The following is a 56224-nucleotide window of genomic DNA, read 5'->3' as shown; positions in this document are numbered from 1 at the left end:
AACGCCAGTCGATCGATCCGGCCACCGTCGAGTCGGTGATGCTGCCCGACGCGCTGCGACTGCAACGCATGGTCGCCGACCTCCTCTTGCTGGCGCGGGCGGACGAGAGTGGTGTGCCGCTGAGCGTCGACGAGGTGGATCTCGACGAGATCGTCAGCGACGAGGTCGCCCGGCTCGATGCCCTCACCGACCACCGCATCGACGCCACCATCGTGGCGGTCCGGGTACGCGGCGACGCCGAGAAACTGTCGCGCGCGCTGCGCAACATCGCCGACAACGCCGTCCGGCACACCCGCGACCACATCAGCATCATCATGGCCCAGGACTCGCACCACGAGTCGGTCACCGTCATGGTGTGTGACAACGGGGCCGGCATCGCCGATCCGGACAAGTCCCGCGTCGCGCAACGCTTCGTGCGCCTCGATGCGTCGCGACGGCGAGAGTCCGGCGGTTCGGGCCTGGGACTGTCGATCGTCACCGAGATCGTGCGTGCCCACGGTGGCGAGGTGCTGATCGCGGACTCACCCCAGGGCGGTGCCGCCGTCGGGTTCCGGCTGCCCACCGGCGATTCCGCCGCTCAGCCACCATCGGCCGCGAGGCGGTAACCCACTCCCCGCACGGTCTGAATCGCCTTGCAGCCGAACGGTGTATCGATGTGCCGGCGCAGGTAGCTGACGTAGACCTCCACCACGTTCTCGTCGCCGCGGTAGTTGACATCCCACACCGACCGCAGGATCTCGGCTTTGGTCACCACCTCGCCCTTGTGTCGCATGAGAAACTCCAGAACGCCGAATTCTCGTGGCGTGAGCGGCAACTCGTCATCACCACGACGAACCACATGAGCGGCCGGGTCGAGGGTCAGGCTTCCGGCGACGAGGATGGCCGGCCGTTCGGGACCACCTCGCCGGGCCAGTGCACGCAGTCGCGCGATGAACACCACGAACGAGAACGGCTTGGTCAGGTAGTCGTCGGCACCGAAATCGAATGCGTCGGCCTGGTCGTATTCGCCGTCCTTGGCGGTCAACATCAGCACCGGTGTCCACACACCGGCGTCACGCAGCTTGCGCAGCACCTCGTAGCCGTTGAGACCCGGCATCATGATGTCGAGAACGATGACGTCGAAGTGCTCCGTGGTCGCCTTCTCCAGGCCCGCCACGCCGTCGTGGACCACGTCGACCACCCAGCCCTCGGCTGCCATCATCCGGCGGACCGTCTCGGCGACATTGCGATCGTCGTCGACCACGAGAATTCGCACAGCCCTACCACTTCCCGTCTCGTCGGAGATGCCCACCCAGGAAGGTATTCGTCCCCTCCACCGAGCGAAAGCTGAGTGCCACTCGCCGCGATCGGGAGCGTCACCCCGATCGCGGCCACTGGTCCAAGATCCGAACACGATCGTCCGCAGCGGTCAAGCGGCTCAACACCAGTCGCAGCGGCGCCCACGAGTCGCGCCCTCGTCGGGTCACCGCGTACGCGGTCATCTGCACGCCCGGCTGCGCGAGCGGCAGCACCTTCACACCGGCTCGGGCCGCCCGGTTCACCGGTAGCAATGCCACGCCGTACCCGGCGAGGATGAGGTCCTCCACGAGTTCGAGGCTGTCGATCTGATGCGCGATCCGCGGCGTGAATCCGTTCAGCGACGCCAATGCGCGCACCACCGTCTCGTCGGCGCTGTTGCGGGAGTTGACGATCCAGGATTGCTCCGCGTACGCGGACAGGTCCGCCACATCGACGGCGTCTGCGGGTACCGCCAATCCCCACGGTGTGGTCCACAGTGCGGTGCTGCGCAGCACGGGGTCGGCCACCGCCGGTGCCAACTGGTAGTCGTAGGTCAGCGCGAGATCGAGTTCATCGTCGACGAGCAGCTCGAGAGCCTCGATGGGCTCGTACTCGCCGACGATGGCGTGCAGGCCCGGATGTGTCGTCGCGAGGTCGGCGAGCACCGGCAGCAGCGACGCGCGGATGGCGGTGGCGAACCCGCCCACCCGCAGCGTGCCGATCGGCTCGGCGTCGGGATCGAGATCGCGCAAGGCAGCGTCCACGTCGGCCAGGATCGTCACCGCGTGATCGGCCAGTCGCCGGCCCGCCGGGGTCAGCCGCACCCGACGGCCGTCCGGTTCGATCAATTGTGTGCGGGTCTCGCGAGCCAGGGACGCGATCTGCTGCGACACCGTCGACGTGGTCAACCCGAAGCTGTCGGCGACGGCGCGCATCGAGCCCAGCCGCGACAACGCCAGCAGCAGTTCGAGACGACGCAGATCCATGCGTGGAGTGTTCACGATTACCGAACGGTATGTCCAGTAATCACACGTGGACACGAACGGTCCTGCGGGCCTTCAATGGCTTCATGGGAACGAACTCGGCGCGCACCGGCACGGCCATGGCCGTCGCCTCGATGCTGTGTGTCCAGCTCGGGCTCGCGGTCTCGGTGACGCTGATCGACCGCGTGGGGGCCGAGGGTGCGGGCTGGCTGAGACTGATGTGGGCCGGGGTGCTGCTGCTCGTGTTCGTGCGGCCCCGACCTTCGGCCTTCACCCGACGCACCTTCGCCACCGCTACGGCGCTCGGCGTCGTGACGGCCGGCACGGTGATGCTCTTCATGGCCGCGGTGGCGCGCATCCCGCTCGGCACCGCCAGCGCACTCGAATTCCTCGGCCCGCTCGGCGTCGCGGTGGCCACGGCCCGCGGTGGTCGACGCATCCTGTGGCCCGCGCTCGCCGCGGTCGGCGTGGTGCTCCTCACCCACCCGTGGTCCGGGGCGGTCAACCTGGTCGGCGTGCTGTTCGCCCTGGCGGCCGCGGTGTGCTGGGCCACCTACATCCTGCTGACCCAACGGATCGGCGACGAGGTCACCGGCCTTCAGGGACTGGCCGTGTCCATGCCGGTCGCGGGCATCGTCGCCACCCTGATCGCCGGTCCCTCAACCATCGGCAGGATGACCCCCGACCTGTGGCTCATCGGCCTCGGGCTCGCGATCCTGCTGCCGGTGATCCCGTTCGCCCTGGAGTTACAGGCGCTTCGCCGCCTCACCACGTCCGCGTTCGGCACGCTGATGGCACTCGAACCAGCCTTCGCGGTCCTGATCGGACTGCTCATCCTGCACCAGATTCCGGGTCCCGCCTCGGTGGCGGGTATCGCTCTGGTGGTGGCCGCGGGCATCGGGGCGGCCCGCAGCGGCGCCCGCATCACCGAACCCGAGATCCCTCTCGGCGGTGACATGGTGGCGACTCCGTGCCGCGAATGACCCGCGGCCGTGCGCACAACGTGCCGGGCTACTCGCAGGCGACGCCGTCGCCGTCGCGGTCGAGACCGGGCCGGTATCCCGGCTGTCCGGCGTAGATCGGTGCGGCACCGGCAGCGCGGGCCTGACTGCAGTTGGCGTAGTAGGTCCCGCCCGGCGACTGAGGTGTGGCCGGGGGTGCGGTGGCCGGGGGCGTGGTCGTCGTCGGCGGCGTGGGGTCAGGATGGGCGCACGACGACAGCACGCGTTGCATGGCCTGCTTCTCGGCCGCTGTCACCCACAGGCCGTAGGTCTTCTTCACCTCGACCTGCGTCGACACGTAGGTGCACCGGAAGGACTTGTTCGGCGGCAGCCAGGTGGCGGCGTCGCCGTCGCCCTTCTGCTGGTTCGCCGGTCCCGAGACGGCGAGCAGGTTTCGCGGGTCGTTGGCGAAATCGCGCCGTGTGTCCGGCGACCACTGCTGAGCGCCCTTCTGCCAGGCGTCGCCCAGGGCCACGACGTGATCGATCTCGACGTCTCTCGACTGCGGGCCCCGTACGAACGGGATGACCGTTGCGGTGTACGGATCGGTGAGCGTGCCCGAGGCGACGACGCAGCCGTCGGTGCCCGGTTTCAGTGTGATCGCGGTGAGATCACGCCGGAGGATGTCGTTGCGGGTGTCGCATCCGTTGTGTCCCTGGGCAACCGCCACGTCGTCCGACCATGCCTGGCCGAACTGGGCGCGGCTGTAGCCGGTCATCGGGGCGCGGCCCTTCACCGGCAGGGAATTCAGATCGGCGAGTACCGACGAGGCGGGCGGAGGTGCCGCCTGTGCCGGTTCGGTGGAGATCGTGGCGACGAGCGCGGCGCTCGCCACCGCGGAGAAGGCCCACAACAGGCCCTGGATACGCACGGCATGCTTCTTTCGGTGACGCGGTTCGGGCACGGTTGATTATCCTCCGACGACCCACGCCGCGGCTGTCGGGTGACCGGACGATTCGCGATCCGCAATCTCGCCGAGGCCGCTATGCGGTCGCCGAGATGTCGATAGGGTCGGGCTATCCAGGGCGATCGATCAACGGAGACGGCGACATGGACACTCGGCTCGCAACAGCGACGGTCGCGGAGATCGACGTCCGCCGCCACGACGCGGTGATCTTCGAACTCGACCGCCTCGTCGGCGATGAATCGGGGGGTGACCCGCTGTCGTCCGATCCGTCGGTCGCCGAACTGTCCCGGCGCCTGCGCGGCGCGGGTATCGCCGTCGACGTCGTCGTGGTCGAACCGAACGAACCCGCAGCAGACATCGTCGATCCGCTCCTCGACACCGCGCACCGCCTCGGTGTGCCGCCGGCGCGCACCGTGGTGATCGATACCACCGAGCGAGGGGTAGGCGTGGGCGCCCGTGCGGGGTTCGATCTGGTGATCGCGATCGGCGCCACCACCTCGCAGCATCGCGACGTGGACGTGGTGGTCGACAGCCCCGCCCGGATCGACGTCCGCTCGGGCTTCGCTCGGGTGTCGCAGATTCCGGAGGCGCTCACCTCCCGCTACCAGCTGACCGCAAGGGTCCGTGACCGCACGCCGGTGGTGGTTTTGGATTACGGCGGCACCATCGCGCCCTCGGCCAGCAACGCCACCGACGCAGCCGCGGAAGGACTCGTCGAGGGCGCGGCCGAACAGATCGAGCGGGTGGCCGCCTCGTGCCCGGTGGTGGTGATCAGCAGCCGAGACGTCGACGACCTGCGGGCGCGGGTCAACGTCGACGGCATCTGGTACGCGGGCCGGGACGGCCGGCAACTCCACGGACCTGACGGAGCACAACAACCATCCGCCGACGCGGACGCCGACGCCGGCTGGAATCGAGGTCGCGCACTCGATCGGCTGCTCGAACTCCTCGGCGACGGCACTACCACCCTGCCGATCTACGTCGGCGACGCCCTCGCCGACGAGTTCGCCTTCGACGCACTGCCCCGCGACTCGATCGGCATCGTCGTGCGACAACCCGACGGTGAACGCCGGTCGGCCGCAGAGTTCTCCGTCGCCGATCCCGACGACGTCCGCGAACTACTCCAACGGCTGGCCGACCTCCTGGGGTCGGCACCCGAAGCCGTCGCTACGCCCGACAGCCCCTGGGCGATGGTGTACGACAGCTACGATCCGGACACGCAGCTGTTACGAGAGGCGTTGTGCAGCACCGGGAACGGGGTGTTCTGTACCCGCGGCGCCTCGCCCGACGCGCGGGCCGGCGACGTGCACTATCCGGGTACCTACGCGGCCGGCATCTTCAACCGGCTCGAGGACCGGATCGACGGCCGTACCATCGACAACGAGAGCATGGTGAATCTGCCGAACTGGCTGTCGCTGACGTTCCGCGTCGACGGCGGCGACTGGTTCGACATCGACCGCGCCGACCTGATCGACTACCGCCAGGTCCTCGACGTGCGCCGCGCCATCCTCACCCGACGGTTCTCCTTCCGCGACGCCTCCGGCCGGATCACCGATGTCTCCGAACGACGTTTCGTCGCAATGCATCTCCCGCACGTGTGCGCGCTCGAGGTCACTCTGGTGCCGCGCGGATGGTCGGGCCGGGTGGAGTTCCGGTCGCTGCTCGACGGCGCCGTGACCAACTCGCTGGTCCCTCGCTACCGCGACCTGGCGGGCACCCACCTCCAACCGGTCGCCGCCACCGAACTGTCCGAGGACTCCGCGGCGCTGTCGGTGCAGACCAACCAGTCGCGGGTGACCGTGGCGATGGCGGCACGAAACACTGTGTGGCACAACCATGACACCTCCATCGGCCGATACAGTCCGGTACACGAGACCGACGGTGACGGGGACCGCATCGGACACGACATCTCCGTGGATGCCGTCAGCGACGAACCGGTCACCCTGGAGAAGCTGGTCACGGTGTTCACCGGGCGCGACCCCGCGATCTCCGAACCCCTCGACGAAGCCGAGCGATGGCTGGGCCGGCTTCCTCGGTTCGACGAACTCCTCGACGGGCACGTTCTGCGGTGGGGCACCCTGTGGGATCGGTTCGACATCGCCTTCGAGGGCCGTGCCGACGTGCTGCGCATCGTCCGGTTCCATCTGATGCACGTGTTGCAGACGTTGTCGCCCAACACAAGTGAGCTCGACGTCGGGGTGCCGGCGCGCGGCTTGAACGGGGAGGCCTACCGCGGACACATCTTCTGGGACGAACTGTTTGTGTTCCCGGTGCTGAATCTCCGCCTGCCCACGCTGACCCGGTCGCTGCTGCGGTATCGCTTTCTGCGGATGGCGCAAGCGCAGGCATCGGCGACCGCAGCCGGACACAAGGGGGCCATGTTCCCGTGGCAGTCGGGCAGCGACGGCCGTGAGGAAAGTCAACAGCTGCACCTCAACCCGGACTCGGGCCGGTGGAATCCCGATCCCAGTGCGAGGCAGATCCACATCGGAATCGCTGTGGCCTACAACGTGTGGCAGTACTACCAGGTGACCGGCGACCTCGAGTTCCTCGTCGACTACGGCGCCGAGATGCTCATCGAGATCGCGCGCTACTACGCCAGTCTCGCCACTTTCGAGGAGGCCCGAGGCCGGTATGTGATCCGCGGGGTGATCGGCCCCGATGAGTTCCACGGCGGCTACCCGGATCATCCCTACGACGGCGTGGACAACAACGCCTACACCAACGTCATGGCGGTCTGGGTGATGCGCCGCGCCGAGGAGGTGCTCACCGTGCTCCCGTTGCAGGTGCGCGCCGAACTCACCCAGCGGCTGAGCCTGCATGTCCAGGAAACGGCCCGGTGGCAGGACATCACCAGGCGCATGTACGTGCCGTTCCACGACGACGTCATCAGCCAGTTCGAGGGCTATGAGGCGCTGGCAGAACTCGATTGGGACGGCTACCGCGCGAAGTACGGCAGCGTCGCCCGCCTCGACCGCATCCTGGAGGCCGAGGGTGACGACGTCAACGCCTATCGGGCGTCCAAGCAGGCGGACGTCCTCATGCTCTTCTATGTCCTGTCCGACAGCGAACTTCGAGATCTGTTCGGGCGGATGGGATATGAACTCGACGACGACACCATCGGCCGCACCGTCGACTATTACATGGCGCGGACCTCGCATGGCTCGACGCTGAGCAGGCTGGTGCACTCCGGCGTGCTCGCACGACTGAGCCGCCCCGAGTCCATGGAGTTCTTCGACGACGTGCTGCGTTCGGATGTCGAGGACATTCAGGGCGGCACCACCCAGGAGGGCATTCACCTGGCGGCGATGGCGGGCAGCGTCGATCTGCTGCAGCGCTGTTTCACCGGCCTCGAGACCCGCGGCAATCGCCTGATCCTGCGGCCGTACTGGCCGGACTCCCTCGGTGCACTTGAGGTCGCGATCTCCTATCGCGGGCACCGGCTGCGGCTTCGGGTCAGCGGTCGCGAAGTCCGGGTGACCGCTGCCCCGGGATCGCAACCGCCCATCGAGGTGGAGTGTCGTGGCGAGGTGGCGCAGTTGCGCCCGGGGGGCGTGGTGCGCCTGGGGTGACCGCTCGGAAGTGTCCGGGTCCCGCCCTCACAACCATCCGCGTTCGCGTGCCGCCTGCGCGGCCTGCGCTCGCGTTCCGGTTCCCGTCTTGCCCATCGCCGACGACAGATAGTTGCGCACGGTCCCGGGCGACAGATGAACCTGCTGCGCGATCGCGGCCACCGTCGCACCACCCAAAGCTGCACGCAACACCTCGGTTTCGCGTTCGGTGAGGGGGCTGTCACCCGCGGTCAGGCTCTCGGCGGCCAGCGTCGGGTCGATCACCCGCAACCCGGCGTGCACACGACGGACGGCGTCGGCAAGTTGCGAGGCGGGTGTGTCCTTGACGACGAAGCCCGATGCGCCGGCGTCGACCGCCCGGCGCAGGTAACCGGGCCTGCCGAACGTCGTGACGATCAGCGAACGCACCCCGGGTGTCTGAGCCCGCACCGCAGCGGCAGCTTCGATACCCGTCATCCCGGGCATCTCGATGTCGAGCAGACACACGTCGACGTTGTTGGCGCGCACCGCATCCACCACATCGTCCCCACGACCCACCTGGGCGACCACCCTGATGTCGGGTTCGAGATCGAGCAGTGCCGCCAACGCCCCGCGCACCAATGCCTGATCATCGGCGAGCAGCAACCGGATCTCGTTCACCCCAACCCAGCCTTCACCGCATCCTGACCTTCACGATCGTTCCGCCGCCCTCGCCCGTACCAACGTCGAGCACACCGCCGGCATCCGACACCCGCGCGGCGAGCCCGGTCAGGCCGTTGCCGAACGTCGACCCGTCGATTCCTTTCCCGTTGTCGCTGACGGACAAGGAGTTTCCGTCGATCTGCACACGGCAACGCGTCGCATCGCTGTGGCGCACCACGTTGGTCACCGCCTCACGCAGCACCCATGCCAACGTCGGGTCGCTTGCTTCGTCACTGTTCATCTCTGGCAGATCCGCGTCGATCTCCGCGGCGCGCAGCGCAGTTCGTGCCGTGGCAAGTTCTGTGCGCAAGTCCGGCGAGCGCAGATCGCCCACGGTGGCCCGCACTTCGGCGAGCGCGCGCCGCGAGATCTCGTTGATCTCGGTCATCTCCGCCTTGGCGCGATCGGGGTCGAGGTCGACAAGGCGTGCTGCGAGTTCGGATTTCAGCGTCAGCACCGTCAAGGAGTGGCCCAGGATGTCATGCACGTCGCGGGCCACTCTCTCCCGCTCGGCCACCACCGCGAGCTGCGACTTCAGTTCACGCTGTTCACGTTGCGCGGCATCCCGGGCGATTTCGCGGGTCTGGATCACCTTGACCATCAGCAGGGTGACACCGGTGATCGCCACCGCCGTCAGCAGCCCCGCGTCGACCTCCCAGCCCGGCACGGCGCTGGGAACCAGCACCATCGCCAACAGCAGGCCGAAGACGATCACCACCCCGGCCGACAGCGGCAGCGTGAACACGGTGATGGCGCAGATGTACGGGGCGAAGACGAAGAACTGCGATCCGAGGACCGGGATCGACGCGAACGCGATCACCGTGAAGGTCACCAGGCTCAGCGCAAGCGGCACTCGAGGTCGTTCACCGCGCATCACCGGTGTCAACGTGTAGACCGACGACACCACATACGCACAGGCGAAGAGCACCACCAGCGCGATCCCGTACACCTTCGCGGCGACCGAATGATCCGATGTCGGGATCGCGATCAGCGGGTAGACGAGGAAGAACAGCCACACGGCCGCGAAGGCCCAGCGCGTGTCGCGCCAGGCCTTCATGCCGCGTGGTCGGGTGCCGACGTCCTCGCTCACGGTGTCGATTCTCTCACTGACGATCGGTGCTGCGACGGTAGAAGTAGGCGGCGGCAACGCTGAAGATCACCAGCCACACCGCCATGTTCACCAGACCGACCCACAGCGGTGCGTACTCCTCGGCCGACGACCACCCGTTGGTGAGCGGGTAGGTGGCCACCGCATTCACGCCGTACATCGGTGTGAACTGGGAGAAGGTGAACATCGCGCCGCTCAGCGGCACGAAGACGTTTCCCGCGAAGGCCAGCAGGGTGAGGATTCCGCCGGCAGCCTGCATCGCGGCCTCGGAGCGGAACGCCGATCCCAATGCCAACCCGAAGGCCGCGAAGGTCACCGAACCGATCCAGCCGAGCACCACCGAGGCGAGCCAGATGCCGATGGGTGCGCGTGCACCGGTCGCCACGCCCACCACCGAGAGCAGCGCCAGCGGCAAAATCGCAACCGTCAGTGCCACAACCGCTTTGGTGGTCACGTACCCGGCCGGCGAGAGCGGGGTGAGCCGCAGGGTGCGCGTCCAACCGGCCTGCTGCTCGAGCGCCACGGCCGCGGAGTTGGTGGTGGTCACCAGGATCGCGCCGTACACGGCCATGTGCACCATCACGTAGGCGGCGACGTTGGCGTGACCGATCATGTCCTTCGAATATCCCTGGGTGGAACCGAAGATCACGTACATCAACGTGGGCAGCGCGACGCTGAAGATCATCGCGCGACGGTTGCGCATGACCCGGCGGATGTCGGTGGCGACGTAGGTGGGCGAGAACCCGCGCAGCGGGCCGCCGGTGAACGGGCCGCGCCTGCGCTCGGCGGTGATGGGGATCGCAACCATGTTCTCAGTTCCTTTCAACTGCGGCGACGGCATCGGATGCCTGTCGGGTGCCGGGTGTATCGGTGGTGAGGGCGACGAATGCGTCCTCGAGATCGTGGGAGGTGATCTCCAGATCGCGGGCAGCGGTGTCGGTGAGCAGGTAACGCGCAAGGGCGTCGGAATCAGCGCAGGTGAGGTAGGCGCGTCCGCCCCGGCGCGTGATGTCGGTGACGTGGGGGAAGGCGACGCGTAGCCGGCGCAGGTCGGCGTCGTCGACAATGGCCGATACGGAGCGCCCGGATGACTGCGCGCGGATCGCCTCGGCCGAACCATCGGCAACCACCTTGCCGTGCGCGATCATCACGATGCGGTCCGCGAAGTCGTTGGCCTCTTCGAGGTAGTGCGTGGCGAACAGCACCGTGCGGCCCTCGCCCGCGTCGGCCCGCATCGCGGCCCAGAATGCGCGGCGCGATTCGACATCCATCCCGGCGGTCGGCTCGTCGAGAACGATCAGATCGGGATCGGGCAGCAACGCGAGCGCGAACTTCACTCGCTGTTGTTCGCCGCCCGAACACTTCGACACCTTGCGGTCGGCGATCGAGGTGATGTTGGCGCGTGCCATCGCGTCGGCCACATCGGGCATCTCGCGGTCGGGAGCGCCCGAGGCGAAGATCGACGCGAGCACCCGGACCGTCTCTTCGACGGTGTAGTCGGGTAGCAGCCCCCCGGTCTGGGTGACCGCCGAGACCCGCCCCGTCGACGCGGTTTCGGTGGCCGGACGACCGAACACCTCCACGCTTCCGCTGGTGGGGTCGCTCAGTCCGAGGATCATGTCGAGCGTGGTGGTCTTGCCGGCGCCGTTGGGTCCGAGGAAGGCGACGACTTCGCCGGAGTTGATCGTCAGGTCGATGCCGTCGACAGCGCGGACGGTGCGGCCGTGCTGCCCGGAAAACTGCTTGGTGAGGGCCGTTGCCCTGATCGCCGTGGGGTTGATTGTGGTCGCGTTCATGACATCAACTCTCGCGTCCACGTCGGACCCGCGATAAGCGGAAATGTCATGTATCGCTCGTGACAGATGTCACCAATGCTATATATCTAGCATGTCTACTATTGGAATAGCAGAGCTGAGCCATCGCGGATCGGAGCTGGTCAGGATGGTGGAGGAGGACGGCGTCGAGTTCAACGTCACCAGGCAGGGCCGAGACACCGGGGTGGTGCTCACCAGGAAGAGTCGGCCGAGGTCGGCTCCCACCGCCAAGGCGGCCGCGTTGGCAGATGTGCTGTCAGCAAACGGACTCGACGCGAGACAGGTGCAGTCACGACTGGCCGACATCGAACGCGGCCGCGATGCGTCGGGTGACGTCGGGTGACGCTGGTCCACCTCGACACCAACGTCCTCATCAGAGGATTGCCTGCCCGCCCAGCGCTCGCCGACGATGACGACACCCAGATCAGTTCCATCGTGTACGCGGAGTTCCTCGAAGGGCTCAACAGCTCCGAGCCCGGCGTGGTGATCGCCACGCAAAAGCAACACGCGCAAATCGACGCGCTCTACGGCGGGGGAGTGCCGTTCGACGGAGAAACAGCGAAGCTCTACCAGGTCATCTCCGGCGTCGTCCTCAGATCGGGCCAGTCAAGTCGCCGGCGCCGCATCGACATGATGATCGCGGCGACGGCCATCCAACACTCCGCCGCGCTTGCCACGTACAACGCCGCGGACTTCATCGGCCTCGGCGATGCCCTGCGGTTGATCGATCTGAATCAGACGCGCGGGGAGTAGTCCCGATCAACCGTGCGTGGCCCTCACGCCAACCCCGACACCGCGATCGTCTGCCACATCGACTGCGTGGCACCGGCCGGAATCTCCACCACGTCAGGGCCGGCGTTCGCGGTCTCCACGCACACGAAGTCGCGCCAGTGCGGACCCACATCGGCCATGGTCGATGCCACCTGCTCGCCCGGATTCCACACCACCGCCGTGCGCGCGGACCGGCCGGTCACCTCGATGACCCGCCCGAAACCGGGATCCTCGATGCGGTAGCGGCCACCCGCATCGGGATACAGTCGGTCGCTGCGCGGTTGGTCGGCCGGGAGTTCCCACTCACCCTGCTGGACATGGGCTTTCGATTCGTCGAACTTGTCCAGATAGGTCAGCCCGGCCAACCCTGTCACGCGAATCCCGGTCACGTCGGACACGCGAAAATAGTTGTGCAGGGCCTGCGTCAGAACGGCTGCGCTGCCACCCGCATTGTGCGTGTGCACTCCCTGCTCCAGGGTGGCACCCACCCGCACGGTCATCCGCAACCGCAACTCGAGATCGTCGAGTCCCTCGGGCACCAACTCGAGGTCGACGCTGCCGTCCGCGGCGACCCGCGATGCCACCAAACTCCACCGCGCGGTGCGTGCGTAGCCGTGCGACGGGACGTCGCCGGTCTGACCCTCTCGCGCGAAATAGGGCCAGCACACGGGTATTCCGCCGCGGATCGGGGTGGGTGCGTCCGCCACCAACGGCGACACCCAGTGCACGTCGTGGACGCTGCCGGCCGGAAGGAACGAGAGCACCTGGCCGCCGAAGAGGGAGATCGCCGCGCTGGAATGGTCGGTGTTCACGATCAGCGCGTCGAACCCGTACACGGTGCCGCGCCGAACTCCCGGCGTCGGATCTGTCGTCGTCACCGCACCAGCCTGGCACAGTCGGGCGGCACCGGGCAGTGTGCGCGATGAGGCCAACGACCCCATCTTGAGTAATCGTCAGCGACGTGGCGGTACGGGGAGAACAATCGGAATAGTGAGCAATGACGCGCGGCGGATGACGCAAACGGACACATTCACCTGGCGTATGGAGCAGAATCCGATCCTGCGATCGACGGTCGTCGTGGTCATGCTGCTCGACGCGACTCCCGACTGGGACGGATTTCTCGCCACGGTCGACCGCGCGGCGCGGGTGCTGCCGGCGATGCGGCGCAAGCTGGTACCGGATTACGGTCTGGCGCCGCCGCGCTGGGTCGACGACACCGACTTCGACATCAGCTGGCATGTACGTCGCCTCGCCGCCCCCCACCCCGCCAATCGCGAGGGCGTGCTCGACATGGCACGCACGGCCGGGATGACCGCGTTCGATCCGGCGCGGCCGATGTGGGAGTTCACGCTCCTCGAGGGCCTCGAGGAGGACGCCGCGGCCGCCGTCGTGATGAAGTTCCATCATTCGCTGACCGACGGGATCGGGGCCGTGCGGATCGCCGCGGAGATCATGGACTTCGAACGGGCCGGAACCGTACGTGCCGCGGTGCCCGAGACTCTCGAGGTGGCGAGCGAGCCGTCGGTGATCGAGACCGTCGGCTGGTACGCGACGACGGCCGCCTCGCTCGTGCGTGAGTCGGTGTGGTCGATGACGCGGCTCAGTGCCCGGCTGCTGGCCGGTCCGTTGCGGGCGGTGCGCGAGGTCACCGGAACCTCGGTGTCGGTGGCCCGCATCGTCGAACCCATCAGACGGACGGCATCGCCGGTGATGACCGAGCGCAGCACCAGGCGCCACTTCGCCACCCTCGACGTGCCGCTCGTCGGACTGACCGGCGCCGCGCACACCAGCGGCAGCACCCTCAACGACGCCTTCCTCGCCGGCATCGTGCTGGGTCTGCGCGCGTATCACGACCGCCACGATTCGCCGGTCGACCGCTTGCGCGTCACCATGCCGATGAGCCTGCGTCCCGAGGACGATGAGGCGTTCGGCGGTAATCGGATCACGTTGGTGCGCATCGTGATTCCTTGCGACATCGCCGATCCGGAGAAGCTCATCGTCCGGATTCACGAGATCATCAAGCGCTGGCGGCTCGAGCCCGCGATCCCGTTGGCCGAGCCCATCGCCGCTGCGCTCAACGTGCTGCCGTCGGCGGCGGTGGGGGCGATGCTCGAACACGTCGACTTCCTGGCGTCGGATGTACCCGGCTCGCCGGTGCCCCTGTACCTCGCCGGCGCCAAGCTCATCCGCCAGTACGCCTTCGGCCCCACCATCGGCGCGGCGTTCAACGTGACCCTGGTGTCCTACGTCGACAACTGCTGTCTGGGAATCGACGTAGACGACGCCGCCGTCGGCGACCTCGACACTCTGGTCGAGTGTCTCGCCCAGGGTTTCGACGAGGTGTGCGCACTGGGCGAGTGATTCGCGACACCGGTGCGGCCGCTGGCGTCGGCGACGATGCCGCGCGGGCCGTACGGTTGAGCGATCCACCCGAGCAGAGGACTCCAGATGGCGCAACGCGTTCGGTTCGCAAGCCGGTCGGGCCCGGAACTCAGCGGCATCATCGACCTTCCCGACACCGAACTGCGTGGCTGGGGCGTGTTCTCCCACGGCTTCACCCTGGGCAAGGACTGCCCGGCGGCCAGCCGGGTGTGCAAGCAACTCGCCGCCGACGGCATCGGCATGCTGCGGTTCGACAACCTCGGTATCAACGACTCCGACGGCGACTGGGGTGACGGTTCCTTCTCGCACAAGGTCGACGACACCGTGCTGGCCGTCGAGTACATGCGGTCGACGGGTCGCGATGTGAGGCTGCTCGTCGGCCATTCGTGGGGTGGCGCGGCCGTGATCGCCGCTGCCGGGCAGTGCCCGACGGTCACCGCGGTCGCCAGCATCGCGGCGCCCTTCGATCCCGCCCACGTGGAGCACAGCTACGACTCGCTGGTCGAGCGCATCGAGGAGGACGGTGAGGCGCCTTTCTTCGTCGGCGGCAAGGCGCTCACGCTCAAGCGACATTTCATCGAGGATGTCCGGGAGACCGACCTCACCGAGTGCATCCGCAGGCTCAAACGTCCACTGCTGGTGATGCATTCACCCACCGACAACACTGTCGGGATCGAGAACGCCTCCGACATCTTCCGGACCGCACGCCATCCCCGCAGCTTCGTCTCGCTCGAGGGTGCCGATCACCTTCTCGTCGGCAAGAACCAGGCGGCCCGCGCCGCGCGGATCGTGAGCGCCTGGGTGGACCCGTATCTGTGACCGGTGGCGACCGGGAGTTCACACGAGCAGCGAGATGAACCGCAGTGCGATGGCGGCGAAGCCGAGTACCGCCGTGCCCACGAGCCAGCGCCGGGCGTTTCGATCGTCTCGCACGGGATCGCCGGTTCCGCGTAGATAGACATACGCGGCGGTGAGCGCACACACCGCCGCCGCGACTGCGCACACGGCAACGGCGATCTGCACCGCACCGGTACCTGGCATGTCGTCACCTCCTTGGAATGTTCCGACCGGGTCCGGCCCGCTCGGAACCCGCTCCTAGCCCCTCGGCCCCGGTCGACGAGCGACCTTCCCCTAGTTTCCGCGCGTTCCCCCAGTTGTTCCTAGGGGACGGTGTCGAAAGTAGGGGACGAGCGACCTTCCCCTAGTTTCGGACGTTCCCCCAGTTGTTCCTAGGGGAGGGTGTCGAAAGTAGGGGACGAGCGACCTTCCCCTAGTTTCGGACGTTCCCCCAGTTGTTCCTGGGGGAGGGTGTCGAAAGTAGGGGACGATCGACCTTCCCCTGGTTTCCGCGCGTGCCTCAAGGCCCAGGCCGTCGTCATCGGCCACGCCAATCATCCGGCCGTCATGCACCTGTATCCGCAGCTCGCCGAGATCATCCGGCAGCGCAACCTCACCATGGTGACGCTCGACGACTACTCCCAGACGTGACTACCGTCAAAGGTGACACCCCACGCAAGGAGTTCTGATGGGCGAGATCACCTGGAGTTTCGGCGCCGACGACGGCTCGGTGACGCTGCACACCGGTGTCACCGGCCGCGCCGCACGCACCGGCCACCGACTGACCATCGTGATGAAACAGTGGTCGGGCACCGCCATCTCCCGTGGCGACGAGATCCTCAGCCTCGACGCCACCATCGTCGTCGATTCGCTCGCGGTGGTCTCCGGCGAAGGCGGACTGACCCCGCTGACCGGCGCGGAGAAGATGGTGGCCCGCTCGAACGCGCTGAAATCGCTGCGCGCCGACAAGTTCCCCGAGATCGTGTACGAGTCGACGTCGATCAGCAAGAGCGCCGACGGCTACCGCGCCGAAGGAACACTCACCATCGACGGACAAAGCCGGTCGCACGATCTCGAGTTCACCGCAGAATCCGACGACGGCCGATGGGCCGTGACCGCCGAATCGGTGGTCTCGCACCGCGAATTCGGCGTCAAGCCGTACTCGCTCATGATGGGTGCACTCAAGGTCGCCGACGAGGTGCGGGTGGTCATCGACCTGTCGGTGCCCACACCGGACTGATCCGACGACCGACGCCTCACATCCGCGCGTAGCGCGCCATTACGAAGCAGTACACCCCGTAGGCGGCGAGCCCCGCTGCGGCGAGCACAAGCAGGAACTGTCCGAACGGCCATCCCGCAACGGTTTTCACCGCGCCGTCGATGCCGGTGGCCTTGGACGGATCGGCGGTGACGGCCGCCACCACCACGAGGATGCCCGCACCGGCGAGCACGAGGCCCTTGGCCGTGTAACCGATGATGCCCGTGGTGGTGACGCCGGGGTTCTCGTCGATCATCAGGTCGTCGAGGAACGACCGCGTCACACCCTTGTAGACGTGGTAACCGCCGACCGCCACCACCACGAGTCCCACCACCACCAGCACCATCTTGCCCGGCGTCGATCCCATCAGGTGCGCGCTCACCCCCGCGTTCTGCTGCCCGCTGGACTTTCCCTGACCCAGCGCGAACTGCGCCGCCGACCACGCGAACGCGAGGTACACCACCGCCAGCGAGCCAGCCTTGGCCCGGTCGAGCCAGCCGCCGTCATCGTCGCCGGGTTTCGGGTTGGCCGGGTGCGGGCCCACGATCACCTCGGCGACGCGCCACAGGGCCATCGCCACGAATGCGACCACGGCCAGCCACAGCGTGAGCCGCCCGCCGGTCGACGAGGCGAAGATCGACAACGCACCGGACTGGTCGGCGGATCCAGGATCGCCGAACGCGATGCGCACCACGATGTAGGCGATCAGCAGATGAAGCAGTCCGCTCACCATGTGCCCCGCCCGGGCGAGTCGTTCGAACCAGGTGGAGTCGGTGGCCCCCCGTATCGCGCGGGTGGGGGCGTTGTCGGTCATATGTGCTCCGCATCTGGTGTGAGTGGACGTGTACCCAGACCTACCAGAGGCGACCGGAGGGCACGGGTGATTGACTGTGCGGGCGGGTGTCCCGGGTGACGGTGGGGCATCGCAGCGAGGAGACGTGATGGATGCACAACAGCGCCCGGCGGCACTACGCCGCGCGGGCCTGGCGAGTTGGTCGTTGTTGGGCATCATCGCCCTGATCGTGGTGGTGGCGGCGGCCCTCAGCGCGATCAGCGGCATCCTGATTCCGCTCATCATCGCGGTGATCGTCGGGCTCGTCCTCGAACCCCTGGCGCAGAAGCTGCAGCGCGTCGGTGTCCCGGCGACGCTGGCCACCGTGATGACGCTGCTGCTCGCCGTCGCGGTGGCGGCCGCGGTGATCGCGGTGGTGGTGGCGGGATTCATCGACCAGTGGCCCGAGATCTACCGGCAGCTGCTGATCGGTTGGCACTCGTTCGTCAACTGGGCGGCCGACCTCGACGTGGACGGCCGCATACTCGAGCAAGGTCGCTTCGCCTTCGAAAGCCACGCGGCCCAGTTGGGCCAGGGCGCACTGGGCGCGGTCACCAGCACGTTCTACGGCGTGATCTCACTGATCATGGGCACCTTCTTCGCGGTGTTCTTCCTGTTCTTCGTGCTCCGCGACGGCAGCCGATTCGCGGCGTGGCTGGCCACCACCACCGGTCTCGACGCCACCGAGGTGGAGACGGTCACCGAACTCTCGCGCCAATCGATCCGCGGGTACTTCCGCGGCACCGCCATCACCGCACTGCTCACGGCTCCCATCTTCATGATTCCGCTGCTGATCCTCGGTGTGCCGCTGGCGATCCCGATCTTCGTCCTCTACTTCTTCATGTCGTTCATCCCGTACCTGGGGGCCTGGCTGACCGGCGCCTTCGTGGTGTTGATCGCGTTCGGATCGGGCGGGCCCACCGCGGCACTCGTCCTCGGGATCACGTTCATCGTCTCCAACGGCACCATCCAGAGTGCGGTCGCCTCGTGGGCGTTGGGTTCGTCGCTGCAACTGCATCCGATGTCGGTCCTGCTGGCCACGATGGTCGGCGGCACCGCGGCCGGACTGATCGGGATGGTCCTCGGGCCGCCGGTGCTCGCCATCGTGCTCAAATCGTTCGCGGCCATCCGCCACCACCGGTCACCGTCGGGCGGAACTCCCGACACCGGCCCGTCCGAGCCGGCCGGTCAGCTGTCAGCGGAGTAGTGCAGGATGCCGCCGATGGTGAAATCGACGTAGTCGGCCACCAATTGGTCGACGTCGTGGTCGTCGCGGAGCCACCAGCTGATGCCGTTCATCACGTCGAGAACCGCAATCGCCGACCGGTTCGGATCGCGGACCGTGAACTGCCCCGAGCGGGCACCGGCATGGATCACATCGCGTACCCGCCGCTGGTAGTACTTGCGGTAGTCGGTCACCACACGCCGGTGCTCGGGCAGCAGCGCGGCCATCTCCCGCAGGGCCACCAGGTGTTCCACGCGGTGCTCGGCGAGATGACGCACATGGATCTCCACCAGCGCGGTCAGTTTTTCCGCCGGTGTGCCCTCGCCGTCGAGTACCAGCAGATGTTCCTGTGGGTCCTTGGTCATCCGCAGGGCGATGGCGTAGAGGATCTCCTCCTTGGAGTGGAAGTGGTTGTACATGCTCGCGCCCCTGATGCCCACCGCGGTGGCGATGTCGCGCATGCCCGCGTTGCTGTAGCCGTGCTCGGCGAAGTAGCGGGCCGCGGCCGCGACGATCTCGTCGCGGCGTGCCCGGGGTCGTGCGATCGGGGAGGCCGCGTCACCGGCTGCGGACAGGTGTGCCCTCTCGTCCATGCCGGTCAGAAGTTCCCGTGGACGCGGCGGAGTTCACGCTTGAGGATCTTGCCCTGCGGGTCGGTGGGCAGTTCGGCGACGATGTGCACCGCCTTGGGCACCTTGTAGGCGGCCAGATCGCAACGGCAGAACTCGCGTAGTTCCTCGTCGGTCACCGTGGCACCGTCGCGGGGAACGACGAACGCGGTGACCGCCTCCGACCAGTACTCGTCGCGGATCCCCACCACGGCCGCGCGCAGCACGTCGGGGTGGCCCTGCAGCACGCGCTCCACCTCCTGCGACGAGACGTTGAAACCGCCGGTCTTGATCATGTCCTTGCGGCGGTCACGGAAGAACAGGTTACCGTCGGCGTCGATGCGCACGATGTCGCCGGTGTGCACCCAACCGCCGTCGAGGACCAGCGCGGTACGGACCGGGTCCTTGTGATAGCCCAGCATCACCGACGGTGTGCGACACAATAATTCACCTTCTTCGGCCTCATCGCCGTTGGCGTCGACGACGCGTACCTCGAGATGGCCGACCGGTTTGCCGATCCACGTCGGGTCCTGGTCGGGGACGTCTTCGAGTCGCTTGAACCACCCCACCGAACCCAACTGGGTGAGTTCGGACTGCCCCCAGTACGTGCCCCACACCGACGACGGAGTGGCGTCGGCCCACGCGTCGACGGCGAACGGGGACACCTGACCCCCGTAGGTCAGGCATCGTCGTACGCTGCCCACCGTCTCCGGACCGAAGTGGGGGTGACCCGCCAGGGCGATGAAGAAGGTGGGGGTCTGCGCCAGTACAGAGATGGACTCGTCGCGGATCACATCGAGGGATTCGCCTGGGTCCACCGACGCGGGCAGCACCAGTGTGGCGCCCAGCAGTGTCAGCGAGGTGAGCGACCCGATCCCGGCAATGGTGTGGAACGGCATGACGAACAGCCACACGTCGTCGGGCAGACACCGCAGCCCCCACATCATCGCCGGGCTGGTGGAGATGAGGTAGTTGCGGTGTGCGATCTCCACGCCCTTGGGCGTGGATTCGGTGCCACTCGTGTACACGATCATCGCCAGGTCGTGCTCGTCGACGTCGGTGTCGGGTTCGGTGTCGGGGGCTGCGGCCAGCGCGGCGTCGAACGAGGTCCACGACGCGTCGGGAGAGTCGCCGATGACGAGGACGCGTGCCCCGGCCCGCTCGGCGATCGGTCCCGCGAGTGCCGCGTGTTCGGCGGCGACCACGAGCATGGCAGGCTCGAGATTGTCGAGCTGTTGGGCGATCTCACGCTCCCCGAAGAGCGGACTGATGCCCGAGTAGAACGCGCCCGCCTTGAGAATGCCGTAATACGCGATCACGCTCTCGACCCGGTTGCGGCTCATCACGGCAACCCCGTCGCCATGCCTGACCCCCGCGTCGATGAGCGCCGCGGCACACCGGTTGGCCTGCGCGTTCAGCTCCCCGTAGGTGGTGGCTCGGCGAGAACCGCCGGGACCGTAGGCGATGATCGCCGGCTTGTCGGCCTGGGTGCGGGCCAGGCGCCGCAGCTGATCTCCGATGGTCGCCCGACCCAGCATGGACGTTTGCGCACTGGTCAGGGCGACGTCTCGCGGCACCGTCGGAGTGCTCACGCGAACATCGGGGTGTCGAAGGTGTTCAGAAACGCGATCTGTTCCACCGGGCTGCGAGACAGCTTGCGCGGGAACCCCTCCCGCGGATAACCGACAGCGACATGCGCCGCGGTGATGTATCCGTCGGGGATGTTCAGCAGCTCCTTGACCGCGGGTTCCTCGGCGCACAGCAGCGTGGTCAACGCGGACGCGACGCCCTGTTCGCGCAACGCCAGCGTGAGGTTCTGCACGGTCGGGTAGATCGACGCGCCGCCGACGACGCTGAGCCGACCGAGTTCGTGATCGGTGGGGTGGATTCCGTCGACGTCGGCGCAGACGACGATCAGCACCGGCACCTCGCCGAGGGCGTGGGCGAAGTCGTTGGCCGCGGCCACCGAGGTGGGAACCGCACCGACCGCCTTCGTGCCCTCGATCACCGCGGCGTAGTAGGCCTCCCAGTAGGGCAGATACAGCTCCGCGAGGCGCTGCTTGATCGCGTCGTCGCGGACCACCACCCAGCGCACCGGCTGCCGGTTACCGCCCTGAGGGCCGAATCGCGCGTTGTCGAACGCGTGGTAGAGCACTTCGTCGTCGACATACTTGTCGCTGAAGTAGCGACAAGTTCCGGTCGAGCGCATCGCCTCGCTGAGTTCCATCACCGCTCCTCATATCAGGTGTACTAACTGCCGTTAGCATGATCTGCATCACAGTTGCACGCGCATCGGGCGACTGTCAACAGTGCACAGACACCCCTCCGCGTCCCTTGACCATCAGGGACTAACCGTGGTTAGCATGCGACATGACCTCAGTCACCTCCAGCGACCAGCGAGCCACGGTCGACGCCGCACGGCTGCGAATCGCGGTGCGCTCGGGTAACGTGCCCACGCTCATCGCGGTGCTGGTGGAACTCACCGGTGACCGGCGGTGGCTGTCGGAGCGGTATCGACCGTCACGAGCGCGGGGAATGGACGACAACCAGACGGGCGGACTGCCCCCGGACGTGCGGGAGGAGATCTACGCGGCCACGGTCGACGCGGTCACCGAGTGGTACGAGCGGGGCGCCCTGCAGCGCGCTGCGCCCGACGAAGACCTCGTCACCGAACTGATGGACTTCACCGCAGGGGAGACCGTGCCCCACGAGTTCGCTCCGATGATGACCGAGATCGTGACCGGAGCGCGGCCGGGCACGCCCGAGGCCCAGCCGGACGATGCCGCGGAGCCCGCCGGCATGGATGCGATCGTGATCGGCGCGGGGGTGGGCGGCATGCTCATGTCGGTGCGGCTGGCCGCCGCCGGGATCGACCACGTGCTGCTGGAGAAGAACGACGAGGTGGGCGGCTCGTGGCTGGAGAACCGGTACCCCGGCGCCGGGGTCGACACACCGAGTCACCTCTACTCGATCTCCTCCTTCGATCATCACTGGTCGACGTACTTCGGCAAACGCGACGAGGTGCAGGACTACCTGGCCTCCTATGCCGACGCGCACCGAATCCGCGACCGCATCCGCTTCGGTACCGAAGTGGAGACGGCCACCTACGATGCCGCGGCACAGCGGTGGACCATCGTCGCCCGCGGACCCGACGGTGAGCGGCGCACGCTGTCGTCGCGGATCCTGATCACCGCGGTGGGTCTGCTCAACCGGCCGAAGATCCCCGACCTGCCGGGAATCGACGACTTCACCGGTCCCCTGTTCCATTCGGCTCAGTGGCCCGCCGAACTCGACGAGCCGGGAGCCCTCACCGGCAAGCGGGTGGCCATCGTGGGGTCGGGCGCCAGTGCCATGCAGATCGGGCCGGCGATCGTCGACGACGTCGCCTCACTCACCGTCTTCCAGCGCTCGCCGCAGTGGATCGCACCCAACGACGACTACTTCTCGCCCGTCGGCGACGACGTGCATTGGCTGATGGACCACGTGCCCGGATACCGCGAGTGGTACCGGGCGCGACTGTCCTGGATCTTCAACGACAAGGTGCATCCCACGCTCCAGGTCGATCCGGACTGGCCTGAGCGCGAGTCCATCAACGCCGTCAACGAGGGGCATCGCCGGTTCTATCTCCGTTATCTGCGTGAGCAACTCGGCGACCGGGACGATCTCGTCGAACTCTGCACGCCGCACTATCCGCCCTTCGGCAAGCGGATGCTGCTCGACAACGGGTGGTATGCGATGCTGCGTCGGCCCGGTGTGGAACTCGTGCCGCATGCCGTGCGCGAGGTCACCCCCACCGGACTGATCGATTCGACCGGACGTGCCCGCGACTTCGACATCGTGGTGTTCGCCACCGGTTTTCACAGCGACCGGTTTCTGCACCCCATGACGGTGCGCGGCCGCAGCGGGCGCTCGACGGTGGAGCAGTGGGGCGAGCACGACGCCCGAACCTATCTCGGGATCACCGCCCCCGACTTTCCCAACCTGTTCATCCTCACCGGACCCAACACGGCGCTCGGCCACGGCGGCAGTTTCATCACCATCCTGGAACGTCAGGTGGGCTACATCGCCGACGCGTTACGCCACATGACCCGACATCGACTCGGTGCCTTTGAGGTTCGCGACGACGTGACCGAAAAGTACAACGCCGCAGTCGATGCCGCGCATGCCCGGATGGTGTGGACGCACCCGGCCATGACCAACTGGTACCGCAACGACGACGGACGTGTGGTGGCGGTGCTGCCGTGGCGGATCATCGACTACTGGAACATGACCCGCGCCATCGACCCCGCCGATTTCATCGGCGAACCGGCGATCAGCGCCACAGCGCGCTGACCGGCACCGGGTGCCCGACGATGTTCTCGGCCGCACGATGTCCGGAGAGCAGGGCGGCGGTGACCGTCGCCGGGTCGTCGGTCCAGGTGGCCTCCCCGGCGAGATGGAGAGCACCGCCGCCGAGCGGGGTGGCGAGCATATCATGGTCGGCGGTGGTCGACCCGACCGTCATGTACGCGTAGGAGCCGCGGGCGAATTCGTCGTCCTGCCAACGTGTTACGTCCACCGTGGTGGGCGCGCAGACCGCATCGCCGTAGATCTCGCGCAGCGCGTCGAGCACCGAGCCGGCGATCTCGGCGTCGCTCCACGTGCGTACGCGACGCGCGCACGGACCGGCGGCGAAAGTGAGCAGTGTCGGTTCGCCGTGCAGTGCGGTGAGGTCGTACCAGGAGTGCCACCAGCGTGCCGCATCACCTTGTCGCCGAACGGCATACACACCGTCGTCCCAGAACTTGTGCGGAAACCGCAGGAACACCTTCTCGAAGGCGTTCATCTCCAGGCGCGCCAGCGCGCCGGCCACCGGCTCGGGCAGCGGTGGGTCGATCGTGGGGTTCTCGGATTTGAGCACGCCCACCGGCAGCGTCACCACCGCGCAATCCGCGTGGAACACCTGCGTTCCGGCAGCGACCTCGACGCCGGATTCATCCCACCGCAGCCGGGTCACGTTGTGCCCGAGCCGAATATCGAGTCCGTCGGCCAGGAATTCCGGGAGCCGGCCGTAGCCGTCGGGGAACACCACCTCGTCACCGAGGGTCTCGTCGTCGTCGAGGCCGTGGGCGTCGAGATCGTCGAACCAGACTCCGTACTGCTCCTCGGTGCGGTGCGCGCAGAACTCCTGCACCCGCGCCGCGCGTTCCCCCGTCCAGCCCAGGTCGGCAAGCGTGGCCCGCACCGCCGACCCGTAGCTCACCCCTGCCGCCATGTCGGCCACCGCGCTCGACAATGCCGCATCGAAGGCGTGGATGTCGGCGGCGAATGCTGCGGCGGAGGCCTCGTCGAGGCGCGATCCGTCGGGGCCGTAGTAGGCGATCGGCCGGCCGTCGGGTTGATAGCTGCCGACCGTGAACTCCACCGGACGCATGCCGATCGCCTCGGTGACCTCGTAGAGCGGCGCGTCGTCGATACCGTGAATCCACGAGGCGCCGTGATCGGTGATGTGTCCGTCGGCGCGCACGGTGTGCACGCGACCACCCACGCGATCGCGCGCCTCGAGCACCACCACTCGCCGGCCGAGGCGATCGAGGAGCCGTGCGGTGGTGAGTCCGGAGACCCCGGCACCGATCACGATCGTGTCGAATCCGGTGGTGTCGGTCGTGGCGCCGATCGCATCGGTCATGTGCTGTTGTCCCGCCCGTCCCGCGCGTGGTTTCTCGTCGACCCTATCGCCACGGACCTGCCGACGAGGCACACTCGGAAGCGATGCTGCACATAGAGATGTCGGTACCGGCCAGCTTGACCTCCGCGGTGCTCGAACTCATTGCCGACGACCGCGCCGTCAGTTCGGTGGCGGTGATGCGGGGCGCCTCGGTCACGCCGATCGGCGACGTCATCACCGTCGACGTCGCGCGGGAAGCTGCCGACGAACTCATCATGACGCTGCGGCGGTTCGGCGTGGCCGAGCACGGCAGCCTTCGTGCCGAAGAGGTCGAGACCTATCTGTCGCGGCGCGCGTTGGAGGCTGAACGCGCCGCACCCGGATTCGGGTCCGACGCGGTGGTGTGGGCCCAGGTGGGGCGGCGGGCGTACGGAGACTCCGAACTGAACTTCACCTACCTGAGCTTCATGATTCTCGCGACGATGCTCGCCGCCATCGCGATCGTGCTCGACTCCCAGATCCTCACCGTGGGCGCCATGGTGCTCGGACCCGAGTTCGGCACCATCTCCGCCATCGGAGTAGCGATCGTGTTGCAGCGTCGGGCGTTGCTGAGGATGGCGTCGGTCACTCTGCTCACGGGCTTTCTGGTGGGCATCGCGGTGACGTTTTGTCTGGCGCTGGTGATCCGGATGGTGGGCTGGACCGATGTCGACGACCTTCGGCATCACCCCGAGACCGCCTTCATCTACTCCCCGGACCGGTGGTCGTTCATCGTGGCGGTGCTCGCGGCCATCGCGGGCATACTGTCGCTCACCTCGGCGCGGGTGGGAGGTCTGGCCGGGGTGTTCATCTCGGTGACCACCATCCCGGCGGCCGGCAACATCGGACTGGCCGCCGCCTTCGCCGAGTGGCACGAGGTACGCGGTTCGGCGTTGCAACTCGCGGTCAACATCAGCGGAATGATCGTCGCGAGTGTGCTGACGCTGTGGGTGCAGCGACTGGTGTGGGCACCGGTGGCCCGTCGCCGTGCCGCACGCGTGCGCGGCATGCCTGCCTGAGCGCGCCTGGATTCCCGCCGTCTTCGGTGGATGCCGGACTTCTTCCGTTGCGCCGTATGATGATTGCAGAATCCGACGAGAAGAGAGTCACATCATGGAGGCAGGGGTCACGCCCGAAGCCCAGCAGGCCATCGCCGACATCGCCGCACGGTATGGCATCTCGCAGGACGCCGTCCTCGCCATGCTCTACGCGGTGCGCTCCGGTGGCGGCACCATGGCGCAGTTCAACATCCCCGAACTCGGCGGTTCGGGCCAGTGGATGCGCGGCGGCATGACGATGGTGGGCAACATGTTCGACAATGCGCTGAAGGCCCGCGTCGACTCGCTCTGCGCCGAACTGTCCCAGCTCCTCGATTCCACCCCGGTGTTCCCGCCCGCGGCGCCGTCCACCCAGTTCGGGTTCAACGCACCGAACAACTGGTGGCCCGCCGACCTGGGCGTGCCGAGCTCGTCCGGCGGTCAGAACGACAGCCGCTACGCCGTGTTCCCGGCCACGCACCGACTCGCGATCCAGGTCAACGGCGCGACCCGCGTGTTCGACACCGGCGAGCACCAGATCGGCGGGGTTCAACAGCAGCAGGGCGGGCTGCCCGGCACCCTGAGTTTCACCAGTCAGTTCGGCACCTTCGATGTGTCGAGCCTGCGTGAGCTGGGCGTGCAGGACGTCGCGCAAACCCCGGTCGCGGCTCCCGCGCCACGGCATCTGGCGCCGGAGCCGACCTTCGGCAGTGTGCCGCCCCCGGCGCCGCAGGCATCGCCCGAGCCGGCTCCCGAGCCCGGACCGTCCCCCGCGCCGGTCTCGGAGCAGCCCTCATCGGCGTCCGGCGGTGCCGACGGGATCTTCGCGGCCATCGAGCAACTCGCCGGTCTGCACCAACGCGGCATCCTCTCCGACGAGGAGTTCGCAACCAAGAAGGCGGAGTTGCTCGGTCGGCTGTGACGCTCGACTTGGGTATTTCGCCCCAGTCCTCCGGGAATCAAGTCCCTGCCGTCCTGGTGTGATGCTCGATACTCTTCGGACGACCGATGGGCGGGAGAGACCGATGTCGATGGAACAGATCGATGCCGAACTGGCGGCATCGCTGCGCAAGATCGAACGGTCGGTGCTGTCCGAGGTGCGCTTCGGTCGGGTCCCGACGCTGGTGATCATCGGGGCCGTCACGGTACTCATCGGCGCCTGCTTCGGTGCGTGGGTCGGTGCGCCGGTGCGCACCGGGCTGGTGATCGCGGCGGTGGCGGTCGGCGCCGCGGCAGCCGCTGTGGGCACCGTCGCGCTGATCCGCCCGCGGTTCTGCTGGTGCTGGACCGCCGGCGTGCTCAGCGGCCTCGGAGTTCCGGTGTCGATGGCCGGGTACTGGTCGGCGCAGACCGTGGTCGGCGGCCATCCCTGCCCCTGGCTGCTGGCGCTGCTGGCCGCCCACATCGCGCTGGTTTCGCAGTGGGTGCGATGCGCCAAGCCGGTGCTGCCGGCGAGCCGTTAGGTCGATCGGGACCCCGTCCCACGTCGAGCGTGCCCACTTCCCGGTCGAGCGTGCCCGTTTCCAGGTTGAGCGTGCCCGTTCCCGGTTGAGCGTGCCCACTTCCGGGTTGAGCGTGCCCGTTCCCGGTTGAGCGTGCCCACTTCCAGGTTGAGCGTGCCCGTTCTCGGTTGAGTCCTGTCCGGTTGGGCACGGTCGACGGGGATCTGGGCACGGTCGACGGGGATCTGGGCACGGTCGACGCGGATCTGGGCACGCTCGACGGGGATCTGGGCACGCTCGACGGGGATCTGGGCACGCTCGACTGACTCCGCGGTCAGTTTTTGGAGCCCCCGTGAACCCGCTACCCTCAGAAAAATGAGCACACTCATTTATTTGTGCGGGCCGACGGCGGGTGCACCGTATGCACGGGTCTGACACCGTCGGTGGTTCCGCCCCGGCCGAGAGCCGTCGCGCGCAGAACATGCGCGACAAGCACGACCGAATCTTCCGTGCGGCCGCCGAACTCTTCGCCGAGCGAGGCTACGACGGCGTGTCGACGGGCGCGGTGTCCGAACGCGCCGAGGTGGCTGCGGGCACCGTGTTCCGGTACGCGTCGTCGAAGAGCGAACTACTGCTCATGGTGCTCAACGAGGGTTTGCGAACGTCCCTCGACGAGGGTGCCGTGCGCGCGCAGCTGGAGGTCGACACCGCCGAGGCGGTCATGCTGATGGTGCAACCCATGCTCGCCTTCGCCGCCGCGCAACCCGAGAACGGACAGATCTATCAGCGTGAACTGCTCTACGGCAGTTCCACCGACCGCTATCGGGCAGAAGGCCTCGCGCTGGTCTCACAGTTGCAGCAGCGGATAGCCGACCGGCTGGTCGACGACGCAGTGCGACGGCACCTGCCGGCCGAGCACGACCGGGCCATGCTGACCGCCAATCTCGTCTTCGCCGCCACCGCGCTGGCCATTGCCCGACGCTCCACCGGCGCACATCCCCGCCGCGATCCCTACGCCGACGTCCGCGCCCAGGTGCACATCGCCGTCGCCGGCTACTTCTCCGCTTCGTCCACCGACCGTTAGGAAACCCTCCATCGTGATGACGACCACCGCCGAACCGCTCTCGTTCGGCAACAAATACCGCAGACTGCTGCTGGCCGTCGTGTTGCTCGGCGGCCTCACCCAACTGGCGCTGGGCAGCTTCTATCTGGGTGTCGGGCACTCCCCGTCGCCGCGGCACATGCCGATCGGCATCGTCGGCCCGCAGGCGCAATCCGAAAAGCTCAGCACCACACTGGAATCCGACGGAAAGTTCGACGTCTCATCCTATCCGTCGATGGATGCGCTCACCGATGCCATCAAGGACCGCACGGTATCCGGTGGCCTGCACGTCACCGAGCAGGGCGTGGTGGCGGTAACGGCCGGGGCGGGCGGAACCCTCCCGGCAGGTACCCTCCGTGCCGTCGCCTCCCAGATCAACGTCGACAACGGTCTCCCGCAGACCCTTCCCGTCGACGTGGTGAAACTCTCCGACGACGACATCAACGGGTCCTCGATCGGCTATATCCTGCAGGTGATCTCGCTGGGCGGCAGCATCGCGTCGCTGGGACTCGGCCGCCTGATGCCACGGGTGCCGCAGTCCATGCGGCGAGGCTTCGGGCACGTGGCCGCGCTGATCGGCTACGCCGCGGTGTCGGCGGCCATCGTGCTGTTGTTCTCGTGGTTCTTCGGTGTGGGCAGCTCGGCCGACAACTGGCGGCTGTTCGGCACCTACACCCTGATCTCACTGGCCATCACCGGTTCGACAGCGGGGTTCGTGACCCTGTTCGGTCCCATCGGGTCGCTTGCCGGCGGCTTCTACTTCCTCATCGGCGCCACCCTGTCGGGGTCGTCCATCCCCTGGGATTACCTCCCCGGCTTCTGGGCGGGTCTGGGCAAGTGGCTGCCCACCGGCGGCGGTGCGCAGCTGATCCGCAACTCGCTGTACTTCCCGTCGGCGGGCAACACCACGGCCTTCGTGTGTCTGGGACTGTTCGCGGGCCTCGGCGTGGTGATCGTGCTCGTGTGGAACATGCTCGGCAACAAGGGTTCTCGTACATCTGCGCTCGATGTCGACATCATGTACCCCATCACGCACGAGCACCATCAGCACCTCGACGACGTGACCCGCAACTAGAGTGTGAGGCGTGGAATCGATGGTCGATCTGAACGTCCTGCCGGTACCGGTCATCGCCGCGCCGATGGCGGGCGGCCCGAGCACCCCGGAACTGGTGACCGCCGCCGCGCGCGCCGGTGGGCTGGGCCTTCTCGCCGGCGGGTACAAGTCGGTCGACGGCCTCGCCACCGAGATCGGCCGGGTGCGTGACGCCGGCGTCACCGGCTTCGGGGTGAATCTCTTCGTGCCGGGTGCTCCGGTGCGGGATCGGGCTGCGGTGCAACGCTATCGCGACGCACTCGTACCGGTGGCCGCCGAGTACGGAACCTCGGTCGGCGAGATCGTCGACGCCGATGACGACGCCTACCAAGGCAAGATCGAGCTGATGATCCGCGGTCGTATCCCGTTGGTGTCGTTCACCTTCGGATTACCCACCGCGTCTGAGGTCGAGCGGCTGCACGGCGTGGGAAGCACGGTGGTCGCCACGATCGCCGACACCCTCGGGGCACTCCGGGCCGCCTCGGTCGGCGTCGATGCGCTCTGCGTGCAAGGCACCGAGGCCGGTGGCCATCGGGCCACCCTCGACGTCGACGCCGTGCCCAACACCACCTCGACTCCCGACCTGGTGCGTGCGGTGGCGTCGCTGGTCGACCTGCCGCTGGTGGCGGCGGGCGGGATCGCGACCGGAGCCGACGTCGACGCGGCCTTCGCCGCCGGTGCCATGGCCGTGCAGGTCGGCACCGTTTTGCTCGACAGCATCGAAGCGGGCACCAAACCCACGCACCGTGCCGCACTGCGGGATTCGCGATTTCGCGAGACCATCGTCACCCGCGCGTTCTCCGGTCGACCCGCACGTGCCCTGCGCAACCGCTTCACCGACACGTTCGGGCCGGTGGCCCCCGCCGAGTACCCGCAGATCCACCACCTGACCACGCCCATCCGCGCGGCTGCCGCCGCCGCGGACGACCCGGACAACCTGAACCTGTGGGCCGGAACGAATGTCACCGGACTGCCGCGCGGCTCGGCCACCGACATCATCACGGCACTGTGGTCGCAGGCCACCGTCGCGGCGGCTCAGCGCTGAACTGCGGCCACGTCGCGCAGCGCGTCGGCCACGAGGTGCATCGCAACCGTCGTCGCCCGGTCACGTACCGCGGCACGGTCTCCGGGCAGACGCAGCGTTCGGGTGAGGGTGGGCCGCCCGGCCAGCGCCACCCCGAACCACACCGTGCCGACCGGTTTGTCCGGCGTGCCACCGTCGGGACCCGCGACGCCGGTGGTGGAAATGGCGGTGTCGGCGCCCAACCGAGCCAGCGCACCCTCGGCCATCGCGGCGGCGACGGGTTCGCTCACCGCCCCGTGGCGGGCAATCAGCGAGGCATCCACGTCGAGCACCCCGCTCTTGACGTCGTTGGAGTAGGACACCACCCCGCCCATCACATAGCTCGATGATCCGGGCCGGTCGGTGAGCCGCGCGGCCACCAGTCCGCCGGTGCATGATTCGGCCGTCGCGATCCGGCGGCCGGTCAGCAACGCGGCGAGCTGATCGTCGATCGTCGAGCCGTCGGTGGAGAACACCTGCCGCGAATGTGCGGCAACGAGGAAGTCGGTGAGCGCGGCGTAGCCGGCGGCGGCGGACACCGGGAATCGGGTGACCATCTCGATCTCGCCGCGTCGTAGGCAGGTGGTGATCTCCAGGGCGTCGAAGTCGCCGACCTCGCGTTGCGCCGCGCGCAGCGACTCGGCCAGATCGGCCTCGGGCAGTCCGAACATCCGGATCGTCTGCTGGCGCATCTCGTCCCTACCCGCCAGCGCCGCGGTGACCGGTGCGGTGCCCAGCGCCGCCGGCCACATCCGCTGTAGTTCCGGCGGCGGACCGGGCAGGATCAGCACCGCGGGCAGGGTGTGGACGCCACGCGGATCGGGGCCGGCCGGGATGGCCACCCCGGGAGCGGTACCTGTTGGCGGAATCGACTGCGCCCCTTCGGGAACCAACGCCTGTTTGCGGATTCCGGCGCGGGTCGCCGCCGAGAGTGCCTCGTCGGTTTCGCGGTGCTGCCATCGTCGGATGATCTCGGCGATGTGCCGTTCGAGGGCGTCATCGACCTGTAGGTCGCGGCCGGTGAACGCGGCCACGGTGGCCACCGTGAGATCGTCGGCGGTGGGCCCGAGCCCGCCGGTGGTGACGATCAACGAGACATTCTCGGACGTGAGGAATCGGAGCTGCGCGGTGAGATCCTCGGGGCGGTCGCCGCATACGGTGATGTGTGCGACGTCGACCCCCATCTCCAGCAGTTGCTGCGCCACCCACGGCCCGTTGCGGTCGGCGATCCGCCCGGAGAGAACCTCGGTCCCGGTCACCACGATGCCCGCGCGCACAGTCACGACGTCGAGCGTAGGCCGCTCGGCGCAGCCGTGTTGCCGCAACCTCCTCGAGCACGACCTTCGGCGCACGTCACGACGTTGCCGGACCCAGGCGACCGTCGGTGCGATGGCGATCGATGACCGCATCGGCGCGTGCGTCGGCATCGTCGAGCAACCGACCGACCCCACCGCTGGTCCGCCGGACCACCCACCGCGAGGCGATCAGTGGCTTCAGCCACCCCGCCAACGCTATCCATTCGGGCACGTGGACTCGTCGGCTGCGGTTGGCCATGCCACGCACGAATGCGTCGGCGCAGTCGGCAGCGGTGATCTCGGCGCGCATCGGCCCCGGAAGTGTCGCGATCAGGTCGGCGAAGGTGGGGAACTCCGACTTGGCCTCCCGGACCATCGGGGTGTCCACCCACAGCGGATGCGCGGAACCGACATCGACACCCATGGGACCCACCTCGGCGGCGAGCACGCTGGCCAGGTTCTCCACCGCGGCCTTGCCCGCCGAGTACGGTCCCATCCCGGCGGCCGGCGCATACGCCGCGGTCGACGACACGATCAGCACGTACCCGCGCCGCTCGATGACCGACTCGATCGAGGCGCGGATGGTGTTGAACACCCCGATCACATTGACGTCGATGACCCGGGCGAACACCTCGGGATCGAGATGTCGGAGGCTGCCGAACCAGCCGATGCCCGCGTTCGCCAGCACCAGGTCGATGCCGCCGAATCGGGTCACACCCGCCTGCACCGCCAGCCGGACCTCCTCGAAGGAGGTCACATCCGCGGTCGCGGCCACCACCGAGTCGGTGCCGATCGATTCCACCAGCGAATTCAGGCCGGCATCGTCGAGGTCGAGCAGGACGAGTCGGACGTCCGCCGCGGCCAGCTTCAGCGCGGTGGCCCGGCCGATGCCGCTGGCGGCGCCGGTGATGAGCGCCACCTTGCCGTTCAGTGCGGACAGATCCGGCCGGTGCCGAAGTCCGAATTTCTGGAGCAGAAAGTTGCGGTCTGCCATCGTGTCTCCCAACCGCCGAGGCGTGTGACCTGCGCTTGGGCATCGAGGCTACCGCGTGTCGATGCCGTGACGGCATCCTGCGATCGACCGATTGCGTCGGACGAAAATCACCCCCATCCGAGTTGGCGCCGGCACCGAAGACCTGATGTATTTCGGGGGGAAGTCTCTGCGCCGGCCGGATCAAGGAGCACGCACGCTATGGACCACGACCTGGTGGTGCTCGTCGACGACGAGGGAAACCCGATCGGATCCGCCGACCGGCAAACGGTGCACGGCCCCGACACACCGCTGCATCTCGCCTTCTCCTGCCACCTCGTCGACGACGACGGCAGACTCCTGATGACGCGACGCGCGCTGAGCAAGAAGACGTGGCCGGGGGTGTGGACCAACTCGTTCTGTGGTCATCCGCGGCCGGGTGAATCGGTGCAGGACGCGATCAAGCGGTATTCGCAGCGCGAGTTGGGCCTCGACGTCGAGAATCTGCGGCCGATCCTGCCGGACTTCCGCTACCGGGCCGTCGACGCCGGTGGCGTGGTGGAGAACGAGGTGTGCCCCGTCTTCGTCGCCCGCCCCACAGGGCCCGTCGACCCCAATCCCGACGAGGTGGCCGAGTACGTGTGGGCGCCGGTGGCCGATGTGTGGGTGACCGCCCGGCGCGCACCGTGGACGCTCAGCCCGTGGTTCGTCGAGCAGGTGCGCGATCTCGGTGCCACCGACGACCCCTATCGCCTCGCCGTCACCGGAGACGTCGGATGAGCGGGCGGGGGAGATCGGTGGACCACGCCCCGCCGCACGAGCGGTACGACGAGGTTGCCGAGGCCAGCGCGGCGCTGGTCATCCGCTCCTACTCGTCGTCGTTCGGACTGGCGTCGAAGCTGCTCGGCGACACCGTGCGCAGCGACGTCCGCAACATCTATGCGCTGGTGCGGGTCGCGGATGAGATCGTCGACGCCCCCCGGCCCGACCAGGACGCGGCACAGCGACGGATCGCGCTCGACGAACTCGAGCAGGAGACGCGCGCGGCCCTCGACCGCGGGTCGAGCAGCAACCTGGTGGTGCACGCGTTCACCCGTACCGCACTACGCACCGGAATCGGGCCCGAACTCACCGCCCCGTTCTTCGCTTCCATGCGCACCGACATCGACCGCACTGTGCACGACGACGAGAGCCTGGCCACCTACATCTACGGATCGGCGGAGGTGGTGGGGCTGATGTGTCTGCGTGCGTTCCTCGTCGCCGAACCCGACGCAGACCGCCGGTACGACGAACTCGCCGACGGCGCCCGGCACCTCGGTGCGGCCTTCCAGAAGGTCAACTTTCTGCGCGACTTCGGCACGGACAGTGGGGATCTGGGTCGCCGCTACCTGACCGGCCTCGACCCTCAACACCCCACCGAGGCGGCGTGGGTCCGATGGCTCGACGACATCGACGCCGACCTGGCTGCCGCGGCACAGATCATCCCCCGGCTGCCGGTGAGCAGCCGGGTGGCGGTGTGCACGGCCCACGATCTGTTTGCCGAACTCTCCGCGCGCCTACGCGCCACCCCTGCCGTGCTCGCCGCGCACCATCGGGTGCGGGTGCCGAACATGGTGAAGTTTCGCCTCGCCGCCGCCGCGGCGATGCGGCGTGGACAGCCACGTACCCGACGGTCGGAAGGAACTCCCGCGTGACACGCAATCGCAAGACGGTCGTGGTGATCGGCGGCGGGGTGGCCGGACTGGCCACCGCGGCACTGCTGGCCGCCGACGGACATTCGGTGGATCTGGTGGAGCGCCGAACGGACCTCGGTGGCCGCGCCGGCCTGTGGGAGCGTGACGGGTTCCGCTTCGACACCGGCCCGTCGTGGTGGCTGATGCCACGGGTCTTCGACCACTTCTTCGAGATGCTCGGCACCTCGACCGACAAGCAGGTCGACCTGGTGCGCCTCGATCCTGGCTACCGGGTGTTCTTCGAGGGTGAATCCGAAAGTCTCGACGTGCGTGGCGATCTCGCGCTCAACCGGCGGCTGTTCGAGACCGTGGAGCCCGGCAGCGGTGCGGTGCTCGACGACTACCTCGATTCGGCACACGAGGCCTACGACATCGCCGTGGACCGCTTTCTCTACACCAACTTCGACACACCGTCGGCGTTCCTCAGCGCCGAGGTGCTGCGGCACGCGAAGACACTCGCCGTCCTCCTCGGTACGAGCCTGGACTCCTACATCTCGTCACGCTTCACCGACCGCAGACTGCGGCAGATCCTCGGCTACCCGGCGGTGTTCCTCGGCTCGTCGCCCGAGCGTGCACCGGCGATGTATCACCTGATGAGCTGGCTCGATCTCGAAGACGGTGTCCGTTATCCCACAGGGGGTTTCACCACCCTGATAGCGGCGATCGCGCGGCTTGCGCAGGAGCACGGGGTGCGGGTGCACACCTCCACCGAGGCCGTCGAGATCCTCACCCGGCCCACCGGCCGCCGGGTCGGGCGCCGGCGTAACGAGGTGACCGGCGTCCGTGTGCGGCCCGCCGACGACGCCGATCGTATCCTCGACGCCGACGTGGTGATCGGTGCCGCCGACCTGCACCATGTGGAGACCCGCATGCTTGCGCCGAGCCTGCAGACCTATCCGCAACGATGGTGGGACAAACGCACCTCCGGACCCGGCGCGGTGCTGCTCTACCTCGGGGTCCGTGGTGCGTTACCCGAACTCGAGCATCACTCGCTGTTCTTCACCGCCGACTGGAAGAGCAACTTCGACGCGATCTTCGAGACCCCTTCGGCCGTACCCGATCCGGCGTCGCTGTACGTCTGCAAGCCGTCGGCGACCGACGACACGGTGGCACCGGATGGGCACGAGAATCTGTTCATGCTCGTGCCGGTGCCCGCCGATCCCGGCCTCGGACACGGCGGTGTGGACGGAGCCGGCGACCCGGTCATCGAGCGGACCGCCGACCGTGCGATCGAACTGGTGGCCAAGTGGGCCGACATCCCCGACCTCGCCGAGCGGATCACGGTGCGTCGCACCGTGGGGCCGGCCGACTTCGTCACCGATCTGAACTCGTGGTCGGGTGGCGCGCTCGGACCGGCACACACCTTGTGGCAGAGCGCGTTTCTGCGTGCCAACAATCGGTCGGCCAAGGTGGATGGCCTCTACTACGCGGGTGGCGCCACCCGGCCGGGCATCGGGCTGCCGATGTGCCTGATCAGCGCGGAGCTCATCGCGAAACGTCTGCGTGGGGACCACTCCCCGGGCCCGACGCCTCCCCGATGAGCCTTGCCACGATCCTCGCCGACAGCATCACCAGCGGCAGCCCACCGCCGGGATGCGACGAACCGCCCACCAGATAGAGGCCGGGGACCCCAGATGCGTTGGCGGGCCGTAGAAACGCCGCGCGGGCGCCGTTCGACGACGATCCGTAGATCGAACCCCCGGGGGTGAGGGTACGCCGCGCCAGTTCGGCGGGTGTCAGCACGATGCGGTGACGTATCCGGTCGCGGATGTCCACGCCGCGCTCGGCCATGATCCGCAGTATCCGGTCGGCGTACTCGTCGGCCAATCCCGGTGCATCCCAGTCGGTTCCGTGCTCGGGGTCGTGGCGGGGTGCGTTCACCAGGATGAACCACGCGCCGGTGCCGGGTTGGGGTACCACGGCCGGATCGTCGGCGGCGGCGATGTACACCGTCGGGTCGGCAACCGGGCGCGCCGTGCCGCGCTGGCCGAACACCGCGTCGAACTCGGCGTCGTAGTCGTGCGGGAACAGCACGGTGTGGTGCGGGTGATCGGCGGGCGCATTGTCGATGGCCGCGAGGATCACGAATCCCGACAGCGATGGCGTCGCTCGTCGCATGCGGCGAGCGGCCCGCCGGGCGGCGCGGGTGTCGATCAGATCGCCGTATACCTGCGCGGCATCGGCGTTGGCCACCACCAGATCGGCGTGCCGGCGCGTGCCGTCGGACGTGACGACCCCGGTGATCCGGCCGTTTCGGGTGCTCAACCGGACCACCCGCTCACCGGTGTGCACCGTGCCGCCGAGTTCGACGAACCGGTCACGCAGTGCGCCGGCGATACGTCCCAGCCCACCGGGGATGTACCACGATCCCCAGCGCTGTTCGGCCCACGGGACCGAGGCGAGTGCGGCCGGTGCGCGACGCGGATCGGAGCCGGTGTAGGTGGCGTAGCGGTCGAGGAGCATCACCAGTCGCGGGTCGTCGAAGTAGCTGCGGCCCAGGCCGCGTAGCGTGCGCCACGGCGCCACCGTCGTGAGGTCGGACACCCGCCGCGAACCGGATACCATGTCGCGCAGGCTGATCGGCGATTCGAGGAACGGACCGTGCGTGGCGTCCCAGATCGCCGAGGCGCGTTCGAGGAATCGCGACCACTGCGCCCCCCGACCGGGGCCCAGCGCGGAGTCCAGTGCCGCGGGGATCTGGGTGAGGTCGCCTGGCATGTCCAGACCCGACCCGTCCGGGAACCGGTAGCGGGTGGCGGTCGGAAGCCGTTGCAGCGTCAGGTAGTCCGACAACGGCGCACCGGTGTCGTCGAACAGCTCGGCCAGAATGTGGGGCAGGGTGACCAGTGACGGTCCCGTGTCGAAGACGAAGCCGTCGTGTTCGATCACGCCGAGCTTGCCGCCGACCTCGTCGGCCTGTTCGAGCACGGTCACCGTATGACCCTGCGCGCGCAGCCGTAGGGCGGCGGCCAGGCCGCCGACTCCGGCTCCCACCACGATGATCTCGCTCATCGGTGCACCGCCACGGCACGACCCTTCCACCGCAGTGCCCCGCGTCGGCGTGCGATCACCGAGTCGGCGGTAAGAGCGGCCAGCGTCACCACCGACGCGGGATGGGCCAACGAGTCCGGCCATACCCGACCACCGGTGCGACGCGCACTCACCGCACGCGAGGCCACTCCGGCGGCATATCCGAGCAGACCGACACGCGATCCGGTGAGCGCGGCCAGTGGCGGCACCACATAGGCCAGCGTCAGCATCGACATCACCGCGGCCGCACCGGTGGGGGAGCCGAACGCCGACCACAGCGACTTGCGGTATCCGGCATGGACTTCCGACCATCCCTGATACATCCGGCACGACGCGACGGTGCTGCCGTCGGCCACCGAACCGAACCCACCCGCCGCTTTCACCGCGCGGAGCAGTGCGATGTCCTCGAGCACCTCGCCGCGCACCGCCTCGTGTCCACCGGCCCGCAGGTAGGCGCCGGAATCGATCGCGAGAAGCTGGCCGTTGGCCGCCGACAGGCTTCCGCGCGAGGACCTCTCGGCGGCCCGCAGCGGCAATGTACTCATCCACGACCACTGCAGCAGCGGCTGCACCAGCCGTTCGGCAGGTCCGCGCACGATCTGCCGTGGGAAAGGAGACACGAGCGACAGGTCGAGTTGGCGCATCAGCGCCACGGTGGCGGCCAATGCGTGCGGTTGTACCCGCACGTCGGCGTCGACGAAGACGAGGACGCCCGGGCGCTCGGCGCCGGCCAGCACATGCAGCGCCAGTTGCGCACACGCCCAGGGCTTTCCGAGCCAGCCGCCCGGGGTGGGGGCGCCATCGAGGATCTCGATGCGCGGCTCCGACGCCGCGACGGCTTCCAGTGCGGCCCGGGTGCCGTCGGCGGATTCGTCGTCGAGCACCACGATCGCGACGGGTCCGGGCCAGCGGTCTGCCGCGGCGACGATCGCCGACAGGCATGGCGCCACATTGTCGATCTCGTCACGCATGGGCACCAGGACGGCCAGCGATTCGACGTCGGGGACGGCGGCGGGGTCGGGCACCCGGATGTGCCGGGCGTTGTCGACGGTGAGCGCCAGCGATGCCAGCGCCATCAGCGATCCCGCGCAGACCGCAGCGCGTCCCACGTCATGACCGTGCACTGCGCACCTCACGGAACCGCGCGGCACGCGCCTCACGGATCACTGAGACGGCCAGTGGGACCGCCACCACGCCCATCACCACCGCGCCGACCACCGCGACCGGGGGCCGGCCGAAGAAGGCCGCGTGAGCGAAGACCGACGAGAAGTACGTCCACAGATATGCCGTCACCGGAACCGCTTCTGTGCGCAGCGTTGCCGTGGGGGAGCGGTCGGGGACCGCCCTGTCGAGCACGGCGACCATCAGCAACGACACCAGAAACCAGCCCGCGAAGTTGGTGAGCGGGATGCCATCGACCCCGGGTAGCGACGGACGTGTCGAATTCCACTGCCAGTAGCCGAGATCCACCATCTGCGGATCGAGGAACACATCCCACGCGGTGAGCGCCCAGGCGCCGACGACCGCCACCGCCACGCGTCCGTACCGGCCGACGAGGCGTCGAGCCACCACCAGCGCAGGCCAGCTCATCATGACCCAGGCCAGCGGAACCAGCACCGGAACCCCGGCCACCTGCACACCGAGGGTGCCCGTGTAGTCGTAACTGCCGAACGGGTATCCGGTGCGCACCCCGATCGCCTCCGCGCACAACCCCCCGATTCCGGCGACGACGGCCAGCACCGCCATCGCGCGGACCCCGCCGGTGGCCGTCGCATCGATGAGAACCGCTCCGGCCAGCAGCAGCACGCTCGCCGCGGTCATCGCCAGGGTGCCGCCGGCGGTGAACGGAAACGCCATCTGCAACAGGATGTTCGCGCACAGCAGCACCCACGCGAGAGTGCGCAGCACGCGGGGGGTGCGTGCGCCCGAGGCCGAGACGGGATCGTCGGTCATGTCTCGTCCGCCGACGGTGTTCATCTCTCGCCTCCCGCGCAGGCCACCGCGGGGCGCGTGTTTTCGGGTACAAATGGCGACATGCGGGAGTTCACGTACATCGCCATGCTGGTCTTCGTGCTCGTGATGACGTTGCCACTCGAGTTGGTCCTGCGGACACGGGTGTACGCGAAGCCGGTGCGACTGCTCCTCACGATCGGTTGCGTGGCAATCCCATTCGTGCTGTGGGATATCGCGGCGACACATGCGGGCCACTGGCGGTTCGACCTCAGCCAGACATTGGGCATCGTGCTCCCCGGCGGTCTGCCATTGGAGGAGTGGGGATTTTTCATCGTGGTGCCCATCGCGTCGGTGCTCACTCTCGAGGCGGTGCGAAGCGTGAAGCGATGGACGGTGGGCGACGAGTCCGCGTGGGCCAGGCCCGACGCTGGGGGCGCGAAAAGTGAAGAGGAGGAACAGAAATGACGCACACCGTGGCCTCGTTGCTCGGCATCGGCGTGACCGTCGTCCTCGATCTGTGGGTGCTGCGAACCCGACTGCTCACCCGCAAGGCGTACTGGACGGCCTATGCGATCGTGTTGTTCTTCCAGCTGCTGACCAACGAATGGCTCACCTCGCGTGGTGTCTTCATCTACGGGTCCGACGCGATCCTCGGGTGGCGCATCGGTCACGCGCCCATCGAGGATTTCCTCTTCGGCTTCAGCGTGGTCACCCAGTCGATGATGTGGTGGGTGTGGTGGGGCCGCCGGGGAGTCGAACCCGAACCCGGCCCGGGCCCGATCCCCGTGGTCGCACGCCGGTTGCCCGAGACGAGCGACTGAGCGGATACGCACGACCGTCGATGAGCTCACGATTGACGCCAGACGCAGCGATCGATCAGTCCCGCCAGCGCGTACCGGGTGGTCGCATCGACATCCAGTTCGTCGACCGTCGCCAATGCCTGTGCGGCAAGGATTTCGATGCGCTGCTCCACGGCCGCCACGGCACCGGTGCCGCAGAACACGTCGCGCACCGCGCGCAGATCGGTTTCGGTGATTCCCGGATTGCCCAGCGAGTCGGCCAGAAGGCGTCGTTCGATATCGGTGGCGCGTTGCTCGGCGAGCGCGACGAGCAATGTCCGTTTGCCCTCGCGGACGTCGTCGATCACCGGTTTACCGGTGACGGTCGGGTCGCCGAAGATGCCGAGCAGATCGTCGCGGAGCTGAAACGCCTCTCCGGCGGCCAGGCCGATGTCGTTGTACTGACGCAGAAGCAGCGCGGGCGCACGACCCAGTGCGCCACCGAGCCCCAGGGGCCTGCCGATCGTGTACAGCGCGCTTTTGAACCGCAGCACCGCGCGCGCCCGCGTTTCCGAGGTGCTCGGCAACGTCTGGCTCAGCATGTCGAGATGCTGGCCGGCGAACGCTTCGTCGCGCATCTGCGACCACATCGATCGCACGGTGGCACGGATGTCGCTGTCGGCGTCGGCGACCGCGGCGGCGATCAGATCATCCGACCAGGCCAGGCACATGTCGCCGGCGAGGATCGCCACCGCCGACCCGAAGTTCGCCGGGTCACCGTGCCTGCTGGCGCGGTGGTGCTCGTCGGCGAAGTGCCGGTGCACCGTGGGCAGTCCGCGGCGCGCGTCGCTGTTGTCCATGATGTCGTCGTGCACGAGGGCGGCGAGGTGGAACAGCTCGATGGCGGCCGCGGCCTCGGTGGCACCTGCGGGCAGGTCACCGCCGGCGGCGCCGCGCGCACCCCACAGGCAGAACGACGCCCGTAGTCGTTTGCCGCGGGCCGCGGCATCACTTAGCACCGTGGTGACCGCCGACAGTTCACCGTCGACCGAGGTCAGCACTTGTGCGTGCCGTTCGACCTGGGTGGCGATCACCCCGTCGACCAAGGCGCGGTCGGTGTCGGCGAGTGCTGCCGCGCGCGCACCGCCGTCGACGTGATCGGTTCCGGTGTCCGTCGCGCACATCGGCGCCTCCTGCGGTTCTGGTCAGTCGCCGATCGGCGACGGTGGCCACATGCAGACAGTCTTCGGAGCCGAGCACGCCGGAGATGGGTGGTCGCGGGAACCGATCAGCCGTTACGGAACCAGCCGGAGTTGTAGATGTTCCAGATGCCCTGCTGCCAGTAACCCCACGCGTGGGTGCCGACCGGCGGCAGGTCGGTGCGCAGGTTCACGCCGGCCAGCGGTGCTGCCGCCGCGAAGGTGCGGCTCTGCTCACCGGAGACCGCTTCGATCGCGCTGGAGTTGAACCCGGTGATGTAGAAGTCGACGTTGTTGGCGCCCGGAGGCTGGTGATCACCCCACACGCCGGTGCCCGCGTAGATCCACATGTGCAGCCCGCCCATCGAGGGCAGCGCGAGGGTCGGTGAATGGGTGAACGATTCCACGTTGGGGAACCAGCCCCACATGTCGTTGAGGTTGTAGTGACCGGCGTCCCAGGCCGCGGCACGCAGCATGGTCTGCATTCCGGTGGCCACCAGATTCATGAACCCCGACATCGAGACCACGCGGCTGTAGAGGTCGCGGCGCTGGTTGGCGATGGTGACCGCCTGGCTGGCCGACATCGAGAGGCCGACCAGGGTGCGGTTGTGGAAGTGTTTTTGGTCCAGGAATGCAGGCAGCGAGCCTTCGAGCACACTCTGCCAGCGATACGGCCGGGTCTGCCCGGCGGACGGGGACGGCCGTTGCCAGTCGGCGTAGAAGGACGACTGGCCACCGATGGGCATCACCACGTTGTAGCCGCGCAACGCCAGGTAGGCGACGTTGGTTTCCTTCTCCCAGCCGTTGTAGTCGTCGGTGGCCCGCAGGCCGTCGAGGAAGATGATGGTCGGCGCCTGCGCCGGCGGCGTGGTCTGCGACGGCCAGGCACGCACCGCGACGTCGTTGTCCATGCCGTAGCCGTAGATCTTCGCGTTGATGAAGCCCTTGATGTTTTTGGGGGACGGACCCCAGGCCTGGGCACTGCCGGTGCCCGCGATCAAGCCCACCACCAGAACCAGGGCGGACACCAACCAGGTGACACGTGTACGCGTGAGTGACACTCGAACTCTCTCCAAAACTCGGGAACGAAGCCCTTGACCAACCATGGGCGCGTCGACGGAGCAGGCAGCCCGGTCGGCGAATCGCAACACAGCCTACTCCGTGTCGTTACCGAATGGTGACCGCGCGCGAGCGGGACCCTGCGCGTGACCCCATCGACCGAGGCGCGGCAGGAGGCGCCAGGCGATCGCCGGCGACCAACGAACCGGCATTCTTGATCCGCCGCAGCAACGGGACGAGTTGGTAGCTCGTGATCCCCGGGGCCGACGCGAGCACTCCCGTGACGAATCGGTAGAGGTCGTCGGTGTCGCCCACCATCACGTTGGCCGAGATGTTCGCCCGTCCGGTCACCGCCACGGCGAACGGGATGTCGGGGTGGGACGCCAGGACGTCGCCGACCGTTGTGAGATGCCGCGGTTCGACGGTGAGCCACAGTGCGGTGCTCTGCAGTCCGATGGCGGCGGCGGCCAGGTCGACGTCGAAGTAGACCATGCCGGAGGCCACCAGCTGCTCGACTCGCCGGGTGATCCGGCCGGGCGTGGAACCCAGGGTGCGGGCCAGGGTGCTGTACGGGGTGCGGCCGTCGCGGGTCAGTTCGTCGAGCAGTGCGCGGTCGGCGGCGTCGAGACTCATCTGTCGCGGCGGTCCGTCGTCGCGCGGGATTCGGGTGGCCACCAGTGCCTCGGCCTGTGCGGGGGTGAGGTTGCCGCGCCAGCCGTCCCAGTCGGTCGCGGTGCCACCGGCAAAGGTGTGCAGCACCGCCGCGGGTGTGACGTCGAGAACCGGCGCGGCCTTGGGCAGTGTGCGGGTGAGCAGTTCGCTACCACTGGCGTCGTCGGCGCTGCGCAGATTGAACACCACCTCCCAGCCGGCGCCGTAGATCGACACCCATGAGACGTCGTCTCGGGCGGCGAGCGCGGACGCGATCGCGTCGGCACCCTCGGGACGGCAGCGCACCCGCACGAGCCAGGCGGTGTTGCCGAGCGCGCGGGGATCGGTGGCCATGGTGACCCGCAGCAGTCCGTCGCGACGCATCCGTCGGTAGCGCCGCGCCACTGTCTGTTCGGCGATGCCGAGTACGTCGGCGATCTCCCGAAACGAGACGCGGGGCGAGATCTGCACAGCGCGAGCGATCTGCGTATCGACAGCGTCGAGTACGGCGGAATTCAACGCTGAGCGAGCTCCCATGACCAGAATTCTATGTCCACGAGGGTCGATCGCGACTTCGGTGGGTGTCGCCGACCACACTGGGATTCATCCGCTCGAACCGAGGCGCCGGCCCGATTCGAGCAACCCGCCCGAACCGGGCATTCCCCTGACGAGAGGTTCAGAATCCATGGCACGCAAGTGGTGGACGCTTGTGGTGGTCTGTGCGGCAACGTTCATGTTGCTGCTCGACATCACGATCGTCGTCGTCGCACTCCCCGACATCCAACGCGCCCTCGGCGCCACGTTCAGCCAGGTGCAGTGGGTCACCGATGCGTACGCGCTCGCGCTGGCCTCGCTCCTGCTCACGTCGGGGTCGATCTCCGACAAGTTCGGTCGCCGACGCGTCTTCACCATCGGCCTGGTGATCTTCACACTCGGCTCGCTGCTGTGCGGGCTGGCGCAGGATCCGACGATGCTCATCGTGTCGCGGGCGGTGCAGGGTGTCGGTGGCGCCATGATGTTCGCCACCTCGTTGGCGTTGCTGGCGGCCACTTTTCACGGCCGCGAACGTGGAGTCGCGTTCGGCGTGTGGGGTGCGGTCACCGGTGTGTCGACGGCGCTGGGTCCCATCCTGGGCGGGGTTCTCACCAGCGGGATCTCCTGGCGGGCAATCTTTCTGGTGAACATCCCGATCGGGATCGCGGCGGTGCTGGTCGCCCTGCGAATGGTGGACGAGAGTCGCTCCCCGCACGCGCGTCGCGTCGACTGGCCCGGCGTGATCACCTTCACCGCAGGCCTTTTCGCCCTCGTGTACGGGCTGACCGAGGCCGGTCAGCGATCCTGGGGCGACTCGCTGGTGGTGGGATCGTTCATCGTCGCAGCCGTGCTCCTCGTGGCGTTCGTCGCGATCGAGTTCACCGTGGCCGAGCCGATGTTCGATTTGTCGCTGCTGCGCATCCCCACGTTCCTCGGTGGCTCGGTCTCGGCCTTCGCGATGAACGGCTCCCTGTTCGCGATGCTGCTGTACATCGTTCTCTACCTGCAGAATTCGCTCGGCTACTCGGCGCTGCAGACCGGTGTGCGACTACTGGTGTTGTTCGGGTGCACCATGGTGCTGGCACCGATCGCGGGTCGTCTCTCCGAGCGTGTCCCGGTGCGCTGGCTCATCGGACCCGGCCTGTTGCTGGTGGGCATCGGACTGTTCACGATGACCGGACTCGACGCGGACTCGGACTGGACGCATCTCATCGTGGGGCTCGTGCTGAGCGGTATCGGCAGCGGCTTGGTCAACCCGCCGCTCGCATCCACCGCCGTCGGTGTGGTCCCGGTGTATCGGTCGGGCATGGCGTCGGGTATCAACAACACCTTCCGTCAGGTCGGCATCGCGGTGGGTATCGCGGTGTACGGCTCGGTGTTCTCCGCCCGGATGACGTCGTCGATGCGCGACAACCCGGCAGGAGGGATCCACGCAGGCTACGCCGACGCGCTCAACGTCCTGTTCTGGATCAGCGGAGCGGTGGCCGTGGTCGGTGGCGTGTGCGCACTGCTGTTGATCCGGCAGAAGGACTTCGTGGCCTCGCAGGCACCGCAGCCCGTCGCGGGCGAACCGACCGCGTCGGGGACCGCAGCGGCGCACTGAACCCTGCTCGCGTCACCGCCGTCGCGCGTACCGTGGAGAGAACAGAGGAATCCGGCCCGGTGTATCCGCTGGGTTGGTTGCGTGAAAGTCTCACGGGGACAACGTCAACGGAGGTACTCAAACGATGAGCACGATTGCGATCGTCGGTGGCGGACTGGCCGCCGGCAAGGCGGCCGAGGCGCTGCGTGAACAGGACTTCGACGGTGACGTCGTGGTCTTCGGCGCCGAAGAACACCTGCCCTACGAACGACCCCCGCTGTCCAAGGAGTACCTCGCCGGCAAGAAGTCATTGCCCGACTTCACCGTGCACGACACCGATTGGTATCTCGATCAGCGGGTGGAGGTACGGCCCGGCACCCGCATCGAGAAGGTCGACGCCGCGGCGAAGACGCTGAGCCTGCCCGACGGTTCCACGTTCGGCTACGACACGCTGCTGCTGGCCACCGGCTCGTCGTCGCGTCACCTGGACCTGCCCGGGGCCGACGCCGACGGCGTGCACCACCTGCGCACCATCGACGACGCCGAATCGCTCTCCGATGCGTTGCCCGAGGGCGCACGCCTGGCGGTCGTGGGTGCGGGCTGGATCGGTATGGAGGTTGCGGCGAGCGCACGCGAGCGCGGCGTGTCGGTGAGCGTTGCCGAGTCGTCGTCGCTGCCGCTGCGGCGTTGGGCAATGAGGTGGCGCAGGTGTTCGCCGATCTGCACCGCGAGCACGGCGTCGACCTGCGCACCGAAGTCCAGGTGGACGAGATCACCACCAGCGGCGGCCGTGCCACCGGGTTGCGGCTTTCCGACGGTTCCACCATCGACGCCGACGCCGTGCTCGTGGCCGCCGGTGCGGTACCCAACCTCGGGGTGGCGCAGACGGCCGGGGTCGGGATCGACGGCGGCGGCGTACTCACCGACGCCGGGCTGCGCAGCAGCGATCCGAACATCTACGCGGTGGGCGACATCGCCAACGCGGAGCATCCGCTGCTGCGTCGCCGGGTGCGGGTGGAGCACTGGGCCAACGCACTCAACCAGCCGGAGGTGGCCGTCACCAACATGCTCGGCGGTTCTGCGCAGTACACCAACCTGCCGTACTTCTTCACCGACCAGTACGACCTCGGGATGGAGTACACCGGGCTGTCCGACGGCTACGAACGCGTCGTGTTCCGCGGTGACAAGCCCGGCCGCGAGTTCGTCGTGTTCTGGCTCGACGGATCCGATCACGTGCTGGCCGGCATGCAGGTCAACATCTGGGATCAGCTCGACAACGTCAAGGCGCTCATCACGTCCGGTCGCAGCGTCGATCCGGACAAACTCGCCGATTCCGGCATCGACCTCGCCGACCTCGTCGGCTAGCGCGAAACCCGCGGTGCGACAACGTCGTCCGCAGGCGCACACTGGAGGACGTGCATCCGGCCTCGACCCCGCTGACCCCCGACGTCGTGGTCACCGCGTGGCGGCCCGACACCGTCACCACGGTGATCGTGGTTGCCGTGGTGGTCGCCTACTGGCTGGGTTGGCGCCGCGCCGCGACGGTGCCGGTCTCGCGTGCGGTGGTGTTCACCGCGCTCGGTGGCGGGGTGTGGCTGCTGTCGGGGATCAGTGTGATCGGTGTGTACTCCGACACCCTCTTCTGGATCAGGGCCCTGCAGTTCGTGCTGCTGTTGCTCGTCGCGCCGTTGGGTCTGGCCCTGGGCACGCCGGTGACGGTGGCCCGCGACGCGCTGGGTGATGCGGGCCGCGCCCGCCTCGATGCGGCCCTGGACACTCGCGTGGCCCGCGTCCTACTGGGACCGATCGCCACGTCGGCGCTGGTGCTGGTCACGCCCTGGCTCATCTACTTCACCGGCTGGTACGAGTTGGTGTTGCGCGATCCGGCGGTGGACGCCGCGACGCGACTGCTGCTGGTGATGATCGGCGTGCTCTACTTCTACGCCCGCCTGCAGCTCGATCCCGTTCCGCACCGCTACCCGCAAGCGCTGTCGCTGGGCATCACCACGATGGAGAGCATCGCCGACGGCGTGCTGGGCATCGTGCTCTGGCAGGGTTCGTTGGTGGCCGCGGGGTATTACGAGTCGCTGCACCGCACGTGGGGCCCGAGTGTGCGCACCGACCAGACCATCGGCGCCGGCATCCTGTGGATTCTGGGGGACGTGGTGGGTCTGCCGTTCCTGATGCTGCTGTTCCGGCGTTTCCGGGCCGACGAGGCGGTGGCCGAACAGCGTGAGGATGCCCACGCCGCCGCGCACTCCGACGATCCGGTCGAAACGTCGGGTCTGTGGTGGGAGAACGATCCCAACCTGCGCGATCGTTATCGTTGACGAATGCGCACACCCGTCGAGCTGGGCTACGCCACCGCGCTCACCGTGCTGGCGGCAGGCCTCATCTTTCTGCTGGCACTGGTGCTGGGCGTCTGGAAGTACCGGCAGATGCGCGTCGCGCACGATCATCAGGCCCACCCCTACGTCGACATCGCGCACCGTTCGGCGTTGCTCTACTCATTCGCGACGTTGCTGGTCGCGGTGTTCGTCGAGCTCAGTGCCTGGCCCGAGTGGGTGAACCTGATCGCTGCCGCGGTGATGGTGGTGTTCTTCGTCGGTGCGATCGCGAGCTACATCGTGCACGGTGCGCGGCGCGACACCACCAATCAGTTCGCCGCCCCCGACGCCGCGCTGCGGGTGGCGATGGGCGCACTGATCGTGGGTGAGATCGGCGGGATGCTGGTACTGCTCGCGGGGTTCGTGGTGGGGCAGTTCGGCTAGCCCTGTTGCGCCTCGGCGGCGGCGATCTCGGCGCGCACCTGGTCCATGTCGAGGTCTTGCACCGCGCCGATCAGCTGTTCGAGCTGCGCGGGCGGCAGTGCTCCGGGCTGGTTGAACACCAGCACCCCGTCACGGAATGCCATCAGCGTGGGGATCGAGCGGATGCCGAAGCCCGCGGCGAGCTGCTGCTGTGCCTCGGTGTCGACCTTGCCGAACACGATGTCGGGGTGGGTCTCCGACGCCTTCTCGAAGGTCGGCGCGAACTGACGGCACGGTCCGCACCACGCAGCCCAGAAGTCGACGAGCACGGTGCCGCCGCCCTGGACGGTCGACTCGAAGTTGTCGAGGGTCATTTCTTGTGTACTCATGACCTCCACGGTACGTACCCCTAGGGGCATGTGCCACGTGTCGTCACGGTGCGACGGAGACCCAGTCGGCGAAGCCGGAGGGGTCGTGCCTGCCGATGATGAAGTGTTCGAACAGGCCCCAGCCCTCCCGTGTGGTGCCGTCGGCCTCGCGGCACTCGACGCGGGCGACATGGTCGATCGCGCCGAACGGCATCCGACCCACCACCGCGGGATCGTTCATGTCGTAGGTGAGACGTTCGGTGAAGGCCTCACCGCGCCACATGCCGTGCTGCCAGTCGGGATCACCGCCGTAGCCACCGCCGGCATGCAGTACGGCGGGTAGTAGGGAGGTCACCTCCAGGGTGACGGGGGAGCCGTCGAGCGCGGTGGCGGCGATGGTGGCACCGGTCGGGATGCGGGTTCCGGGCCGATAGTGGATGTCGAATCGCGGCCATCCCATCTGCTCGACCCGTCCGTCTTTCCACACCCGGCTGCAGTCGTTGAGGGTGCGCATCCCGTCCGGCTCCTCCTGCACGATGAAGACGAGCGCGAAGTCGTCGAACGCGACGGGCACATAGGTCCACCACATACCGTCGAACGGCGGGTCGGCGGGCCGGCCGGCGGGTTCGGGCTCCCCGATCGGACGGATGCCCCACGAGCGGTCGCGGCTGCCGATCCACGTGGCGGGTTGCACCGCGATCTCGGTGTCGTCGATCCGCAGCCATCCGCTCCACGAGCCGAGCTGGGCGAAACGCTGGGCGTCCAGCGTCACCCGATTGCCGCGGCGCATCAGGTGGGGCTGTTCCTGCAGCGGATCGAACAGGCCGTGCCAGGTCAGGTCCAACGCGATGCCCTCGGTCTCCTCCAGCACGAGGCGTACGGTGCGCAGCGGTTCGACGACCTCGATGCGGTAGGAGTTGACGCGCTGGTCGAGCCGGTTCTGGTCGATCGCGTCGGACAGGTGCAGCGCGGTCTGCTCGTCGCCGCGGCGGATGAGCACATAGGCGTCCTTGACCCCGAGGTTCGGGTAGTAGCCCAGTCCGGTGATGACGAAGATGTCGCCGGTGCGGTCGTGCGCATTGAAATAGCACCGGTCGTAGAAGTTGCGGTCCGACGACTCCGGCCACGCAATCGGTTGCGGTACTTGATGAATCGGGTACTCATCGAGTGGTCCGAGCATCAGGCGGCTCCTGCCAGTAGACGTTCGAGAAGCTGACGATGGTAGAAGAGTTCCGCGTCGATGTCGGTGGGCCGCGGCGCCTCGCCGAAGTGCACGCGCCGGTTCGCGGTGCGCATGAAGATCACTCCCCAGATGACGCCGGCGTAGATGTAGAACCAGTGCAGATCACCCAGGTCGACGCCGGTGAGTTCGCGGTAGGTGTCGCGCACATCGTTCTCGCGCAACACATCAGGCAGTCCCGGTAGGTTGCCGAGTCCACACAGCTCCTGAAAGACGTTGTGCGCGAAGATGAGCCATGAGACGTCGAGTTCCCGGGGGCCCAGGGTGGCCATCTCCCAGTCCAGAATGGCGGCCGGCGCGAACCCGTCGTCGTAGATCACGTTGCCGATTCGCGCGTCACCCCAGTTGAGCACCGGTTCCGCGGCGGCGATCTCGTCGGGAAAGTGCTCGTGCAGCCAGCCGAGTGCGCGTTCGAGGAGAGGTGACGGTCCGAGCCCGTCGGCGGCGAAACGATAGAACCGGTCGAGGTCGACGAGTCTGCGGTGCAGCGGGGTGGGCCCGTCGTCCGTGGCGCCGTCGGACGCACCCGCTTCGAGGAAGCCGAAGGTGGCGGCGGCGTCGGGGATCGAATGCAGGGTGGCGATCACGCCGACGGTGGCGTCCTGCAGTGCGCGGCGTTTGTCGGCCGGTGCGTCGAAGAACCAGTTGTCGCCGAACGTATACGGCATCACGTCGGGTGGCACCCGGCCGTCGACGCGGTCCATCACGAAGAACGGCGAACCGAGGATCTCACCGGTCGACTCGAGCCAGCGCACCGCCGGGATCGGCAGTGTGGTCAGCTCGGCGGCGCGCCGCATCACCTCGTACTGGTGGTCGAGGTGATAGCGCTCGAACACCGGGATGTCGGCGGGGCGCGGCTGCAGCCGCATGGCCCACCGCCCGTGCCGTCGTTCGTCGTTCTCGGTCCACTCGCCGGTGAGCATCACCGTCTCCGACGACATGCCGTTGGCGTCTGCCCCCGGCTCCACCACCACCGTCGGTGACGAACCCGGCGGCAGCCGCGTGCTCAGCCAGTCGGCGAGTGCTGCGGGCAGTGCGGCCGTGTCACGCGCAGATCGCTGCAGGTGGTCGACGTCCTCGAGGGTCGGTTGGCTGGCCATGGCGAGTCCTTCCGTCGGGCATTCACGCGCCGGTCGGCGTGCGGACACCCGGTGTCCAGACTCATGACAGCACCTCGGGGTGGGAGGTGTCTCGAGATCGGATCAGTTCGGCCCGGTGGGACGTTCGGCCAGTTTCTGGAGTGCGCGGTACACACCGATCACGATGAGCACGAACAGCACGATGCCCAGGATCTGCGCGCCGTTGTCCCAGCCGTCGCCGACCACCGCCAGCACGCTGTCGTCGCCGGTGGAGGCGACGATGGCGGCGAACACGACACCCCACAGAGCCTCACCGACGATCAGGCCGGTCGCCAGCAGTACGCCGAGGCGCTTCTTGTCCTCGACGTCGCCGCCGCTGCGTTCGGCCCACTTGTTGTACGCGGCACCGATGAAGGCGCCGAGCGGGATCATCAGCGTGACCGCCATCGGCAGGTAGATGCCCATGCCGACGGCCAGCGGAGGCAGCCGGAACTTCTTCACGGTGAGGCCGAGGACCTCGTCGATCAGGATGATCCCGACGCCGATCGCCACCCCGATCCACAGCATCTTCCAGTTGAGGTCACCGCCGAACACACCCTGTGCGAGTGAGGAGATCAGGCTGGCCTGCGGTGCCGGCAGTGCGTCCTTGCCCGCGCCCGGTGCCCCCTGGAAGCCGAACGCGGTGTTCATCACGCCCAGGATCGGCGGGATGATCGCGGAGCCGAACAGCACGCCGATGATCAGCGCCACCTGCTGCTTCCAGGGTGTGGCGCCGACGAGTTGACCGGTCTTGAGGTCCTGCAGGTTGTCGTTGGAGATGGTGGCGACGCCGAAGACGATGGCGGTGGCGAACAGTGTGTAGGCGATCAGCGCCGCCGACTGCTGGCTGTCGTAACTGCCGAAGACCGCCTTGATGAGCAGCGCGGCCAGGATCACCGCGAGGATGCCCACACCCGAGATGGGGCTGTTGGACGAGCCGATCAGGCCGGCCATGTAGCCGCACACGGCGGCCACCACCAGCCCGATGACGAACACGAACACCAGCGTGGCGGCGATGATGCCGCCGGAATGTCCGGCGATCGCCGTGTCGTGCACGAAGTCCCAGAGCAGCAGGCCGATCGGTACGAGCATCACCACGATGGTGGTGCCGACGATCGGGAACGGGATGTCGCGCTCGGTGATATCGACGGTGACGCCGCCCTTGCGCGCGCGGGCCGACGCGATGGAATCGGCGATACCGCGGGCGATCGGGAGGACGAGCTTGATCAGTGTCCACACCGCGGCCACGGCGATCACGCCGGCTCCGACGAACCGCACGTCGTCGGTGAAGACCTTGTCGACGACGTCGGCGACGGCGGTGCCGGGAGTGACCTGACCCGACGATTGGATGGGCAGGATGATGAAGTAGCCGATCACCAGGCCCACCAGCATCGCGATACCCACGGTCACACCCACCAGGTGACCGATGCCGATGAGCGACAGTTGCAGCCCGGCACTGACGAGTGTGCCGCCGGAGGCGAATTTGAACGCCACCTCGGGACCGGTGTTGATGAGCTTGAGGTTGCCCAGGATGGCGAGGAACGCCGAGGTGACACCGCCGATGACGATCGCGCGCAGCCCGGCCTTGTTGCTCTCGACGCCCTCGCGGGTCTCGCCGACCTTGAGGACCTCTGCGGCCGCCACACCCTCGGGGTAGGGCAGATCCGATCCGGTGACCAGTGCCCGCCGCAACGGGATCGAGTACATCACGCCGAGGATGCCGCCCACGGCACAGACCGCGACGGTGATCCAGTAGGGGAATCCGGTCCACCAGCCGACCATGATCAGGCCGGGCAGCACGAAGATGATCGCCGAGAGTGTGCCGGCCGCCGAGGCGATCGTCTGCACGATGTTGTTCTCGACGATGGAGTGGTTGCGGAAGTTGCGGAGGATGGCCATCGAGATGACGGCCGCGGGGATCGCGGTGGCGAAGGTCAAACCGACCTTGAGCCCGAGATACACGTTCGCGGCGGTGAACACCAGGGTGATCAGTCCGCCGAGGATGGCCCCGCGCAGCGTGAGTTCGCGGAGACTGGTGTCACCTGCCGGCGCGGTGAGGGTCACGGGCATTCCTCTCGTCGGACGGTGCCGGACGTGCGCCATCGATGGGAATTGTGTTCAACACTCTAGGGTCGGCGACGCATTGATGCGCGGCGATCGGGGCGAGTCGTGTGTGTCGCACCGGTGTGGCGGGCCGCACCGGGGATTTCGCAAGTGAATTCACCGACGTTGCGGGTCGATGTCAACTCCGCGTGGTACGGCTTGAACAGGGGGGCAAACCCATAAGCGATCACACCCCGTGAGAGGACGTGCGATGTACTACAGCAGTGGAAACTACGAGGCATTTGCCCGACCCCGGAAGCCGCAGGGGGTGGACGACAAGACGGCCTGGTTTGTGGGCGCGGGTCTGGCCTCGCTGTCCGGTGCGGCGTTCCTGATCCGCGACGGGCAGATGTCGGGTGACAAGATCACCGTCTTCGAACGCCTCAAGTTGCCCGGCGGTGCGCTCGACGGCATCAAGGAACCCGAGAAGGGATTCGTCATCCGCGGTGGCCGTGAGATGGAAAACCACTTCGAATGCCTGTGGGATCTGTTCCGGTCCATCCCGTCGATCGAGATCGAGGGCGCCAGCGTGCTCGACGAATTCTATTGGCTCAACAAGGACGACCCGAACTACTCCTTGCAGCGCGCCACCGTCAACCGCGGCGAGGACGCACACACCGACGGCAAGTTCACGCTGAGCGACAAGGCGCAGAAGGAGGTTCTCAAACTCTTCCTCGCCAGCCGCGAAGAGATGGAGAACGTGCGGATCGACGAGGTGTTCTCCGAGGAATTCCTCAAGAGCAACTTCTGGATGTACTGGCGCACCATGTTCGCCTTCGAGGAATGGCATTCGGCGCTGGAGATGAAGCTCTACATCCACCGTTTCATCCACCACATCGGCGGGCTGCCCGACTTCTCCGCGCTCAAGTTCACCAAGTACAACCAGTACGAATCGCTGGTGCTGCCGCTCTACACCTGGCTGCTCGACCAGGGCGTGACGTTCCACTTCGACACCGAGGTGACCGACGTCGACTTCGACATCTCGGCAGATCGCAAGCAGGCCACCGCCGTTCATTGGAATGCCGGCTCCAAGAGCACCGCGGGAGAGCCCGGTTCCACCGGTGTCACCGAGTTGGGCGCCGACGACCTGGTGTTCATGACGATCGGATCGTTGACCGAGAACTCCAACAACGGCGACCACCACACGCCGGCGGAACTCGACGAGGGGCCGGCACCGGCGTGGGACCTGTGGCGCCGGATCGCGGCACAGGATCCGTCCTTCGGCCGGCCGGAGGTGTTCTGCGGCGACATCCCCAAGACCAAGTGGGAATCGTGCACGGTCACCACGCTGGACAAGCGCATCCCCGAGTACATCCAGAAGATCACCAAGCGGGATCCGTTCAGCGGCCGGGTGGTGACGGGCGGGATCGTCACCGCCACCGACTCGAACTGGCTGATGAGCTGGACGGTCAACCGGCAGCCGCACTTCAAGCAGCAGCCCAAGGACCAGATCGTCGTGTGGGTGTACGGCCTGTTCGTGGACAAGCCCGGCGATTACGTGAAGAAGACGATGAGCGAGTGCACCGGTGAGGAGATCGTGCAGGAGTGGCTCTATCACCTCGGCGTCCCCGATGCCGACATCCCCGAACTCGCGGCGAGCGGCGCGAAGGCGGTTCCGGTGATGATGCCGTACGTGACGTCGTTCTTCATGCCGCGCCAGGCCGGCGACCGGCCCGACGTGGTGCCCGAGGGAGCGGTGAACTTCGCCTTCATCGGGCAGTTCGCCGAGACCAGCCGAGATTGCATCTTCACCACCGAGTACTCCGTGCGCACCCCGATGGAGGCGGTCTACACCCTGCTCGGCATCGAGCGTGGTGTGCCCGAGGTGTTCAACTCCACCTACGACATCCGCAGCATGGTGGCCGCATCGAGCCGGTTGCGTGACGGCAAGATGGTGGATCTGCCCGGGCCGAAGGTGGTGCGGAACAAGATCTTCGGGAAGCTCGAATCCAACCAGGTGGGTGAACTGCTCGCCGAGTACGAGCTGATCCCGACCGCGGGTACCACCCGCAAGATCCGTAACGACGCGATCGATCTGAACGGCACCATCGGCGACCGCGCCCCGGTGACCAAGGACTGACAGGTGGTCGGCGGTCGTATCATTGCCTCGTGGCCAGAACGATCGCGACCGCCGACCCCGTCGATCTCGACGCGCTGCTGGACTTCGTCCGGCCGCGCCATCACCTGCTGTTACTCACGTACAGACGCAACGGAAAACCGCAGATCTCGCCGGTCACCGGAGGCGTCGACGACGACGGTCGCATCGTCATCGCCACCTACCCGGGACGGGCGAAAACCCTGAACGCGCAGCGGGATCCGGACGTGAGCGTCTGCGTGGTCTCCGACGAGTGGAACGGGCCGTGGGTGCAGATCGACGGCACCGCCGAGATCCTGCACATGCCCGACGCCGAAGACGGCCTCGTCGACTATTTCCGATCGATCTCGGGCGAACACCCCGACTGGGATGAGTACCGCGCGGCGATGCGGGTCCAGGGCAAATCGCTGATCCGCATCACGCCGACCTCGTGGGGACCGGTGGCCACCGGCGGTTTTCCCGCCGGCATCGCCGCACGACTCGACGCAGGGGAGTAGCGAGCCGAGCATGCGGTGAGGCGATCAGCGCGCCCCCGTGCACTCGCCGATGGCCTGATCCAGGATGTCGATGCCCAGGCGCAGTTCGTCGTCGGTCGCGGTGAGCGGCGGGGCGATCCGGAACGTGCCGCCCATGCCCGGCAGTTGCACGACGTTCATGTGCAACCCGAGCTCGAAGCAACGCCGGGTGACCGCCGCGCCGAGCCGATCGGCGGTGCCGGTGTCGTCGCCGTCGATCAACTCGAGTCCCTGCAGCAGGCCGCGTCCGCGGATGTCGCCCACCACCGGATGATTGTGTTGGATCTCGGTGAGTCCATCGCGGAGCAGTTTGCCTGCCGCCCTGGCGCGTTGGTCGAGATCGTCGCGCTCGAGCACGTCGAGCACCGTGTTGCCCACCGCGGCGACAAGCGGATCGGAGACGTGGGTGGTGAAGAACAGGAACCCGCGGTCGTGGGCGGCCTGTTCGATCTCGGCGGTGGTGATGGTGGCCGCCAGCGGTAGGCCGGCGCCGAGCGTCTTGGACAGGGTGATGATGTCGGGAACAACGTCGTCACGTTCGAATGCGTACCAGTCCCCGGTGCGGCACAG

General features: G+C 67.7%; 55 protein-coding genes and 1 pseudogene (2 of these 56 running past the window's edge). 29 read left to right on the top strand and 27 right to left on the bottom strand.

Annotated elements, in window-relative coordinates:
• Positions 1-605 carry the 3' portion of an ATP-binding protein gene (locus ACWDTD_RS14450; protein WP_449747807.1) on the top strand. Its footprint begins 823 nt before the window's first position, so 605 of the gene's 1428 nt are visible here — the last part of the coding sequence; its start codon lies beyond the left edge, outside the window; its stop codon occupies positions 603-605.
• Here the strand turns inward: ACWDTD_RS14450 and ACWDTD_RS14445 are convergent.
• The gene (locus tag ACWDTD_RS14445; RefSeq protein ID WP_449747806.1) at positions 578-1255 is read right to left on the bottom strand and encodes a response regulator transcription factor; all 678 of its coding nucleotides are present in this window, start codon (positions 1253-1255) and stop codon (positions 578-580) included. The genes ACWDTD_RS14450 and ACWDTD_RS14445 overlap by 28 nt on opposite strands.
• Before the next feature lie 100 nt (positions 1256-1355).
• Complete coding sequence (locus tag ACWDTD_RS14440) at positions 1356-2264, bottom strand: LysR family transcriptional regulator (protein WP_449747805.1); 909 nt, start codon at positions 2262-2264, stop codon at positions 1356-1358.
• An 83-nt stretch (positions 2265-2347) separates the two neighbouring features.
• Here ACWDTD_RS14440 and ACWDTD_RS14435 point away from each other — a divergent pair, with 83 nt between their 5' ends.
• Positions 2348-3244: an EamA family transporter gene (locus ACWDTD_RS14435; protein WP_449747804.1), complete on the top strand. Its 897-nt coding sequence runs from the start codon at positions 2348-2350 to the stop codon at positions 3242-3244.
• A 28-nt stretch (positions 3245-3272) separates the two neighbouring features.
• Here the strand turns inward: ACWDTD_RS14435 and ACWDTD_RS14430 are convergent, their stop codons facing one another.
• Positions 3273-4166, bottom strand: coding sequence for a GmrSD restriction endonuclease domain-containing protein (locus ACWDTD_RS14430; RefSeq protein ID WP_449747803.1), 894 nt, complete (start codon positions 4164-4166; stop codon positions 3273-3275).
• A 146-nt stretch (positions 4167-4312) separates the two neighbouring features.
• Between ACWDTD_RS14430 and ACWDTD_RS14425 the strand changes: the two genes are divergently transcribed.
• Positions 4313-7741, top strand: a complete 3429-nt coding sequence (locus tag ACWDTD_RS14425; protein WP_449747802.1) for a glycosyl hydrolase family 65 protein — start codon at positions 4313-4315, stop codon at positions 7739-7741.
• 27 nt (positions 7742-7768) lie between these two features.
• On the opposite strand, the gene ACWDTD_RS14420 is transcribed toward ACWDTD_RS14425, so the two are convergent.
• Genes ACWDTD_RS14420 through ACWDTD_RS14405 form a run of 4 tightly spaced genes read right to left on the bottom strand, consistent with a single transcriptional unit; the run spans position 7769 to position 11326 of the window.
• Positions 7769-8380 carry a response regulator gene (locus ACWDTD_RS14420; protein ID WP_449747801.1) on the bottom strand — a complete coding sequence of 204 codons (612 nt, stop codon included), beginning with the start codon at positions 8378-8380 and terminating at the stop codon, positions 7769-7771.
• A gap of 13 nt (positions 8381-8393) precedes the next feature.
• The gene (locus tag ACWDTD_RS14415; protein WP_449747800.1) at positions 8394-9512 is read right to left on the bottom strand and encodes a sensor histidine kinase; all 1119 of its coding nucleotides are present in this window, start codon (positions 9510-9512) and stop codon (positions 8394-8396) included.
• A gap of 13 nt (positions 9513-9525) precedes the next feature.
• The gene (locus tag ACWDTD_RS14410; protein ID WP_449747799.1) at positions 9526-10338 is read right to left on the bottom strand and encodes an ABC transporter permease; all 813 of its coding nucleotides are present in this window, start codon (positions 10336-10338) and stop codon (positions 9526-9528) included.
• Positions 10339-10342: 4 nt separating this feature from the next.
• Complete coding sequence (locus tag ACWDTD_RS14405; protein ID WP_449747798.1) at positions 10343-11326, bottom strand: ABC transporter ATP-binding protein; 984 nt, start codon at positions 11324-11326, stop codon at positions 10343-10345.
• Positions 11327-11417: 91 nt separating this feature from the next.
• Between ACWDTD_RS14405 and ACWDTD_RS14400 the strand changes: the two genes are divergently transcribed.
• Both ACWDTD_RS14400 and ACWDTD_RS14395 read left to right on the top strand, forming a co-directional pair.
• Positions 11418-11687: a hypothetical protein gene (locus tag ACWDTD_RS14400; protein WP_449747797.1), complete on the top strand. Its 270-nt coding sequence runs from the start codon at positions 11418-11420 to the stop codon at positions 11685-11687.
• Positions 11684-12097 (top strand): PIN domain-containing protein, encoded by a 414-nt coding sequence (locus tag ACWDTD_RS14395; RefSeq protein ID WP_449747796.1) that lies wholly within the window; start codon positions 11684-11686, stop codon positions 12095-12097. The genes ACWDTD_RS14400 and ACWDTD_RS14395 overlap by 4 nt, the downstream gene beginning before the upstream one ends.
• Positions 12098-12120: 23 nt before the next feature.
• Here the strand turns inward: ACWDTD_RS14395 and ACWDTD_RS14390 are convergent, their stop codons facing one another.
• Positions 12121-12993 carry a D-hexose-6-phosphate mutarotase gene (locus ACWDTD_RS14390; RefSeq protein WP_449747795.1) on the bottom strand — a complete coding sequence of 291 codons (873 nt, stop codon included), beginning with the start codon at positions 12991-12993 and terminating at the stop codon, positions 12121-12123.
• A 112-nt stretch (positions 12994-13105) separates the two neighbouring features.
• Here ACWDTD_RS14390 and ACWDTD_RS14385 point away from each other — a divergent pair, with 112 nt between their 5' ends.
• Entirely contained in the window at positions 13106-14476 is a 1371-nt protein-coding gene (locus ACWDTD_RS14385) for a wax ester/triacylglycerol synthase domain-containing protein (protein WP_449747794.1), read from the top strand.
• Between the two features lie 87 nt (positions 14477-14563).
• Complete coding sequence (locus tag ACWDTD_RS14380) at positions 14564-15316, top strand: alpha/beta hydrolase family protein (protein ID WP_449747793.1); 753 nt, start codon at positions 14564-14566, stop codon at positions 15314-15316.
• An 18-nt stretch (positions 15317-15334) separates the two neighbouring features.
• On the opposite strand, the gene ACWDTD_RS14375 is transcribed toward ACWDTD_RS14380, so the two are convergent.
• Positions 15335-15538: a hypothetical protein gene (locus ACWDTD_RS14375; protein WP_449747792.1), complete on the bottom strand. Its 204-nt coding sequence runs from the start codon at positions 15536-15538 to the stop codon at positions 15335-15337.
• A gap of 267 nt (positions 15539-15805) precedes the next feature.
• On the opposite strand from ACWDTD_RS14375, the gene ACWDTD_RS14370 reads away from it, so the two are divergent.
• Entirely contained in the window at positions 15806-15985 is a 180-nt protein-coding gene (locus ACWDTD_RS14370) for a hypothetical protein (RefSeq protein WP_449747791.1), read from the top strand.
• Positions 15986-16022: 37 nt separating this feature from the next.
• Positions 16023-16574: a YceI family protein gene (locus ACWDTD_RS14365; RefSeq protein ID WP_449747790.1), complete on the top strand. Its 552-nt coding sequence runs from the start codon at positions 16023-16025 to the stop codon at positions 16572-16574.
• A 16-nt stretch (positions 16575-16590) separates the two neighbouring features.
• On the opposite strand, the gene ACWDTD_RS14360 is transcribed toward ACWDTD_RS14365, so the two are convergent.
• The gene (locus tag ACWDTD_RS14360; protein WP_449747789.1) at positions 16591-17406 is read right to left on the bottom strand and encodes a DUF1206 domain-containing protein; all 816 of its coding nucleotides are present in this window, start codon (positions 17404-17406) and stop codon (positions 16591-16593) included.
• Between the two features lie 127 nt (positions 17407-17533).
• Here ACWDTD_RS14360 and ACWDTD_RS14355 point away from each other — a divergent pair, with 127 nt between their 5' ends.
• Positions 17534-18631, top strand: a complete 1098-nt coding sequence (locus tag ACWDTD_RS14355; protein WP_449747788.1) for an AI-2E family transporter — start codon at positions 17534-17536, stop codon at positions 18629-18631.
• Here the strand turns inward: ACWDTD_RS14355 and ACWDTD_RS14350 are convergent.
• Genes ACWDTD_RS14350 through ACWDTD_RS14340 form a run of 3 tightly spaced genes read right to left on the bottom strand, consistent with a single transcriptional unit; the run spans position 18613 to position 21484 of the window.
• Positions 18613-19242 (bottom strand): TetR/AcrR family transcriptional regulator, encoded by a 630-nt coding sequence (locus ACWDTD_RS14350; RefSeq protein WP_449747787.1) that lies wholly within the window; start codon positions 19240-19242, stop codon positions 18613-18615. The two genes, ACWDTD_RS14355 and ACWDTD_RS14350, sit on opposite strands and share 19 nt — an antisense overlap.
• A 5-nt stretch (positions 19243-19247) precedes the next feature.
• Complete coding sequence (locus tag ACWDTD_RS14345; RefSeq protein ID WP_449747834.1) at positions 19248-20795, bottom strand: class I adenylate-forming enzyme family protein; 1548 nt, start codon at positions 20793-20795, stop codon at positions 19248-19250.
• Positions 20796-20845: 50 nt separating this feature from the next.
• The gene (locus tag ACWDTD_RS14340) at positions 20846-21484 is read right to left on the bottom strand and encodes a nitroreductase family protein (protein ID WP_449747786.1); all 639 of its coding nucleotides are present in this window, start codon (positions 21482-21484) and stop codon (positions 20846-20848) included.
• A gap of 143 nt (positions 21485-21627) precedes the next feature.
• Here ACWDTD_RS14340 and ACWDTD_RS14335 point away from each other — a divergent pair, with 143 nt between their 5' ends.
• Positions 21628-23589, top strand: coding sequence for a flavin-containing monooxygenase (locus ACWDTD_RS14335; protein ID WP_449747785.1), 1962 nt, complete (start codon positions 21628-21630; stop codon positions 23587-23589).
• Here the strand turns inward: ACWDTD_RS14335 and ACWDTD_RS14330 are convergent.
• Positions 23570-24925 carry a flavin monoamine oxidase family protein gene (locus tag ACWDTD_RS14330; RefSeq protein ID WP_449747784.1) on the bottom strand — a complete coding sequence of 452 codons (1356 nt, stop codon included), beginning with the start codon at positions 24923-24925 and terminating at the stop codon, positions 23570-23572. The genes ACWDTD_RS14335 and ACWDTD_RS14330 overlap by 20 nt on opposite strands.
• A gap of 83 nt (positions 24926-25008) precedes the next feature.
• Here ACWDTD_RS14330 and ACWDTD_RS14325 point away from each other — a divergent pair, with 83 nt between their 5' ends.
• From ACWDTD_RS14325 to ACWDTD_RS14295, 7 genes are all read left to right on the top strand, one after another.
• The gene (locus ACWDTD_RS14325; RefSeq protein ID WP_449747783.1) at positions 25009-25962 is read left to right on the top strand and encodes a DUF389 domain-containing protein; all 954 of its coding nucleotides are present in this window, start codon (positions 25009-25011) and stop codon (positions 25960-25962) included.
• Positions 25963-26056: 94 nt separating this feature from the next.
• Positions 26057-26902, top strand: a complete 846-nt coding sequence (locus ACWDTD_RS14320; RefSeq protein WP_449747782.1) for an SHOCT domain-containing protein — start codon at positions 26057-26059, stop codon at positions 26900-26902.
• A 103-nt stretch (positions 26903-27005) separates the two neighbouring features.
• Complete coding sequence (locus ACWDTD_RS14315; protein ID WP_449747781.1) at positions 27006-27443, top strand: hypothetical protein; 438 nt, start codon at positions 27006-27008, stop codon at positions 27441-27443.
• A gap of 167 nt (positions 27444-27610) precedes the next feature.
• A complete protein-coding gene (locus ACWDTD_RS14310; RefSeq protein WP_449747780.1) occupies positions 27611-27748 on the top strand; it encodes a hypothetical protein in 138 nt (45 codons plus the stop codon).
• A 95-nt stretch (positions 27749-27843) separates the two neighbouring features.
• Entirely contained in the window at positions 27844-28506 is a 663-nt protein-coding gene (locus ACWDTD_RS14305; RefSeq protein ID WP_449747779.1) for a TetR/AcrR family transcriptional regulator, read from the top strand.
• 16 nt (positions 28507-28522) lie between these two features.
• Positions 28523-29599, top strand: a complete 1077-nt coding sequence (locus tag ACWDTD_RS14300; protein ID WP_449747778.1) for an ABC transporter permease — start codon at positions 28523-28525, stop codon at positions 29597-29599.
• Between the two features lie 19 nt (positions 29600-29618).
• Positions 29619-30662 carry a nitronate monooxygenase gene (locus tag ACWDTD_RS14295; protein WP_449747833.1) on the top strand — a complete coding sequence of 348 codons (1044 nt, stop codon included), beginning with the start codon at positions 29619-29621 and terminating at the stop codon, positions 30660-30662.
• Here ACWDTD_RS14295 and ACWDTD_RS14290 read toward each other — a convergent pair.
• Together ACWDTD_RS14290 and ACWDTD_RS14285 are read right to left on the bottom strand one after the other, a co-directional pair.
• The gene (locus ACWDTD_RS14290) at positions 30653-31963 is read right to left on the bottom strand and encodes a competence/damage-inducible protein A (RefSeq protein WP_449747777.1); all 1311 of its coding nucleotides are present in this window, start codon (positions 31961-31963) and stop codon (positions 30653-30655) included. The two genes, ACWDTD_RS14295 and ACWDTD_RS14290, sit on opposite strands and share 10 nt — an antisense overlap.
• A 70-nt stretch (positions 31964-32033) precedes the next feature.
• Positions 32034-32969, bottom strand: a complete 936-nt coding sequence (locus ACWDTD_RS14285) for an SDR family oxidoreductase (RefSeq protein WP_449747776.1) — start codon at positions 32967-32969, stop codon at positions 32034-32036.
• A gap of 198 nt (positions 32970-33167) precedes the next feature.
• Between ACWDTD_RS14285 and idi the strand changes: the two genes are divergently transcribed.
• From idi to crtI, 3 genes are read left to right on the top strand one after another with little or no spacing between them, the layout of a single operon-like run.
• Entirely contained in the window at positions 33168-33725 is a 558-nt protein-coding gene (idi, locus tag ACWDTD_RS14280; RefSeq protein ID WP_449747775.1) for an isopentenyl-diphosphate Delta-isomerase, read from the top strand.
• A complete protein-coding gene (locus ACWDTD_RS14275) occupies positions 33722-34639 on the top strand; it encodes a phytoene/squalene synthase family protein (RefSeq protein ID WP_449747774.1) in 918 nt (305 codons plus the stop codon). The genes idi and ACWDTD_RS14275 overlap by 4 nt, the downstream gene beginning before the upstream one ends.
• Positions 34636-36219 carry a phytoene desaturase family protein gene (crtI, locus tag ACWDTD_RS14270; RefSeq protein WP_449747773.1) on the top strand — a complete coding sequence of 528 codons (1584 nt, stop codon included), beginning with the start codon at positions 34636-34638 and terminating at the stop codon, positions 36217-36219. Before ACWDTD_RS14275 ends, crtI begins: the two co-directional genes overlap by 4 nt.
• Here crtI and ACWDTD_RS14265 read toward each other — a convergent pair.
• From ACWDTD_RS14265 to ACWDTD_RS14255, 3 genes are read right to left on the bottom strand one after another with little or no spacing between them, the layout of a single operon-like run.
• Entirely contained in the window at positions 36164-37690 is a 1527-nt protein-coding gene (locus ACWDTD_RS14265; RefSeq protein WP_449747772.1) for a phytoene desaturase family protein, read from the bottom strand. The genes crtI and ACWDTD_RS14265 overlap by 56 nt on opposite strands.
• Entirely contained in the window at positions 37687-38832 is a 1146-nt protein-coding gene (locus ACWDTD_RS14260; RefSeq protein WP_449747771.1) for a glycosyltransferase, read from the bottom strand. Before ACWDTD_RS14260 ends, ACWDTD_RS14265 begins: the two co-directional genes overlap by 4 nt.
• Entirely contained in the window at positions 38819-39661 is an 843-nt protein-coding gene (locus ACWDTD_RS14255; protein ID WP_449747770.1) for a carotenoid biosynthesis protein, read from the bottom strand. Before ACWDTD_RS14255 ends, ACWDTD_RS14260 begins: the two co-directional genes overlap by 14 nt.
• A gap of 81 nt (positions 39662-39742) precedes the next feature.
• On the opposite strand from ACWDTD_RS14255, the gene ACWDTD_RS14250 reads away from it, so the two are divergent.
• Together ACWDTD_RS14250 and ACWDTD_RS14245 are read left to right on the top strand one after the other, a co-directional pair.
• Positions 39743-40126: a lycopene cyclase domain-containing protein gene (locus tag ACWDTD_RS14250; RefSeq protein ID WP_449747769.1), complete on the top strand. Its 384-nt coding sequence runs from the start codon at positions 39743-39745 to the stop codon at positions 40124-40126.
• Positions 40123-40482: a lycopene cyclase domain-containing protein gene (locus tag ACWDTD_RS14245; protein WP_449747768.1), complete on the top strand. Its 360-nt coding sequence runs from the start codon at positions 40123-40125 to the stop codon at positions 40480-40482. The genes ACWDTD_RS14250 and ACWDTD_RS14245 overlap by 4 nt, the downstream gene beginning before the upstream one ends.
• A gap of 26 nt (positions 40483-40508) precedes the next feature.
• Here the strand turns inward: ACWDTD_RS14245 and ACWDTD_RS14240 are convergent, their stop codons facing one another.
• From ACWDTD_RS14240 to ACWDTD_RS14230, 3 genes are all read right to left on the bottom strand, one after another.
• Entirely contained in the window at positions 40509-41624 is a 1116-nt protein-coding gene (locus tag ACWDTD_RS14240) for a polyprenyl synthetase family protein (RefSeq protein ID WP_449747767.1), read from the bottom strand.
• 104 nt (positions 41625-41728) lie between these two features.
• Positions 41729-42667: an alpha/beta hydrolase-fold protein gene (locus ACWDTD_RS14235; protein ID WP_449747766.1), complete on the bottom strand. Its 939-nt coding sequence runs from the start codon at positions 42665-42667 to the stop codon at positions 41729-41731.
• A gap of 139 nt (positions 42668-42806) precedes the next feature.
• Entirely contained in the window at positions 42807-43886 is a 1080-nt protein-coding gene (locus ACWDTD_RS14230) for an AsnC family transcriptional regulator (RefSeq protein WP_449747765.1), read from the bottom strand.
• Between the two features lie 148 nt (positions 43887-44034).
• Here ACWDTD_RS14230 and ACWDTD_RS14225 point away from each other — a divergent pair, with 148 nt between their 5' ends.
• The 4 genes and pseudogenes from ACWDTD_RS14225 to ACWDTD_RS14210 all read left to right on the top strand — a co-directional run bounded on the left by ACWDTD_RS14225 (position 44035) and on the right by ACWDTD_RS14210 (position 48236).
• Positions 44035-45486, top strand: coding sequence for an MFS transporter (locus tag ACWDTD_RS14225; protein WP_449747764.1), 1452 nt, complete (start codon positions 44035-44037; stop codon positions 45484-45486).
• 124 nt (positions 45487-45610) lie between these two features.
• Positions 45611-46830: pseudogene (locus ACWDTD_RS14220) on the top strand (NAD(P)/FAD-dependent oxidoreductase).
• A 50-nt stretch (positions 46831-46880) separates the two neighbouring features.
• A complete protein-coding gene (locus ACWDTD_RS14215) occupies positions 46881-47795 on the top strand; it encodes a cytochrome c oxidase assembly protein (RefSeq protein WP_449747763.1) in 915 nt (304 codons plus the stop codon).
• A 3-nt stretch (positions 47796-47798) separates the two neighbouring features.
• Complete coding sequence (locus tag ACWDTD_RS14210; RefSeq protein WP_449747762.1) at positions 47799-48236, top strand: hypothetical protein; 438 nt, start codon at positions 47799-47801, stop codon at positions 48234-48236.
• Here the strand turns inward: ACWDTD_RS14210 and trxA are convergent.
• From trxA to ACWDTD_RS14190, 4 genes are all read right to left on the bottom strand, one after another.
• Positions 48233-48604, bottom strand: coding sequence for a thioredoxin (gene trxA / locus ACWDTD_RS14205; protein WP_449747761.1), 372 nt, complete (start codon positions 48602-48604; stop codon positions 48233-48235). The two genes, ACWDTD_RS14210 and trxA, sit on opposite strands and share 4 nt — an antisense overlap.
• Before the next feature lie 43 nt (positions 48605-48647).
• Complete coding sequence (locus ACWDTD_RS14200) at positions 48648-49763, bottom strand: hypothetical protein (RefSeq protein WP_449747760.1); 1116 nt, start codon at positions 49761-49763, stop codon at positions 48648-48650.
• A complete protein-coding gene (locus ACWDTD_RS14195; protein ID WP_449747759.1) occupies positions 49763-50923 on the bottom strand; it encodes a phosphotransferase family protein in 1161 nt (386 codons plus the stop codon). Before ACWDTD_RS14195 ends, ACWDTD_RS14200 begins: the two co-directional genes overlap by 1 nt.
• A gap of 102 nt (positions 50924-51025) precedes the next feature.
• Positions 51026-53011, bottom strand: coding sequence for an OPT family oligopeptide transporter (locus ACWDTD_RS14190; protein ID WP_449747758.1), 1986 nt, complete (start codon positions 53009-53011; stop codon positions 51026-51028).
• Positions 53012-53255: 244 nt separating this feature from the next.
• Here ACWDTD_RS14190 and ACWDTD_RS14185 point away from each other — a divergent pair, with 244 nt between their 5' ends.
• Both ACWDTD_RS14185 and ACWDTD_RS14180 read left to right on the top strand, forming a co-directional pair.
• Positions 53256-55124, top strand: coding sequence for an oleate hydratase (locus tag ACWDTD_RS14185; protein WP_449747757.1), 1869 nt, complete (start codon positions 53256-53258; stop codon positions 55122-55124).
• 29 nt (positions 55125-55153) lie between these two features.
• Positions 55154-55636, top strand: a complete 483-nt coding sequence (locus ACWDTD_RS14180; RefSeq protein ID WP_449747756.1) for a PPOX class F420-dependent oxidoreductase — start codon at positions 55154-55156, stop codon at positions 55634-55636.
• 24 nt (positions 55637-55660) lie between these two features.
• Here ACWDTD_RS14180 and ACWDTD_RS14175 read toward each other — a convergent pair whose 3' ends face one another.
• Positions 55661-56224: the end of an aspartate aminotransferase family protein gene (locus tag ACWDTD_RS14175; protein ID WP_449747755.1), read on the bottom strand. 735 nt of this gene lie beyond the right edge of the window; only the last 564 of its 1299 coding nucleotides appear in the window; its start codon lies off the right edge, out of view; its stop codon occupies positions 55661-55663.

The sequence above is a fragment of the Gordonia sp. NPDC003425 genome (genome assembly GCF_053588635.1).
The sequence above is the reverse complement of the archived record's forward strand: the minus strand, read 5'-3'. Positions and strand labels throughout refer to the sequence as shown.

What these genes read in the sequence shown, in the direction of transcription:
- ACWDTD_RS14435 (WP_449747804.1), top strand. Translation starts at nt 2,348, where the DNA reads ATGGGAACGAACTCGGCGCGCACCGGCACGGCCATGGCCGTCGCCTCG.
- ACWDTD_RS14410 (WP_449747799.1), bottom strand. Translation starts at nt 10,338, where the DNA reads ATGGTTGCGATCCCCATCACCGCCGAGCGCAGGCGCGGCCCGTTCACC.
- ACWDTD_RS14195 (WP_449747759.1), bottom strand. Translation starts at nt 50,923, where the DNA reads ATGGCCAGCCAACCGACCCTCGAGGACGTCGACCACCTGCAGCGATCT.
- ACWDTD_RS14300 (WP_449747778.1), top strand. Translation starts at nt 28,523, where the DNA reads ATGACGACCACCGCCGAACCGCTCTCGTTCGGCAACAAATACCGCAGA.
- ACWDTD_RS14285 (WP_449747776.1), bottom strand. Translation starts at nt 32,969, where the DNA reads ATGGCAGACCGCAACTTTCTGCTCCAGAAATTCGGACTTCGGCACCGG.
- ACWDTD_RS14240 (WP_449747767.1), bottom strand. Translation starts at nt 41,624, where the DNA reads ATGTGCGCGACGGACACCGGAACCGATCACGTCGACGGCGGTGCGCGC.
- ACWDTD_RS14315 (WP_449747781.1), top strand. Translation starts at nt 27,006, where the DNA reads ATGTCGATGGAACAGATCGATGCCGAACTGGCGGCATCGCTGCGCAAG.
- ACWDTD_RS14380 (WP_449747793.1), top strand. Translation starts at nt 14,564, where the DNA reads ATGGCGCAACGCGTTCGGTTCGCAAGCCGGTCGGGCCCGGAACTCAGC.
- ACWDTD_RS14295 (WP_449747833.1), top strand. Translation starts at nt 29,619, where the DNA reads ATGGTCGATCTGAACGTCCTGCCGGTACCGGTCATCGCCGCGCCGATG.
- ACWDTD_RS14425 (WP_449747802.1), top strand. Translation starts at nt 4,313, where the DNA reads ATGGACACTCGGCTCGCAACAGCGACGGTCGCGGAGATCGACGTCCGC.
- ACWDTD_RS14350 (WP_449747787.1), bottom strand. Translation starts at nt 19,242, where the DNA reads ATGGACGAGAGGGCACACCTGTCCGCAGCCGGTGACGCGGCCTCCCCG.
- ACWDTD_RS14325 (WP_449747783.1), top strand. Translation starts at nt 25,009, where the DNA reads ATGCTGCACATAGAGATGTCGGTACCGGCCAGCTTGACCTCCGCGGTG.
- ACWDTD_RS14305 (WP_449747779.1), top strand. Translation starts at nt 27,844, where the DNA reads ATGCACGGGTCTGACACCGTCGGTGGTTCCGCCCCGGCCGAGAGCCGT.
- ACWDTD_RS14440 (WP_449747805.1), bottom strand. Translation starts at nt 2,264, where the DNA reads ATGGATCTGCGTCGTCTCGAACTGCTGCTGGCGTTGTCGCGGCTGGGC.
- ACWDTD_RS14405 (WP_449747798.1), bottom strand. Translation starts at nt 11,326, where the DNA reads ATGAACGCGACCACAATCAACCCCACGGCGATCAGGGCAACGGCCCTC.
- ACWDTD_RS14230 (WP_449747765.1), bottom strand. Translation starts at nt 43,886, where the DNA reads ATGGGAGCTCGCTCAGCGTTGAATTCCGCCGTACTCGACGCTGTCGAT.
- ACWDTD_RS14400 (WP_449747797.1), top strand. Translation starts at nt 11,418, where the DNA reads ATGTCTACTATTGGAATAGCAGAGCTGAGCCATCGCGGATCGGAGCTG.
- ACWDTD_RS14245 (WP_449747768.1), top strand. Translation starts at nt 40,123, where the DNA reads ATGACGCACACCGTGGCCTCGTTGCTCGGCATCGGCGTGACCGTCGTC.
- ACWDTD_RS14190 (WP_449747758.1), bottom strand. Translation starts at nt 53,011, where the DNA reads ATGCCCGTGACCCTCACCGCGCCGGCAGGTGACACCAGTCTCCGCGAA.
- ACWDTD_RS14320 (WP_449747782.1), top strand. Translation starts at nt 26,057, where the DNA reads ATGGAGGCAGGGGTCACGCCCGAAGCCCAGCAGGCCATCGCCGACATC.
- ACWDTD_RS14200 (WP_449747760.1), bottom strand. Translation starts at nt 49,763, where the DNA reads ATGCTCGGACCACTCGATGAGTACCCGATTCATCAAGTACCGCAACCG.
- ACWDTD_RS14355 (WP_449747788.1), top strand. Translation starts at nt 17,534, where the DNA reads ATGGATGCACAACAGCGCCCGGCGGCACTACGCCGCGCGGGCCTGGCG.
- ACWDTD_RS14185 (WP_449747757.1), top strand. Translation starts at nt 53,256, where the DNA reads ATGTACTACAGCAGTGGAAACTACGAGGCATTTGCCCGACCCCGGAAG.
- ACWDTD_RS14360 (WP_449747789.1), bottom strand. Translation starts at nt 17,406, where the DNA reads ATGACCGACAACGCCCCCACCCGCGCGATACGGGGGGCCACCGACTCC.
- idi (WP_449747775.1), top strand. Translation starts at nt 33,168, where the DNA reads ATGGACCACGACCTGGTGGTGCTCGTCGACGACGAGGGAAACCCGATC.
- ACWDTD_RS14275 (WP_449747774.1), top strand. Translation starts at nt 33,722, where the DNA reads ATGAGCGGGCGGGGGAGATCGGTGGACCACGCCCCGCCGCACGAGCGG.
- trxA (WP_449747761.1), bottom strand. Translation starts at nt 48,604, where the DNA reads ATGAGTACACAAGAAATGACCCTCGACAACTTCGAGTCGACCGTCCAG.
- ACWDTD_RS14250 (WP_449747769.1), top strand. Translation starts at nt 39,743, where the DNA reads ATGCGGGAGTTCACGTACATCGCCATGCTGGTCTTCGTGCTCGTGATG.
- ACWDTD_RS14265 (WP_449747772.1), bottom strand. Translation starts at nt 37,690, where the DNA reads ATGAGCGAGATCATCGTGGTGGGAGCCGGAGTCGGCGGCCTGGCCGCC.
- ACWDTD_RS14365 (WP_449747790.1), top strand. Translation starts at nt 16,023, where the DNA reads ATGGGCGAGATCACCTGGAGTTTCGGCGCCGACGACGGCTCGGTGACG.
- ACWDTD_RS14210 (WP_449747762.1), top strand. Translation starts at nt 47,799, where the DNA reads ATGCGCACACCCGTCGAGCTGGGCTACGCCACCGCGCTCACCGTGCTG.
- ACWDTD_RS14345 (WP_449747834.1), bottom strand. Translation starts at nt 20,795, where the DNA reads ATGCTGGGTCGGGCGACCATCGGAGATCAGCTGCGGCGCCTGGCCCGC.
- ACWDTD_RS14375 (WP_449747792.1), bottom strand. Translation starts at nt 15,538, where the DNA reads ATGCCAGGTACCGGTGCGGTGCAGATCGCCGTTGCCGTGTGCGCAGTC.
- ACWDTD_RS14335 (WP_449747785.1), top strand. Translation starts at nt 21,628, where the DNA reads ATGACCTCAGTCACCTCCAGCGACCAGCGAGCCACGGTCGACGCCGCA.
- ACWDTD_RS14330 (WP_449747784.1), bottom strand. Translation starts at nt 24,925, where the DNA reads ATGACCGATGCGATCGGCGCCACGACCGACACCACCGGATTCGACACG.
- ACWDTD_RS14340 (WP_449747786.1), bottom strand. Translation starts at nt 21,484, where the DNA reads ATGGAACTCAGCGAGGCGATGCGCTCGACCGGAACTTGTCGCTACTTC.
- ACWDTD_RS14225 (WP_449747764.1), top strand. Translation starts at nt 44,035, where the DNA reads ATGGCACGCAAGTGGTGGACGCTTGTGGTGGTCTGTGCGGCAACGTTC.
- ACWDTD_RS14255 (WP_449747770.1), bottom strand. Translation starts at nt 39,661, where the DNA reads ATGACCGACGATCCCGTCTCGGCCTCGGGCGCACGCACCCCCCGCGTG.